Below are 57671 nucleotides of genomic sequence, written 5' to 3' on the forward strand. Positions count from 1 at the left end.
AACCGCTGAAAGCATCTAAGCGGGAAACTTGCCTCAAGATGAGATCTCACTGGGAACTTGATTCCCCTGAAGGGCCGTCGAAGACTACGACGTTGATAGGCTGGGTGTGTAAGCGTTGTAAGGCGTTGAGCTAACCAGTACTAATTGCCCGTGAGGCTTGACCATATAACACCCAAACAATCTGATGATTGTGTGTTGTAAGGTGAAGTCGACGAACCGAAAGTTCGCATGAACCGCAAACACCTTGAAATCACATACCTGAATCCGGATAGACGTAAGCCCAAGCGAACGGATATCCAACCGAATTGCTTGACGATCATAGAGCGTTGGAACCACCTGATCCCTTCCCGAACTCAGTAGTGAAACGACGCATCGCCGATGGTAGTGTGGGGTCTCCCCATGTGAGAGTAGGTCATCGTCAAGCTCCTATCCCAAAACCCCTGGTCAGCGATGACCAGGGGTTTTGCTTTTGCGCGCGGAAAAAGGCGTGCTTCCTGTTCACCTTGCCGAACCCCTCCTGGCATGTCCTCTTTCGCGTCTAGCGTAGCGAGAGTCCGGGCGGATCCGCATGACGCTGGCGCTCTTGCGTTCGCCGTACCGATCCCGATCCGCGAGTTAGAGCCTCGCTTCGAGGAGAAAGACAAAAGATGGCTTCCGGTGAAGGGAATCGCTTGATTTACTGTATGAATAAACAGTATCTTGAGCGCTCCCCCCTTCGTGGCCATCCCTGTTGGCCATCCCAAGGCAGCTCGTCTCTCGAGCTGCCTTTTTCTTTGTCTCAATGGAAATCCCGGCTGCGGACGTCCAGGCCGGTGAGTAGAGGGCTCAGGTCATGCAGGCGCCCGGCGATGACGTGGCGCACCTCGCCGGAGGACTCCAGGATGCCCTCCACCTGCAGCAGCCGGGACTCGAGGAATGGCCGCCTCTGCCGTTCGGCAAGGTCGTGCCGGACCACCACGTTGACCATGCCGAACTCGTCCTCCAGGGTGATGAAGGTGATGCCGCTGGCGGTCTGTGGGCGCTGCCGGCCGACCACCAGGCCGGCGACCCGTATCGGTCGTCCATGTCCCAGTTTCGCCAGTTCGCGGGAGTCGCGGCAGCGGCGGGCCTTGAGCTGTCCACGCAAGAGTTTCAGCGGATGCGGGCCGAGGGTGGTGCCGAGGAGAGCGTAATCGCTCAGCAGTTCCTCGCCGCGCGAAGGCAGTGGCAGGCTGACCGTGCTCTCTTCGATGACGGTCCCTTCGGCGAACAGCGGCAATTGCGGCTCGACGCTGGCGACGGCCCAGCGCGCCTTGTGCCGGTGTCCGGCGAGACCGCGCAGGGCGCTGGCATCGGCCAGCAACTCCAGGGCCCGGGCGTCGAGCCTGGCGCGTCGGCCAAGATCGTGCACGTCGAGGAACGGCTGGGCCTCCCGGACCTGCTCGATACGCCTGGCATCCTCCTCGCGAAAGCCTCGGATCATCCGCAGGCCAAGGCGTATGGCCGGTTGCGCCTGGCCGAACGGCTCCAGGCTGCAATCCCAACCGCTGTGGCGGACATCCACCGGGCGTGTCTGCAGGGCGTGGCGGCGGGCGTCCTGGAGCAACTGGTCGGGGCTGTAGAAGCCCATCGGCCAACTGTTGATCAAGGCGCAGGCGAAGGCCGCCGGCTCGTGACGCTTCAGCCAACTGCTGGCGTAGGTGAGCAGGGCGAAGCTGGCGGCGTGGGATTCAGGGAAACCGTAGCTGCCGAAGCCTTTGATCTGCTCGAAGATGCGCGCTGCGAAGTCGGCCTCGTAGCCGTTGGCGAGCATGCCCCGGGTCAGCCGCTCGCGGTGGTGTTCCAGGCCGCCATGACGCTTCCAGGCGGCCATCGAGCGACGCAGTTCGTCCGCCTCGCCCGGCGTGTAGTCGGCGGCGACGATCGCCAGTTCCATGACCTGTTCCTGGAACAACGGGACGCCCAGGGTTCGTTCGAAGACTTCCTCCAGTTCGGCGGACGGATAGGCCACCGGCTCTTCTCCGTTTCGCCGGCGCAGGTAAGGATGCACCATGTCGCCCTGGATCGGCCCTGGGCGGACGATGGCGACCTGGATCACCAGGTCGTAGAACTTCTGCGGGCGCAGGCGTGGCAGCATGGCCATCTGTGCGCGCGATTCGATCTGGAACACACCGATGGTATCGGCGCGGCTGATCATTTCGTAGGTGGCCGGGTCTTCGCTCGGGATACTGGCGATGCTCAACCGCTTGTCGCCGCGCAGCGCGTGGATCAGGTCGAAGCTGCGGCGCAGGGCGCTGAGCATGCCCAGGGCGAGGACGTCGACCTTGAGCAGGCCGACCGCGTCGAGATCGTCCTTGTCCCACTGGATCACCGTGCGTTCGGCCATGCTGGCATTCTCCACCGGGACCAGGGTGTCCAATGGCTGCTCGGAGATGACGAAGCCGCCGGGGTGCTGCGAGAGGTGGCGCGGAAAACCGATCAACTCGTCGGTCAGGGCCAGCACCCGGCGCAGGATCGGACTCTGCGGATCGAAGCCGGCCTCTTCCAGGCGTTCGGCGCTGGGGGCCTGGTCGCTCCAGCGACCGCAGCAGTTGGCCAGGACGTCGACCTGCTCGGGCGGCAGACCCAGGGCCTTGGCTACGTCGCGCACCGCGCCGGCGCCGTGGTAGGTGCTGACCACCGCGGTCAGCGCCGCGCGCTGGCGTCCGTAGCGTGTGAAAACGTACTGGATGACCTCCTCGCGGCGCTCGTGTTCGAAATCCACGTCGATGTCCGGTGGTTCGTTGCGCTCGCGGGAAAGGAAGCGCTCGAACAGCAGGTTGGTCCGGTCCGGGTCCAACTCAGTGATGCCGAGGGCGAAGCACACTGCCGAATTGGCCGCCGAGCCGCGGCCCTGGCAAAGGATTTCCCGGCCCCGGGCGAAGGCGACGATGTCCTGCACGGTGAGGAAATAGCTTTCATAGCCCAGTTCGGCGATCAGCTCGAGTTCTCTCTCGATCTGCTTGCGGACCTTGGCGCTCGCGCCGTTCGGCCAGCGCCTGGCGATGCCCTGTTCGGTGAGATGGCGGAGCCATGACGCCGGGTCGTGTCCGGCCGGTACCAATTCGCGTGGATACTGGTATTTCAGTTGTTCCAGATCGAACCGGCAGCGTTCGGCGATCTTCAGGGTTTCCGCCAGCAGGGCTTGCGGGTAGATACCCTGCAGGGCCTCCAGGGTACGCAAGTGGCGTTCCCCGTTGGGGAAGAGATAGGCGCCGGCCTCGCTGACCGGCAGATGGTTGCGGATCGCTGTCATGCAGTCCTGCAGGGCTCGCCTGCCGCGGGCGTGCATGTGGACGTCGCCGCAGGCCACGGGTGGTAGCCGGAGATGCGAGGCGAGCGCGAGCAGTTTGTCCAGGCGGGCATCGTCATCGGCGCCGCGATGCAACTCGATGCCCAGCCAAAGGCGCTGGGGGAAGCGTTCGCGGAGCCAGGCTGCCTGCTCGTCCTCATGGTCGTTCGGCAACCAGATCGCCAACAGGCCGGCGAGCGGCTGTTGCAGGTCTTCGCGCAGCAGCCGGTAGTGGCCCTTGTCGGCTTGTCGCCGGCCGCGGGTGATGAGGCGACAGAGGTTCTGGTAGCCCTCCAGGTCCTCCGCCAAGAGGACCAGCTTGGGCCCCTGTTCGAGGCGGATTTCGCTGCCGACGATCAGTTGTACCTGATGCTCCCGCGCCGCCTGCCAGGCCCGCACGATACCGGCCAGGCTGCATTCGTCGGTGATCGCCAGGGCCCGATAGCCCAGGCGCGCTGCACGGGCGAAGAGTTCCGCGGCGCTGGAGGCGCCGCGCTGGAAGCTGAAGTTGGACAGGCAATGCAGTTCGGCGTAGGCGCTCATGCGAACCAGCCATGCAGCCACAGCGGCCCTTCGCTGCCGACCTCGCGATAGACCCAGGCACGTTGTCCGCTGCGGGTTTCCACCAGGTAATAGTCGCGGCGGATGTCTTCGCCATCCCACCAGCCCGACTCGATCCGCTCCGGGCCGGCCAGCACGGTGGGCAAGGCCTCGCCGAGGGGGCGTGGCTCCGCCAGCAGCCAGCCGGGTCGGAGACCGCAGGCTGCCGGCGATTGCGCCCTGTCGCAGCTGTGCGGCCGCCAGCTTCGCTCCGGACGGTGTTCGGCGACGGCGCTCAGGCCCTGTACCGCCTCGTCGCCCAGCCGCGCGCGCAGGCGTTCCCGCAACTGTTCCCAGCCGAGATACTGCTGTGGGCGCTCGTCGAACAGTTCGCGGTGCTGCGGCGTGAAAGGAGGCAGCTCGCGGGCCTCCAGGCGCACGGCATGCACGGGGGCGGGCAGTTGCAGCTGTTCGAGACGGCTGCGGGTCAGTTCGAAGAGCATGGCCGCCTCGCGTTCGGCGCTGAGCAGGCCGACCGTGACCTGGCTGTCGGCGCGCCCGTGATGCTCCAGATGCAGGGTGAAGCGCTGCACGCCGCTGTCGCGTCCGGCGAGAAAGGCGGCGAGATCGGCGCTCAGCCGTCGCAGGGGGAAGAGCAGGGCCTGGTGCGATTCCACGTCGAAATTGAGTTCGATGCGCAGGTCGAAGGTGTCCGGCGGCCGGTAGTGCTCCAGCGCCAGTGGGCTGCGGCCGCAGAGGCGGTCGATGTGCAACAGCAGTTCGGCCGGGAAGCGACGGGCCAGGGCGGCGCGCGGCAACTCGAGGACCTGGCGCAGATGGCGCAGTCCCATGCGTCCGAGGGCGACGGCCAGCTCCCGCGAGAGTCCCAGGCGGTCCAGCGGAAGGGCGGACAACTGGCGTTGCAGCGCTGTCTCGTCCTCGATGGCCAGGCCGTCGTGGCTGTTCGCCAGGGCCCTCGCCGCCACCGGGTTCGGCGCCAGGCACAGGCGATGGCGGAAGCCCAGCGCCGTGAGTTCCTTGCGCAAGCGGGCCTCGAAGCGTGGCCAGGGGCCGAACAGGGCAAGGCTGGACTGCACTTCCAGCAGCAGCGCGCGCGGATAGTGCAGGCTGACCTGCGAGCTGAAACCGTAGGCCCAGGCGGCGAGGAAGGCCTGCCAGCGCTCCACGGCGGCGAGGTCGTATTCCGCCGTGGCGAAGTCCCGGCTCAGGGCCTGGGCGGCGATCAGCGATTGACCGGGCTTCAGGCCGAGCGCGCGTGCCGCTGGGTTGACCGCCTGCAACTGCCGGCGCTGCACTGGGCCGCCGAGCAGCGCCAGCGGTGCGTCGGGATTGCTCCGTTGACGCAGCGCGCTGTCCATGGCCAGTTGCGGCAGGAGAATGCAAGCCCAGAGCATGGCCGCCTCATTGCCAGGCGCTGGCTGGCAGGGCGGTCGCCGGCGCGAGGCCGCCCCGGCACTTGAGGATGCGCAGGCGTGGGGGGCGGGTTTCGATGCACAGGCGTAGCGCTGCCGGCGAAGGGTTGACCGCTTCGCGCAGGGGACGATAGGCGAAACCCAGGGCCTGACCGCTTTCGGCGGCGACCTGGAGGCGGCGCAGGGCGCGGTCGTCGGCCTGTTGCGGCCAACACAGCACAGCGGCGCAACTGCCCGAGCGCAGGCACTGTTCGGCAGCCCACAAGGCGTCGCGTCCGCTGGCCTGCAACAGGACTAGGTGGCGCAGGTCGACCGCGGCGGCCAGCCAGGCCTGCGGATAGGGTACGTAGGGTGCGCCGACCAGTACGACGCGACGTTGCGCCTGGGTCAGGCGAGCGAGGGTCGGCATCAGTAGTTGCAGTTCGCCGACACCGTCGCGGGCATGGAGGATTTCGCTCAGGGCATGCTCCGGCCAACCGCCGCCGGGTAGCAGTGCGTCCAGGCGCGCATGCCCGGTGGGCAGGGAAGCGCCGGCCGGCACGGCGGACTGGCCTTTCCAGATCCTACGTGCGTCGAGCAGCGCACTCAGCGCTATGCCATTGCCTCGTCCGGCGACGGCTGCGGGTGGGGTGATGTCGGCTACGGATGAAAGGGAGGCCAAGGAAATAACTCGAATACTGTATGTAAATACAGTATTTGCTGTAGTCCTTTTCTGGTCAATGGCAGTCGGTCGGCATCCTTTCATGTGACACTGAGATTCAATAACGAATATAATTGAGAATCGTTATTGATCCTGGGCACGCTATGTCGGCCCAGTGCGTTCCGTCCCTCGAAAGGAATTCCCCTATGGATGATACCCTGGCCCCTGAATCCACTCGGCAAAACCTGCGTTCGCAACGCCTCAACCTGCTGACCAACGAGCCGCACCAGCGCCTGGAGAGCCTGGTGAAGAGCAAGGAACCCTTCGCCAGCCGGGACAATTTCGCCCGCTTCGTCGCCGCCCAGTACCTCTTCCAGCATGACCTGGAGCCGCTTTATCGCAACGAAGCGCTGGCCCGCCTGTTCCCCGGCCTGGCTTCCCGCGCCCGCGACGACGCCGCTCGTGCAGACCTGGCGGACCTCGGCCATCCGGTGCCGGAGGGCGATCAGAGCGTGCGCGAGGCCGACCTGAGCCTGGCCGAGGCACTGGGCTGGCTGTTCGTTTCCGAAGGTTCGAAGCTGGGCGCTGCGTTCCTGTTCAAGAAAGCCGCCGCGCTCGAACTCGATGAGAACTTCGGCGCCCGCCATCTGGCCGAGCCGGAAGGCGGCCGCGCGCAAGGCTGGAAGAGCTTCGTGGCGATCCTCGACGGCATCGAGCTGAACGAGGAAGAAGAGCGCCTGGCCGCCAAGGGCGCCAGCGATGCCTTCAATCGTTTCGGCGACCTGCTGGAGCGTACCTTCGCCTGAGGGGCGTTCCTTGTCCTTTGATCGGCGGCCAACCTCGCCGACGACGATTGCCCCGGCCTGGTTGCCGGGGTTTTCTGTCTTGCGCCGCCGGCCAGGAACGCGGACCTGCGGAGGCCCTTAGCGAGGCGGCCGCTGCGCTTCCACTGAGTTGCCGAACGAGGTGCCCAGGCGAATGCGCGTCGCCGATTGGTTGTACAGGCCGAGCTGGTTTGGCGGACGCCGGACGATGGCGGCGGAATCCAGCTCCTGTTCGCGGCGGGCCCTGGCCGCGCTGTCAGGATCGGCCATCTGCTGGCTCAGGCATTCATAGGACAAAGCCTGGTAGCCGTTGACCTCGGTGTTGATGCAGTTCGCCGGCGGCGTCGGCTCGTCGGCCAGGGTGGCGTTCATGGCCAGGCCCAGGATCAGGGCCGGCAGAACCTGCGATGAACGGTGCATGGCGATTCTCCCGCGCTGGGATGGTGGTTTCCCGCTTATACGGCAATCGGTGAAAACATGTCACCGCAGGTACCGTCACACCACAGTCACACAGTGCCATCAGGATGTCCCTCCTGGGTGATGGCCATCTGGCCTGAACCGGGTAGTTCGGACTGGAATCCGTTGATGTCGATCCTCGGGGTGGCAAGGTCGTGCGCAGTGTCGTTGCTCGGTCTCGGCATGCTGCTGCCGGCGTCCGGCGCCGTGCCGGGCGATGGCGGCAGGCCGCCGTTGCGCCTGGCGGTGCACGCGTTCGATATTCCTCCGCAGAGCCTGGCATCGGCGCTGGTGACCTACAGCGGGGTGACGGGAATGGCGGTTCTGGTGGATGGCGAACTGGCCCGTGGACGGCGCTCGGCCCGCTTGCAGGGGCGCTTCACCGCCAGCGACGCCCTGACCCGACTGCTCGGCGGAACCGGCCTGATGGCGCGCTACACCAGCCAGGAAGCGTTCACCCTGCTGCCGGCGCAGGCCGTCAGGAACGCTGCGCCGCTGCCGGCAGAGATGCCGAAGGTCGAGCAGCCGCTGGATCGGCGCTACGCGGGAGCGGTCCAGGCGGCGCTGGAAGAACAGTTGTGCCGGTCGCCGCGCACTCGTCCGGGTACCTATCGCGCGGTGCTGCAACTCTGGATCGGTCGCTTCGGCGAGGTTCGCCACAGTCGCCTGCTCGGCTCGACCGGCGACCCGCAGCGGGACAGCGCCCTGGTGGAAAGCCTGCGCGGCGTGCGGGTGATGCAGGCGACGCCCGCTACGCTGGCCCAGCCGCTGACCATCCTGTTGCTGCCGAAGACGACGGGCAAGGCCATGGAATGCAAGCTGACGGAGGGAGTGGGAGGGTCATGAGCGATTCGCGGCAAAGCGCGATGGTGAAGCTGTTCCTCGCCTCCTACGACGACTTCAAGGCGCGCCTGAAACGGCGCCTGGGCTCCGAGGACCTGGCGTGCGACGTGCTGCACGAAACCTACCTGAGAGTCGACCGGCTGGATGATGCCCTGGAGGTCAAGAAGCCCCAGGCCTACCTGTTCCGCATTGCCCTGAACATTGCCGCCGACCGCCGCGAGGGCGACGCCCGCCTGCTCACCGGGGAGGAGGTGGCGGAGCTGTTGCAGGTGGCCGACGAAGGCCTCGACCCGGAGCGCATCGTCGGCGGTCACGCCGAGATCCGTCGCCTGCTGGAGGCGCTTTGCGAACTGCCGGCGCGGCGTCGGCAGATTCTCATCGCCTCGCGCCTGGAAGAGACGCCGCATGCGGAAATCTCCCGTCGCTTCGGCATTTCCACCCGCACCGTGGAGAAGGAACTCAAGGCCGCCCTGTGGTTCTGCGCGGAGCGCCTGGAAAGAAAAGTCATCCAGAGGTTCGGTCCCGGGGCCGGAAAACCGTCATAAGCATAAGCAGGTGGAAAACCGCCGCCATATCCATCCCATGAGCCATTCCGGTGTCCGTACAGCACAGTCATGACAGCCTCAGACTCCGCCGCCGATGAAACCGGCGACCTTCGCCACGAAGCGCACGCCTGGGTGATCAGCCTGACCTCCGGACGCGTCACCCAGGGCGACGCGCGGGCCTTCCGCCAGTGGTGTGCGCGCAGCCCGCAACACCTGCGAGCGTTCGTCGAGGCGCGCGATCTCTGGCAGGCACTCGGCAGTGCCGCCGCTCTGCCGCTGGAGCCGCCGGCCGTGGCGCAGATCGCGCCGAGGCGTTTCGGTCGTCGCTGGTTCGTCGGCGGTGCGCTGGCCGCCTCGGTGGCGTTGTTCGTCTTGCGCCCGTCGCTGCTCGACCATGGCCTGGGCGGCGCCGACTATGTCACGGCGGTCGGCGAGCAACGCCAGGTGCAGGTGAGCGGCGAGACGCGGATCGAGATGAACACCCGCACCCGCCTGAACGTGCGGCGCAATCAAGAGCAGCAGGAAACCATCGAACTGCTCGGCGGCGAGGCCGAGATCATCGCCAGCCACCCGCCGCAGAGCAGCCTGCGGGTGATGGCCGGGAGCGCCTGGCTGAGCGCTAGCCGGGCCCGCTTCAATGTGCGCAGCAGCGGTGACGTTTGCGTGGTGACCTGCCTGGAGGGCAGCGTGCGGCTCGAACACCTCGGCCAGCGCCTGGACCTCCAGGCCGGCCAGCAACTGACCTTCGACGAGCGACGCAACGGTCCGCCGGTGCCTTTCGACGTTGCCGAGGTGATGGCCTGGCGCGAGCGCATGCTGGTGTTCAACGACGTACCGTTGGCCACGGTGATCGACGAAATCAACCGCTACCGTCCCGGCATGCTCCTGCTGCTGGACAAGGCCCTTGGCCGACGCCGGGTCCAGGCCCGTTTCAGCCTCGATCAACTGGCCGACGTGGCGACCCTGATCCGCGATGCCTATGGCATCGAGGTCACCCGCCTGCCGGGCGGGGTGGTGCTGCTCGGCTGAGCCACCGCTTCATTGCAGGGCCACCACCCGTCGATAGCGCTCCACGCCGTTGCGGGTGACCCGTGCCAGGCTGATCTCCAGTCCGCTGGCGCGGACTTTGCTGCGTGCCGGCAGGCGCGTCCAGCCCTTTCCCGGCACCCAGGCACGGATCTCGAACCGACTCACGTCGTCCAGCACAGCCACCCGCTCCGCCAGCGGCGGCAACGGCAGGCGGTCGCCGCTGGGCGAGGCGGCGCGGTAGAGGACCTTGCCCTGTCGCCACCAGCGCACGCGCTGCAGCGGCGCGCCTGGCTCGGTACTGGCGCGGACGATGTCCAGGCGCAATGGGATCTCGCTCAGGCGCTTCAGTGCGAGTCCGGGCGGCAGGCTGTCGCCGGCCCGGATCGGCTCGTCGCCGCTGGGCAGGCCGGACTCCTCCCGGATGGCGCTGTGCAGGGCGATGTCGCGCTCCAGTTGGTTCAGCGCGCGCAGTAGCGCGGCGCCCTGCTCGGTGCTGTCCTCCAGGTGTGCGCTGGCCCGGGCGATGCTGTCCAGGCCGCGCCAGGCCATCAGGCTGACGATGGCCATGAGCATGATCGCGACCATCACCTCGATCAGGGTGAAGCCGGCTTGCCGGCGCCGCGTCGTCGCGCGTTCAGTGTACCCGGACATGGCCGTTCGCCTCGCGCAGCACGGTGACGCTGTGTTGGCCGTCGGAGAGCGTTATCCGCAACGGCGCGCCGATCCATTCGGCGTCCAGCAACACCGGTCGCGGCGGGCGCACGCTGACCCGCAGCGGCGCGGCCTGCCAGTCGCGCGCGCGCAATTCGGTGTCGGCGGCGAAGGCGTCGGTCTTGCCGCGATAGGCCTGCGGGCTGAAGCGATAGCCCTTGGCGCTGGGCTGCCAGAGGATCGGCGTACCGCGTACCCGCGCTTCGCCCTGGGCTATTTCCAGCAACCGCGCCAGGCGCGCGGCATCCTGGCGCAGCAGGCCCGTCGGGTCGGGGCGGGCGCTCAGGCTGATGGCCGCCGTGGCGATGCCGACGATTACCAGCACCACCATCAGTTCGATCAGGGTGAAACCGCCTTGCCGGGGTCGCCTCACCGGATGCCGCTCCGCGAAGAGAGAGGTTTCCAGAGTGCCCGACGAAGATGATCGGCTTGTGAAACATAACGGAGAGAATTCCGCGCTAGGCTGGTGCCGGGGCGCCGTTCGTGGCGCCCGTCGCCCATACGCCAGGAGAGCCCCGCCATGCCGGCCATGCCCCGTATCGATCCGCCCCGCCTGGTCCAGTTTGCCGCCGTGCTGGCGATCCTCGCCGGCCTGCTGTTCTGGGGCTATCTGTTGCTGGCGCCGATTCCCGGCGTGGTCCAGGCCGAGGTCGCCGACGTTCCGCCGCCCAGCGGCGAGGACGCCGCTCAACGCTGGTTCGCGGCGCCTTCCGGTGAGGTCGAGGTGCAACTGGCGGGATTGATCAGCGGTGGTCCCGCGGCGATCGCCATCCTCTCGGTGAACGGCGCGCCGGCCCAGGCCTATCGCGAGGGCGAGGTCCTGGCACGTGCGGCGAAGGTGCGGCGGATCGAGGCTGACGCGGTGCTCATCGAGCAGAACGGCGAGGTTCGCCGGGTGGCCATGCAGCGGCTCGCCGAACCGCCGCCGCTGGCTACCCTCAAGCGCGGTTGAGATCACCGGGAGCGGCTCAGCAGGGTGTTCAGGCGCGCCAGCGGCACCGCCTGTTCGCGCTGCGTGCGCACACGGATTTCCACCCACAGTAGCGCGGGGTCGTCGGTGGCCTCGACGCGTTGTTCGCAGTACAACCGCAGGCGGCCCTGGGAGCATTCGAAATCGCTGTTTCCCGGAGCCGCGCCGACGCCCAGGCGTAGCTCGGCGAGCCGGCTCTCCGCTGCCAGCAGGGCCAGCGACTTGTCGCGCAACAGACCATTGCCGTCGGTCATCAGGCCCACCGCGCGGATCGCTGCGGCCAGGGCGATGGCGACGATGGCCAGCGCGACCAGCACTTCGATCAGGGTGAAACCGCGGGAAGACAGGCGCGTGGACATCGCGGAAAGGTCGGCGAAAGGGGACTTTCAGGCTAGCCGGGAAATCTGACCGATCCCTGACAAAAGCTCGGGAGGGCGCTCCCGCGAACCATCCCCGGCGCCTGCCGGAAAGCCCGGCTCCAGGGCCTTGCGGGCGCCGCCGGAAGAGCGGCGCACCCGAGGATTTTCAATATCGTTGACATATCTTCCTGAAACAATCCGCGGCGAATCGAACCATGCCGAGGAGTGTCGAGATGGATGTCGTGCAGTTCAGCTCCAGCCCGAAAGGATATCGGGGACAGCGGGGCTTCACCCTGATCGAGATCATGGTGGTGGTGGTGATCCTCGGCATCCTCGCCGCGATGGTGGTGCCCAAGGTGCTCGACCGTCCCGACCAGGCCCGTGCCACCGCGGCGCGCCAGGACATCTCCGGGCTGATGCAGGCGCTCAAGCTCTACCGCCTCGATCAGGGCCGCTATCCGAGCCAGGCGCAGGGCTTGAAGGTGCTCGCGGAGCGTCCTGCCGATGCCTCGGCGAGCAACTGGCGCTCGTACCTGGAGCGCCTGCCCAACGACCCCTGGGGCAAGCCCTACCAGTACCTGAATCCCGGCGTAAACGGCGAGATCGACGTGTTCTCCCTCGGCGCCGACGGGCAGCCGGGCGGCGAGGGCATCAACGCCGACATCGGCTCCTGGCAGCTCTGAGCGCGCCATGAACGGTCATCGCCAGCGCGGCATGGCGATCATCAGCGCGCTGCTGATCGTCACCGTGGTCGCGGTCATAGCCGCCGGCCTGATCGCCCGCCAGAGCGCATTCATCCGCGCCCTGGAAAGCGAGCAGCTACGCATCCAGGCCGGCTGGATGCTGCGCGGCGGCCTGGAATGGAGCCGCCAGTTGCTGCTCGAGGACAGCCGCCGCGACCCGCTGACCCGCCTCGACCAGCGCTGGGCGCAACCGATGCGTGGCTTGCGTCTGAGCAGCGCCGAATTGCCGTTCAACGGCCAACTGGAAGACGAGCAGGGCAAGTTCAACCTGCGCAACCTGTTGGTCGACCAGCGACCCGATTTCCAGGAGCGAGCGAACTTCGAACGCCTCGCCGGTCTGCTCGGCGTGCGCCCGAAGGAGACGCGGCTGATCGTCGAGCGGGTACTCGATTCCTATGCACGGCTGCCCGCCGAAGCGCCGCCGGCCGAGACGCAACCCGCAGGCTTCGACAGCGGCCGCGAGACTTCGCCGGGCGCCGTGTTGCGTGCGCTTCCGGCGCGCATGCCGGCGCTCAGGCGTCTCGACGACCTGGCGCGGCTGGGCATTCCGCCGGCGACCCTGGAACGCCTGCGGCCCTACGTCACCATCCTGCCCGAAACCACCTGGATCAACGGCAATACCGCACGCGCCGAAGTGCTCGCCGCCTGCGTCCCGGGGCTCGGCCTGGAGCAGGCGCGGCGGGTGCTCGGCGAGCGTGACCGGGGCCGCTGGTTCCTCAATCGCGGCGACTTCGTCAACCGCCTGAACATGCCGCAATTGCAGGCGCAGTCGGTGAAGGTCGGGATTACCAGCGACTGGTTCCTGCTCACCGCCTATGCTCGGCGCGACCGGCAAGAGGTGCGCCTGCAAGCCCTGGTGCAGCGCAAGGCCGGTGAAAGCACGGCGGTCAACTGGATGAGGGTGGGCTCATGAAAGCCGCCTGGCGTTGCCTGCTGCCGCCGCTGAGCGAGTTCGCCGAGGCGGCGCCGCTGCATTGTTTGCGCCTGGATGCGCGCGGCGCGGTGCAGGAACGAATCGAGGTCTCGCTGGCGGAACTGGCGCGGCGGCGCCAGGGATTGCCGGTGGCGCTGTTCCTGCATCCGCGCGATTGCCGCTTGGTCAGTCTCGAACTGCCGGCGCTGCCTGCGGCGAAGCTCGCCGCCGCGGTGAACTGCGCGGCCGAGGCGCTGGTCCTCGGCGATCCGGCGCAGCTACGCCTGGCCCACGGCCCGCGCGGCGCCGACGGGCGCCTGACCTTGGGGTGGCTGGAGGCGTCGGCGCTGGCCTCGTTGGAGCAGGCCGTGCAGCGGCTGCGGCTCGACGTGCGGGAGGTGCAGGCCGCGCCGTTCCTCCTGCCGTTGCGCGATGACGGTTGGGTGGCCGGCGAGTGGGACGGCCATCTGCTGTTGCGCCGCTCGCTGAGCGACGCTGCGGTCCATCCCTTGCCGGAGCAGGGCCTCGCTGAGGTCCCGCAGGAGTTGCGGCTGTTCTGGCTGGGCGAGCGACCGGCGTGGCGCTCCGCAGCCCTGGAGCGGGCCGAGACGCTGGACGAAGCGCTGCGCTGGAGCGGGCCCGCCAGTCCGTGGGGATTGGCGCTGAAAGCGCCGGCGACGAGCGCCGGCAACGGCACCTGGAAGATGCCCCTGGTCTGCGCTGCCCTGGCCTTGCTGGTGTGGGTCGCCGGTCTGAACCTGTACGCCGGGCAACTGGCCGGGCAGGGCCAGTCCTTGCAACGGCAGAGCAGTCAACGCGTGCAGCAGGCCTTCCCGGAACTGCCGGTGGTGCTCGATCCGCTACGCCAGGCTCGCGAGCGACGCGACGCTTATCTGGCCGGCAAGGCCGATGGCGATGCCGCACCGGGACTGGCCGCGCTGCTGCATGGCGCCGGCGAGGCGATGCCGTTCCTCGCCGGGCGCCTGCGACGACTGGACTACCACGCCGGCGAACTGGACCTGGAGCTGCTGCCGGGACCGCCAGGCGGCGATGCCGCTGCCTGGCAGGGCGAGTTGGGCAAGCACGGGTTGCAGGCCGATGCCTCCGACAAGGGCTGGCAGGTGCGCGCCATGGAAGCGCCGCCAGCGCCGGCCGCTGGCGCGGCAGACAGTGGCACTGCCGAGGCGGCTGCCGATGAAGATGAATAAGCGCCTGGCGGGCCTACTGAATACCCCGGCGCAGCGCTGGAGTCCCCTGCTGCTGCGGCTGCAGGCCTACTGGCGGCAACTGGCGCCGCGCGAGCGCAAGATTCTCGCCGGCGGTGGCCTGGCGCTATGCCTGGCGCTGACCTGGCAAGTGTTCATCGATCCGCCGCTGGCGCGGATCGAGCATTGGCAAGCCGAGCTGCCGCGCCTGCGTGCGCAGGCCGCGGCGGTGGACGGCGTGTTGCGCGAGGTCGAGGCGTTGCGCGGTCCGACCCTGAGCGGTACGGCGGACGCCGAGGCGATCCGTCGCAGCCTGCGCGATCAGGGACTCGACGGTTTCCAACTGGACGCCCCGCAACCGGGCCAATGGCAACTGGACTTCGCCAGCGTGTCCGGCGAGGCCTTACTGCGCTGGCTGGCGCGCAGCCCGGCAGCGTTGCGCCTGAGCGTCAGCGAGGCGCAGGTGACGCGTCTCGACGCTCCTTCCGAGGAGCGCTCTGGCTCTTCGAGCGAGCCGTCCGGCGGGCTGGTGTCCGCCTCGATCCATTTGCAGTCGACTTCCGCTCCCAAGGATTCCCCATGAGGCAATCAGCTTTCCACCATGCCCGGCGTCGTTGGCCTGTACTGGGCGTGGCGCTGGGCGCGCTGCTGGTCGCGGCGTGTAGCGAGACGCCGAAGGTCCCCGGCGTGCCCCCGGCCGACGAGGAAGTCGGTCGGCCGCTGAGCAGTGTCCGCTCCGGTGCGCCGTTGCGCAGCGCCGACGTCCGCGAGCGGCCCCAGGCCGAGCAGGCCCGCCGCGCGCTGAGTGCCGGGCGCGGCGTAGCGCGCTCCGGTGCCGTGGCTCCGGTCTCAGCGGCAGCGGCCGAACTCGGCGAGCAGCCGGTCAGCCTGAATTTCGTCGATACCGAGGTGGAAGCGGTGGTGCGCGCGCTGTCGCGCGCCACCGGCCGGCAGTTCCTGGTCGACCCGCGGGTGAAGGGCAAGCTGACCCTGGTTTCCGAAGGCCAGGTGCCGGCGCGCACCGCCTACCGCATGCTCACCAGCGCCCTGCGCATGCAGGGCTTCAGCGTGGTCGACGTCGACGGGGTCAGCCAGGTGGTGCCGGAAGCCGACGCCAAGCTGCTCGGCGGGCCGGTCTACGGCGCCGACCGGCCGGCGGCCAACGGCATGGTCACGCGGACCTTCCGCCTGCGCTACGAGAACGCGGTGAACCTGATCCCGGTGCTGCGCCCGATCGTCGCGCAGAACAACCCGATCAATGCCTATCCGGGGAACAACACCGTGGTGGTCACCGACTACGCGGAAAACCTCGACCGGGTCGCCGGGATCATCGCCAGCATCGACATCCCCAGCGCCAGCGACACCGACGTGGTGCCGATCCAGAACGGTATCGCGGTGGACATCGCCAGCACCGTCTCCGAACTGCTCGACAGCCAGGGCAGCGGCGGCGCCGAGCAGGGCCAGAAGACCGTGGTGCTCGCCGACCCACGCTCCAACAGCATCGTGATCCGCTCGCCGAGCCCCGAGCGCACGCAATTGGCGCGCGACCTGATCGGCAAGCTGGACAGCGTGCAAAGCAATCCCGGCAACCTCCATGTGGTCTACTTGCGCAACGCCCAGGCGACCCGCCTGGCCCAGGCCCTGCGCGGACTGATCACCGGCGACAGCGGCGGCGAGAGCAACGAGGGCGACCAGCAGCGCGCGCGCCTGAGCGGCGGCGGCATGCTCGGTGGCGGCAACAGCGGTACTGGTAGCCAGGGTCTGGGAACCAGCGGCAATACCACGGGCAGCGGTTCCAGCGGGTTGGGCGGCAGCAACCGCAGCGGCGGCGCCTATGGTGCGATGGGCAGCGGCCAGGGCGGCGCCGGACCCGGTGCGATGGGCGAGGAGAACTCGGCGTTCTCCGCCGGCGGAGTCACCGTACAGGCCGACGCCACCACCAACACCCTGCTGATTTCCGCACCCGAGCCGTTGTACCGCAACCTCCGCGAAGTCATCGACCTGCTCGACCAGCGCCGCGCCCAGGTGGTGATCGAAAGCCTGATCGTCGAGGTCAGCGAAGACGACTCCAGCGAGTTCGGCATCCAGTGGCAGGCCGGCAACCTCGGCGGCAACGGCGTGTTCGGCGGGGTCAACTTCGGCCAGTCGGCGCTGAACACGGCCGGCAAGAACACCATCGACGTGTTGCCCAAGGGGCTCAACATCGGCCTGGTGGATGGCACCGTGGACATCCCCGGGATCGGCAAGATCCTCGACCTCAAGGTGCTCGCCCGGGCGCTGAAGAGCCGCGGCGGCACCAACGTCCTGTCGACCCCGAACCTGCTGACCCTGGACAACGAGTCGGCGAGCATCATGGTCGGCCAGACCATACCCTTCGTCAGCGGCCAGTACGTCACCGACGGCGGCGGTACCAGCAACAACCCGTTCCAGACCATCCAGCGCGAGGACGTCGGCCTGAAGCTGAACATCCGTCCGCAGATCTCCGAGGGCGGCACGGTCAAGCTCGACGTCTACCAGGAGGTCAGCAGCGTCGACGAGCGCGCCAGCACCGCCGCCGGGGTGGTCACCAACAAGCGCGCGATCGATACCAGCATCCTCCTTGACGACGGCCAGATCATGGTCCTCGGCGGCCTGTTGCAGGACAACGTGCAGGACAACACCGACGGTGTTCCCGGACTCTCCAGCCTCCCCGGCGTCGGCTCGCTGTTCCGCTACCAGAAGCGCTCGCGGACCAAGACCAACCTGATGGTCTTCCTGCGTCCCTACATCGTCCGCGATGCCGCCGCCGGCCGCAGCATCACCCTCAACCGCTACGACTTCATCCGCCGCGCCCAGCAGCGCGTGCAGCCGCGCCACGACTGGAGCGTCGGCGACATGCAGGCTCCGGTGCTGCCGCCGGCGCAGCAGGGCATCCCGCAGGCCGCCTACGACTTGCGCCCGAGCCCGCGGCCGCTGCGCGCGGTACCGCTGGGCGAGGCGGCGCCGCTATGAGCCTGCTGCCCTACGCCTGGGCCAAGGCGCAGCGCGCCTTGCTGCGGCCGGGCGAGCATGGCGCGACCCTGCTGGTCAGCCCGCGCACGCCCGGCTGGGCGATCAGCGAGGTGCGCCAGCGGCATGCGCTGGCCAGCCTGGAGAGCGTCCGCGACGACGAACTCGACACCCTGCTGGCCAGCGCCTACTCCGATACCGGCAGCGCCGCGGCGGTGGTCGGCGCGGCGGAGAGCGAGGTCGACCTCGACCGCCTGATGGACGATATCCCCGAGGTCACCGACCTGCTCGACACCCAGGATGGCGCGCCGGTGATCCGCATGATCAACGCGCTGCTGACCCAGGCCGCGCGCGACGAGGCCAGCGACATCCACATCGAGCCCTTCGAGACCCATTCGGTGGTGCGCTACCGCGTCGACGGCGCCCTGCGCGACGTGGTCGCGCCGCGCAAGGCGCTGCACGCGGCGCTGGTGTCGCGGATCAAGATCATGGCGCAGCTGGATATCGCCGAGAAACGCCTGCCCCAGGACGGCCGCATCGCCTTGCGGGTAGCCGGGCGGCCGATCGACATTCGCGTCTCCACCGTGCCCACCGGCCACGGCGAACGGGTGGTGATGCGCCTGCTCGACAAGCAGGCCGGGCGCCTGAGGCTGGAGACCCTGGGCATGGCCCCGGGCGTGCTGGCGCCGCTGGACAACCTGATCCGCCAGCCGCACGGCATCGTGCTGGTCACCGGGCCCACCGGCAGCGGCAAGACCACTACCCTCTACGCCGCCCTGGCGCGGCTCGATGCCAGCACCAGCAACATCCTCACCGTCGAGGACCCAGTGGAGTACGACCTGCCGGGGATCAGCCAGATCCAGGTCAACGCGCGCATCGACATGACTTTCGCCGTAGCCCTGCGGGCGATCCTCCGGCAGGACCCGGACATCATCATGATCGGCGAGATCCGCGACCTGGAGACCGCGCAGATCGCCGTGCAGGCCTCGCTCACCGGACACCTGGTGCTGGCCACGCTGCACACCAACGACGCGGTGTCGGCGGTGACCCGGCTGGTGGACATGGGTGTCGAGCCGTTCCTGCTCGCCTCGTCGATGCTTGGCGTACTCGCCCAGCGCCTGGTGCGGCGCCTGTGCACGCATTGCCGGGTCGAAGAGGACGGCGGCTGGCGCGCGGTTGGCTGCCCTGCCTGCAACCAGACCGGCTACAGTGGGCGCACCGGCATCCACGAGCTGTTCGTGATCGACGACGAGATCCGCCGCCTGGTCCACCAGGGCCGCGCCGAGCAGGATCTCCGCGAAGCCGCCCGCGCCGCCGGCATGCGCAGCATGCGCGAGGACGGCGAGCGCTGGATCGCCAGCGGCTCCACCACCCTGGAGGAAATCCTCCGCGTGACCCGGGACGCCTGATGCAGACCTTCCGCTACGAAGCCGCCGACGCCCAGGGCCGGATCGAGACCGGCACCCTGGAGGCGGACAGCCAGCGTGGCGCCCTCGGCCAACTGCGCGCCCGCGGCCTGACCCCGCTGGAGGTCCGCGAGCAGGCTGGCGGCGGGGCCGGGCAAGGGGCGGGCGCGCTGTTCGCCCCGCGCCTGTCCGACGGCGACCTGGCCTGGGCCACCCGCCAGCTGGCCAGCCTGCTGGCCGCCAGCCTGCCGCTGGAGGCGGCGCTGAGCGCCACCCTCGACCAGGCCGAGCGCAAGCACATCGCCCAGACCCTGAGCGCCGTGCGCAGCGACGTGCGCGGCGGCATGCGCCTGGCCGACGCCCTTGCCGCACGGCCGCGGGACTTCCCGGAAATCTACCGGGCGCTGGTGGCGGCGGGCGAGGAGTCCGGCGACCTGGCTCAGGTGATGGAGCGCCTGGCCGACTACATCGAGGAACGCAACGCCCTGCGCGGCAAGATCCTCACCGCGTTCATCTACCCGGCGGTGGTCGGCGTGGTCTCCATCGGCATCGTCATCTTCCTCCTCGGCTACGTGGTGCCGCAGGTGGTCAGCGCCTTCTCCCAGGCGCGCCAGGACCTGCCGGCGCTGACCCGGGCGATGCTCCAGGCCAGCGACTTCGTGCGCGCCTGGGGCTGGCTCTGCGCCGGCGCCATCGGTGGCGCTTACTGGGGCTGGCGCTTGTACCTGCGCGACCCGCAGGCGCGGCTCGGCTGGCACCGGCGAGTGCTGCGCCTGCCTCTGCTCGGACGCTTCGTGCTCGGGGTGAATACCGCGCGCTTCGCCTCCACCCTGGCGATCCTCGGCAGCGCCGGCGTACCGCTGTTGCGCGCGCTCGATGCGGCGCGCCAGACGCTGGCCAACGACTGCCTCGCGCAGGCGGTGGAGGAGGCCACCGCGCAGGTTCGCGAAGGTGTCTCGCTGGCCTCGGCGCTGCGCACGCGGCAGGTGTTCCCGCCGATCCTCACCCACCTGATCGCCAGCGGCGAGAAGACCGGTGCGCTGCCGCCGATGCTCGACCGCGCGGCGCAGACCTTGTCGCGCGACATCGAGCGCCGCGCCATGGGCATGACCGCGCTGCTCGAGCCGCTGATGATCGTGGTCATGGGCGGGGTGGTGCTGACCATCGTGATGGCGGTGCTGATGCCGATCATCGAGATGAACCAGCTGGTCCAGTAGTCCGTGCCTGAACAAGCCCTTCCCGTGCTGGGCGGTTAACCGCTCGCGGCTATCCGCCGTGGGGATGGGGCGTCTCAGCAGTCTTCCGAGGAGAGGTATCGGCGGATAACGCCGCTGGTGTAATCCGCCCTACGGGAGGGGCCTGTGCAAGCAGGCCTTCCTCTCGCTGTCATCAACCCGTGTGGCCCCTCGCCAGGGCTCGGGTGCATGTTTCAGCGAGGTTGCCCCGAGGGCGCGCCATGGCCGTCGCGGGCTGGCCGCCGGGAGGCGCTCGCGGAACCTCGCAGGTCCCGCGAAAAGGCCCGGTGCAGAGCCTGCGAACACCCGAGGAAAGGCTGCGAAAACAATTCGATGCTCCCGAGATTTTTTCCCCGATCTGTCACCGGAACTTGCGAGTTTTATCCCCAGCGGCCCCTTCGACCGGCTAGGGATGCAAAGCCCGGCAAGCACGGCGCCGCCTCATGCAAGACGACTTCCTCAACGTACCAACACCACGATGAAAGGAGATTCTTCATGTTCAAGCGCTCTCTGATCGCTGCCTCGCTGAGCGTGGCCGCCCTCGTATCCGCCCAAGCCATGGCCGACATCAACGGCGGTGGCGCCACCCTGCCGCAACAGCTGTACCAGGAGCCCGGCGTCCTGACCGCCGGCTTTGCCGCCTACATCGGCGTAGGCAGTGGCAACGGCAAGGCGGCCTTCCTGAACAACGACTACACCAAGTTCGTCGCCGGCACCACCAACAAGAACGTGCACTGGGCCGGCAGCGACTCCAAGCTGAGCCCGAGCGGTGAAACCAACCCCTATCTGAGCGCCCATGGCTCCGCCTGGGGTCCGCTGATCCAGGTGCCGTCGGTAGCCACTTCGGTCGCTCTGCCGTTCAACAAGTCAGGTAGCAACGCCGTCAACTTCGCAGACGTGAACACCCTTTGCGGTGTCTTCTCCGGCCGTCTGACCGATTGGAGTCAGATTCCTGGCTCGGGCCGTAGCGGCGCCATCACAGTGGTCTACCGTTCCGAGAGCAGCGGCACCACCGAACTGTTCACCCGCTTCCTCAACGCCTCCTGCTCCAGCACCCTCGAAGGTGGCACCTTCGCCATCACCACCAGCTTCGGTAGCAGCTTCTCCGGCGGCCTGCCGGCTGGCGCCGTATCGGCCCAGGGCAGCCAGGCCGTGATGAATGCGCTCAACGCCGCCCAAGGCCGCATCACCTACATGAGCCCGGACTTCGCCGCGCCGACCCTGGCCGGTCTCGACGACGCCACCAAGGTCGCCCAGGTTCGCGGCGTATCCCCGGCGCCGGCCAACGTTTCGGCGGCCATCGGCGCCGTTACTCCGCCGACTACTGCCCAGCGTTCCGATCCGAACAACTGGGTACCGGTCTTCGCTGCCACCGCCAACCCCAACGACCCGAGCGTGCGTCCGTATCCGACCAGCGGCTACCCGATCCTCGGCTTCACCAACCTGATCTTCAGCCAGTGCTACGCCAACGCCACCCAGACCCAGCAGGTGCGCGACTTCTTCACCCGTCACTACGGCGCCACCGCCAACAACGACACCGCGATCACCAACCATCGCTTCGTGCCGCTGCCGGCTTCCTGGAAGCTTGCCGTACGCCAGTCGTTCCTGACCTCCACCAACAACTTGTACATCGGCCATTCCAACGTCTGCAACGGCATCGGCCGTCCGCTCTAAGACGCTCCAGCCCACGGGCGATAGCGGAGACCGGCGGTGCGCAAGCACTGCCGGTTTCTTTTTTTCCGGCGCTTAGCCGCTTTCCATGAACTTTCCGTGACAAGACTTCGGCCCGCCCTGTCGCGGGCTGTCTTTCTATCAGGAATGCGCGTTGGCAAGCCGACGCGTCGAGTTGAACACGCCCAAGGAATCTCGCGTCATGCCGTCTCGTCCGTTCGTGCCGTCGTCCCCCGTCACCGTTTCGCTCGATGGCGGCTTGCCGCGGCTGAAACCGCTGGCGCAGATCATCGCCTTGCTCATGGTTGCAGGTGGCGCCCAGGCTTCCCAGCCGTTCAGCGCCGCCTGGTTCGCCGCCAAGGGCGCCCAGCAGAGCGCCGGGGCGGCGCGTCCGGGTGCGCAGTTGCCGGGCATGACGCCACCGCCGCTGGCCCAGCAGCAGAAGGTCAACCAGCAGTTGCAGCGTTCGCTGCAAAACCTCAACAACACCGTGGCGGCCATCGCCGCGCAGCAGGCCGCCCAGGCGGCGGGACGCCAGGCTGCGCTGGCGGCGCCGACGGACATCCCGGACGGCCTGGGCGAGGGCGGCCTGAAGGTGGACGCCTCCCTGCCTTTCGAGCAGGCCTGGCAGAACGCCAAGGCGCCAGTGCAGTCGCAGGCCGACGGGCGTACCACGGTGATGGTCGAGCAGACCGCGGATCGGGCGATCCTCAACTGGGAAACCTTCAACATCGGCCGGCAGACCACCCTGCAGTTCGATCAGCAGAGCAACTGGGCGGTGCTCAACCGGGTCAACGACCCGAGCGCCCGGCCGAGCCAGATCCAGGGCCAGATCAAGGCCGACGGCACGGTGATGGTGGCCAACCGCAACGGTGTGGTGTTCAGCGGCAGCAGCCAGGTCAACGTACGCAACCTGGTGGCCGCCGCCGCCAGCATCAGCGACAGCCAGTTCCGCGAACGCGGCCTGTATTTCGACGCCAACGGCAGCCAGCCGAGCTTCACCGACGCCGCCGGCGCGGTACGGGTGGAGCAGGGCGCCTTGCTGCAGACCGCTAATCCGGCCAGCTCCACCGCGGCGGGCGGCTACGTGCTGCTGCTCGGCAGCGAGGTGGAGAACGCCGGGCAGATCGTCACGCCCAAGGGCCAGACCACCCTGGCGGCGGGCGACAGCTTCTACATTCGCCGTGGCGTCGGCACCGATGGCAACCTGCGCTCCACCACCCGCGGCAATGAAGTGGCCACCTCCCTGGCCGCTGACAGCGCCGCCGGCCGGGTGGTCAACCAGGGTCTGATCCAGGCCGCCACCGGCGACATCACCCTGACCGGGCGCCAGGTCCGCCAGGAGGGCGTCGCTCTGTCCAGTAGCTCAACCGACGTGCGCGGCACCATCCACCTGCTCAACTCGGCCAGCGACGCCAGGGGCAGCGTGGTCCTGGGCGAGGGCAGCACCACCGCGGTGCTGGTCGATGCCAGCGGCGCCGGCGCCCTCGACAGCCAGCGCGACGCCGCCCAGCAGGCGCTGGATGGCACCACGCCGACCAACAACGTGATCGGTCGTTTCGACAACCTCAGCCGGGTCGCCGATCGCAGCGAGCAGTCGCGGGTCGAGATCGTCAGCGGCGGTAGCGTGGATTTCCAGGGCGGCTCGCTGACCCTGGCCAGCGGCGGCCAGGTGGCGGTCAGCGCGGCGGGCCGGAGCCTGCTGCGCGACGGCGCGCAGGTGGACGTCGCCGGCGCCGTCGGGGTGAAGGTGGCGATGGAAAGCAACAACATCCAGATCAATGTCCAGGGCAACGAGCAGCGCGACGCGCCGGTCAACCGCGACGGCGGCGGACTGGCCAGCAATGATGTCTGGGTCGATGCCCGCGAACTGGTCCTGGTTCCGGCCGGCACCAACGGCTACGCCACCGATCGCTGGTATACCGCCGGCGGCCTGCTGGAACTGGGTGGCTACCTTGGCACGCGCAACCATTCGGCCGGCGAGTGGATGGCCCAGGGCGGCACCCTGACCTTCACCGGCGGCGAACTGGTGAGCCAGCCCGGCTCGACGGTCAACCTCTCCGGCGGGACCCTCGATGTGCAAGGCGGCCTGATCCGGCAGACCTGGCTCAAGGGCAGCGACGGACGTCTCTACGAAATCTCCCGCGCCCCCGGCGACCTGCTCTACGAGGGCATCTACCGCGGCTATGAGGACAGCAGCCCGCGCTGGGGGCAGACGCGCTATTTCTACAATCCGCTGATCGCCCCGCAGAGCCGTTACGAGAGCGGCTACATGGTCGGCCGCGATGCTGGCCGCCTGGTGGTCGGCACCGCTTCGGCGGTGCTCGAGGGCGACCTGCTCGGCAAGGTATTCCAGGGCGAGCGCCAGGTGCGCGCGCCGCAGCCGGGGGCGGATGGCTACCAGCAGGCGCAGAACGCAGTGGCGCGCGGCGCCGAGCTGATCGTGGGCAGCTATACCCCGCGCTACGAAAGTGCCAGCGGCAACGTGCTGTACAACCTTGCGCCGACCCTGCAGCAGGTGCGCCTGGCCGATGGCGGCGAGCCGCTGGCGGCGAATCTGGACCTGGATACCGCGCTGGCCGACGAACAGCGGGGCGTCCTCCTGCTCGACAGCGAACGGCTGTCGGGTTTCGAGTTGGGGGCGCTGCGCGTGGCCGCCCGTGAGCGGATCGCGGTGGACAATGCCCTGCAGGTCGGCGATGGCGGCGAGATCGTCCTGTACGCGCCCGAGGTCGAGGTGAACGCCGACCTCACGGCGCGCGCCGGCAGTTTGCGCCTGGGCAACGTTCTGGAGCAGGTGGAGGTGGCCCGTGGCGAGCGGATCGATACCTATCTCACCCCCGCCGCCGGCCAACGTGCCGCCCTGACCCTGGGCGATGGCGTGACGCTGGATGCGCGTGGCCTCTGGAGCAACCAGGTGCAGGGCGGCGTGGATGCCGATCGAGCTTATCTCGACGGCGGGCGGATTTCCCTGCGTAGCAGCGGCGACCTGTCGCTGGGCGATGGCAGCCGGATCGACGTGTCGTCCGGGGCCGCGTTGCTCGCCGATGGCAAACAGGTGGGCGGCAAGGGCGGCGACCTGACGCTGTCGGCCAATACCGGCTCGGCGGCAGGTGACGGCCGCCTGCAACTGGGCGGCGAACTGGCCGGCCATGGCGTCGCCGGCGCCGGCACCCTGAGCGTCCAGGCACCGCGGGTGAGCATTGGCGCGGCGGCGCAGGACGGCACCCTGGCGCTGGCCGCCGGGTTCTTCGACAAGGGCTTCGCCAGTTACCAGGTGATCGGCGAGCAGGGACTGGAAGTGGCGGAAGGCGCACAGGTGAAGGTGCTGCGTCCGCTGTACCGTTTCCGCGACGACGCCATCAGCGTCGCCAGTGGCGCCGACCCGCTGCTCGCGCTGGAGCCTTGGCTGACGCCGCTATACGAGGAGCGGCCGGCCGACGGCGAACTGCGCCAGCGTCCCGGCGCCAGCCTGTTCCTGCAGGCCGGCAGCCGCCAGAGCGGTGCCGGGCAGGTGGCCGACAGCGTCCTCGACATCGGTCGTGGCAGCCTGCTGGAGGTCGATCCCGGCCAGCGCATCGAGCTGCGCAGCGTCGGCCAGTTGAACGTCGATGGTCGCCTGAACGCCTGGGGCGGCTCGATCGAACTGGGCAGCGTGGCGTTGCCCGATCCGGTGCGCGACCAGGTCGAGAGCGTCGGCCACCAGCGCGCCATCCGCGTTGGCGAGCAGGGTGTGCTCGATGTCGCCGCACGCGCTGCGACCGCGCTGGACTTCCAGGGGCGGCGCTACGGCCAGGTGGCCGATGGTGGCAGCATCGTCATCGGCGGCACGGTCGAACATGCCAGCGGCAAGGCCGATGCCGCCGAACTGTTCATCGACCTGCGCCCGGGAAGCCTGCTGGATGCCTCCGGCACCCAGGCGCTTCTGGACGTGCCCGGAGTCGGCCAGACCCGGGTCAGCAGCGCCGGCGGCAGTATCTCCCTGGCGTCGGCCAATGGCTTGTACCTGGATGGCGACCTGCGCGCCTTCGCCGGCGGGGAAGGTGCCGCCGCCGGCAGCCTGACGCTGGCGCTGGCCACGCCGAACTACCTGACCAGCCTGGCGACCGACCAGGTGCTGCGCCCGCGCGAGCTGATCGTCGGCCAGCAGCGCGAAGCCGCCGGGGAAGGGCGAGACTATGCCTATGGCCATGGCCGCCTGGCGGCGAGCCAGGTACAGGATGGCGGGTTCGGTGACCTGACCCTGTTCAGCGACGGCCTGCTGAGTTTCGCCGGCGATCTGGAGCTGTCCCTGGCGCAACGTTTGCGCCTCTACAGCGGGGCATTGGGGCTTGGCGAAGGCGCCGCCGGCGATAGCCGGGTCAGGTTGTCGGCACCGTCCCTGCTGTTGGCGGGAGCATTCGTCAACGAAGCGGCGGAGAACAACGAAACCCAGCCGCTGTCGACCGGCCTGTTCGAGGTTTCCAGGCAACCTAGCGAGGCGCTCTTCGAAGCCAGCGCGCAGGTGCTGGATATCCGCGACAGCCTGGTCTTCGGCTCGCGTGGCAGTTTCCGCGACGCCAGTGGCGGGACGCAGACGATTGACCGGCGTGGCTTCGACCGGGTCGAGCTGTCCAGCACGGGCGACATGCGTTTGCTGGCGGGGAACGCGACGCCCGTAGAGCGCATCAACACCCAGGTGCTCAGTGGCGGCGATCTGCTCATCCGCGCTGCGCAGCTCTATCCGGGCACCGGGGCGGGCGCGCGGATTCTCGCCGGCTACGGCTACCAGGCCGATGGCGCCGCTGCGGCGTTCGACCCGGCGCGCAGCTTGCGTATCGAGCGCAGCGACGCGACGACGCCAGAGCAGCCCCTGGCGGTCTTCGGTCGCTTGTCGCTGGGGGCGGCGAGCGTCGTTCAGGGCGGCGTCGTGCGCGCTCCGTTGGGCTATCTGGAAATCGGCCAGAACGCCGACAAGGTCGAGTTGTTGTCTGGCAGCCTGACCTCGGTCAGCGGCGCCGGCCTGACCTTGCCCTACGGCGGCACGGTAGACGGCCAGGTCTGGCGCTATGCCGGGGAGGAAATCGCCCTGACCGGCGTCGGCGGTAGCTTCAACGAGAGGGGGATAATGGATACCGGGGTCGACCTGGGTGGCCGCTCCGTACGGGTGGCGTCCGGAGCGACGCTGGATCTTTCCGGCGGCGGCGAACTGCTCGGCGCCGGTTTCGTTTCCGGCCGCGGTGGCTCCACCGATGCGCGCTACAACCCGCTGGTGCGTTTCGACGAGGAGGGCCGCTTCGACCTGCCGGGATTGGCCGACAATCCGATCTACGCCATTGTGCCCGGGGTTCAGCGCATCGCGCCGGTGGCCGCCGAAGGCGGCGCCGTCGACCCGCTGGTCGGCCAGCAGATCAGCATCGGTAGCGGCGTGCCCGGCCTGTCGGCGGGAACCTACACCCTGTTGCCGTCGACCTACGCCCTGCTGCCCGGCGCGTACCGGGTCGAACTCAACGGCCAGGCCGGGCTGGGACGGGCAGCGCCCACCCAGCTCATGCGCAGCGGCTCCTGGTCGCTGGCCGGGCAGTTGTCCCTCGCCGGCACCGGGGTGCGCGACGAACTGTTCCGCCAGGTGCTGCTGACCCCGGCGGATGTGCTGCGGCGCCATTCGCAGTACAACGAAACGAGTTACAGCGACTTCGCCATGGCCGATGCTGCTCGCCGTGGCATCCCGCGGCCGATGCTGCCGGTGGATGCGCGCAGCCTGCGCCTTGACCTGCTCGCCGGTGGCGGTGCCGATGCGCTGGCGTTCGACGGCACTGGGCTGTTCCAGGCCGCCAGAGGCGGCTATGGCGGTAGTCTGGTGGTATTGGGCAACAACCAGCGGATCGAGATCGTCGGCGCCGGCGCGCAGGCCAGCGAGGGGTTCCAGGGCGTGACGCTGCGGGCCGACGATCTCAACGCCTTCGGTGCGGCGCGCATGGTGATCGGCTCGACGCCAGCAGTACTCTACGGGCAAGGCGGCAATTACGTCACCTTTGACATCACCGATGGCGCGCAAAGCATCGTCCTGCGCAATGGCGCCGAACTGGCCGCACCCGAGGTGTTCCTCCTGGCGAATCGGCCGGGGGAGGCGATCAGCCTTGAACAAGGTGCCGCCATTGTCACCCTAGGGCGGGGGGCTGCTGCCTACGATGCACGGGATGGCTTCCTGTATGCGTCGGGAGGGCGTTCCATGCTCGCCCTGTCGAACGGCGTGCTGAACGTCTTGCCACCGGAAGCCGGAACGCCGGACAGTGGTCCCGGCGACATCCTGCTTGGCGTTCCCGCTGCCGATGGTGTGGCCGGCGAAACCCGGCTGTATTCCGAGGGCAGTCTGGTCGCGGCCACCGACAAGCGCTTCGTGCTCGACGGCAGCGTGCGTTACGGCACCCGCAACCTGACCCTGGCGGCGGGCGGCTTCAATGTCGGCGAGCAGGCGCTGCTGGCCGAACTGGCCGAGCGCGGTGTGCTGCCGACCGGGTTGGCGCTCGACCAGCAAGTGCTCGACCGCCTGCTGCAGGGTGATGCGTCGGAGGGCGCGCCGCCCCTGGAGACGCTGGTGCTGAACGCCCGCGACGCGTTCAACTTCTACGGCGACGTCAGCCTCGATTCCTACGATCCGAGCAGCGGTCGCTCCCGCTTGTCGCGCCTGGTGCTGGGCACCCCGGCGATCTATGGCTACGGCGACAGCGACAGCGTCGCCTCGATCCGCACCTCCAACCTGATCTGGAATGGCGCGCAGACGCCGGCTGCCGGGGTCATCGCCGGCGGCGCCGGCAGTGGCCAGGGCACGCTGGACATCCGCAGCGAACGCCTGGAGTTCGGCTACGGTCCCTTCAGCCAGCCCAGCGCCATCGACAGTTACCAGCGCCTGGCGCTGGGCTTCGCCACGGTCAACCTGGCGGCCAGCGAGCGGATCACCGCCAACCACAAGGGTAGCCTCGCGGTCTATCAGAGCCAGGGCGAGTATCGGGCTGGTAGCGGCTACGCATACAGCGGCGGCGATCTCAACCTGATCACACCCTTGCTCACCGGCGAGGCCGGCTCGCGCAACAGCCTGCTGGCGGGCGGTGCGTTGCGGGTCAGCGCGGGGGGCGACGGCGCGGCATCCACCCCGGTCGAACTGGCCAATGGTGCACTGGGCGCCGAACTGGCCCTGGAGGGCGCCAGCCTGCTGCTGGACACCCGCGTCGGCCTGCCCAGCGGCAAGTTGAGCCTGACCGCGCAGGAGGACCTGGAACTGGGCGCCGGCGCCCAGCTCGACCTGGCCGGGCGCGCGCTGCGTTTCGACGACGTGACCCGCTACAGCTGGGGCGGCGAAGTCAACCTGCTGAGCCACGGCGGCAACATCCGCCAGGCCGGCGCTTCGCGCATCGACCTGTCGGCGAGCAACAACCAGGCCGGTAGCCTGACGGCGGTGGCGCTGGACAGCGCGGCCGGCGTGGTCGACCTGCAAGGGCAGATCCTGGCGGCGAGCAGCGGCGAATACGACGCTGGCGGCACCCTGGTGCCATACGCCGCGGGCAGCGTCGAGATCCGTGCCCAGCGGCTGGGCGAGGACGGTACGCCAGACAGCCTGTTCGCCGCTCTCAACCAGCGCCTGAATGCCGGTCAGGTGTTCGGTGCGCGCAGTTTCCAGATCAAGCAGGGCGACCTGAACATCGGCAACGACGTCAGGGCCTCGACGATCGAGGTGTCGCTGGATGGTGGCCATCTGAGCGTGAACGGCGTGCTCGACGCCAGCGGCGAGCAGGTCGGCAGTATCCGCCTGGCCGCCAAGCAGGGCCTGAGCATCGGTGGCGAGGCGCTGCTCGATGCCCATGGGCGGCGGCTACGGGTGGACAGCTACGGCAAGATCATCGATTCGCCGAACCGCGCGCTGATCGAGCTGAACGCCGGAGACGGGCTGCTCAGCCTCGGCGCCGGTGCCCGTATCGACCTGCGCCACGGCACCGAGGTGGCAGCGGGAAGCGCGCCCGGGCAGAACGACGGCGTCGCCCGCGGCACCCTCGACCTGTACGCGCCGCGTCTGGGCGGGGCGACGGCGGGCGATATCGCCATCGACGCCGGTGCGCCGCTGCAGATCCTTGGTGCCCGCGCCATCACCCTCAGTGCCGTGCAGCGCTACGACGACGCGCCGGTCGCCGCTCTGCCGGCGAGCAACGGCCGGCCGTACCAGGAGATCACCCAGGCCTACCTGGATGGCAAGCACCAGCAGAGCGAACTGTTCATGCAGGCGGCGTTGGCCAATAGCGCCCTGCTCGACGGCAAGCTGGCTGGATTGAACAATGCCACCTACGCGGAAGCTTTCCACCTGCGCCCCGGGCTGGAGATCGTCAGCGCCACGGCCGATGGCGACCTGGTGGTGCAGGGCGACCTGGACCTGTCGGGCCATCGCTACGCCAGTCTCAACCCGCGGACGGCGAAAACCTCGGTATACGGCTCCGGCGAGGCCGGTTCGCTGGCGATCCGCGCCGGCGGCGACCTGAACATTTACGGCAGCGTCACCGACGGTTTCGCCCCGCCGCCGGAAACCGACGACGATCAGGGCTGGTTGCTGCTAGCCGGCCAGGATCACCTGGGCGGCGATCGGGTGGTGCCGACGGCTGGCGTGCGGCTGGACGACGACAGCTTCTTCCCGGCCGGCAAGACGCTCAACTTCGAACTGCCGATCAAGGCCATGACCCTGGCCGCCGGTACCCGGCTGCCGGTCGAGGCGGTGCTCAGCCAGCCACTGCAACTGCCGGCGGGAACGGTGCTCGAGGGAGCGTTGCTGGATGCCGCCGGCAACCTGCTCCGGCCGGCCGGCAGCCTGCTTGGCGAGGCTCTGGACCTGCCCGCCGGCACCCGCCTCGGCGCCGGCAGCCGTCTGCCGCTGGCGACGCCCGTGACGGGGATGACCTGGCCGGGCGGCGTGCCGCTGCCCGGCCGCGCCACGCTGGCCAACGACGAAGTCGACGGCGTGCGTCTGGCCGGTGGACTGGCCTTGCGCGCCGGGGCCTTCCTGCCGGCTGGCAGCGATATCCGCCTGCCCGATGGCGCCGCGTCGGTGGACGTACGCCCGGCCGGTGCGGTTTCGCACAATTGGGCCATCGCGCCGATGCTGGCGGCCGGTTCGCAGTCCTGGAGCGTGCGCCTGGTGGCTGGCGCCGATCTGCAGGCGGCCGATCCGCGGCTGACCGATCCGCGTTCCAGCGGGCAGATGCGCCTCGCCGATACGCACTACGGCATGCGGCGCATACCGGCGGCGGGTGGTGGGCTGGTATGGACCCAGGAAGGGGTGGATAACTGGGGCGATCCTAGCCTCAAGCCCGGTGATCCACTGGACCCGGAGGCTTTGGGCTACCCGACCATCTGCGACGATTTCCCGACCTGGTGCGCCGCGAGTTCGGGCGGCATGGTGTGGACCGAGGAAGGGGTGGCAGGATGGGGCGACCCCGGCATCAAGCCGGGCGACCCACTGGACCCGGAGGCTTTGGGCTACCCGACCATCTGTGACGATTTCCCGACCTGGTGCGCTGCGTCCAGCGACGACTATGCGCTGGAAGCCGAACCCTACGCTTCGCGCTTCAGCGTGCTGCGCACCGGCACTGGCGATCTCGACCTGTTCGCCGCCGGCAACCTGCGTATGGATTCGCCATTCGGAGTCTACACCGCCGGTACCGCGAGCGCGGTCGATTCCAGCTACAACCTGGCGCGTGCCAGGGACGGCGGCAGCGTTCTGCGCGATCCGGCGCTGGGCGGTTACGAGCAATGGGTGGACGGCGGCGAACAGAGCCTCTACAGCGCTTGGTACCCGACCCTGGGCGGCAACCTGACGCTGGCGGTCGGTGGCGATCTGCGCGGCGATGTGCTGGGTCGGTTGTCCGGCGCCGTACCCAACGCCGGCTACGACTCGGCGGCCGTCGGCAACTGGCTCTGGCGCCAGGGCAGCGGTTCGACCGCCGGTACGGCCGACCGCACCGCCTGGTGGATCAATTTCGGCACCTATGCGCGCCAGCCGGGCGGCGATGGAGCGGCTGCCGCCACGCAGCAGGTGGGCTTCACCGGCATCGGCACCCTGGGCGGTGGCGATCTGAGCCTGAAGGTCGCGGGCGATGCGGGCGTCATCGAGGCGCGCACGTCCAGCGTTCCGCAGGAAACGTCGCAGCGCAGCCAGGGGCTGGTGCTGGCGGTGGGCGGTAGCGGCCGGGTAGGCGCCGATGGCCAACTGACCCTGAGCGGCGGCGGAGACATGGACGTACGTATCGGCGGTGCGCTCAACCCGTTGACGCCCTTCGATCAGGGCAGTTCACTGTACGGCGCGATGGTCAACCTGCGCGGCAATGCTCAGGTCCGGGCGACGAGCCTGGGTGGTATCGATCTGATCTATGGTCGTCTGGATAGCGATCAGGTTCCGGGCGAACGGCGCGCCTACGATCCCTTCGTCTCGACCCTCGGCCTGGCCAACGGCGGGCCGACGCTGGTGCCGGGCGACGCCACCTTCAGCCTGAACAGCCTGGGTGATCTGGTGCTGCAGGGGGTGGTCGATCCTGGGCGGACGCCATTGATGAACGGCACCCCCTATACCAGCGCCAGCGGTGTCGAGGGTTACGGCCTGAGCGGTTTCTCGTTGTGGACCGAACGCACGGCGCTCGACCTGACGTCAGCGGGAGGCAACCTGACCCCGGTTTCCCGAGGCAGGACGGAACAGGACACCGATTCCGCGCTGGTCTATCCGGCGAAGCTGTCGGCCGTGGCGCTGACCGGCAGCCTCTATTATGGCAACGCGACACTCCGCTCAAACGCTCGCAGCGACAGGACCGCGCTGGTCCTGGCACCGTCGAGTCAGGGCCGTCTCGACCTGCTGGCCGGCGACTCCATCTACGCCGGCGGCTACAGCATCAGCCGTTCCGGCGCCAGCGCAGGCAGCCTGGCCACGCCGCTGAATCCGAGCTACCAGGGCTATACCGGGATCACGCTGCAGGTCGACAACCTGTCCAGCGACGGCAGCCGCGCCAACCAGGAGCGCTTCCCGTTGTTCGCCTTCGGCGCCAACAGCGTTTCCGGCGAATGGGGTGCGGCGCTGGAACCGTCGCGCTTCTACGCCCTTGCGGGCGATCTGGTCGGTGTCGACAGTGGCCGGCTGCTACGCTACACCGGGACCAGCGATGTGCGTTTCGGCCAGTTGCGTTACGAGGGGCATGGGGCGGTGCGCATGATCGCCGGCCGTGACATCGTCAGCAGCGGCACTGGGTTGGGCTCCGAGCGGACCGCGAACGACAACATGGGGGACTACGCCAGCAGCGGCAATCTGTTCGTCAATACCTCGGCTACCGACGTGTCGCTGGTGCAAGCGGGGCGCGACATCCTCTACGGCAACTTCAACGTCGCGGGACCGGGCAGCCTGGAGATCAGCGCTGGACGCAACCTGCTGATGAACGACGAGGTGGCGGTCACCAGCCTGGGGGCGGTCGCCGCGGGCGACACGCGCTCCGGCGCCAGCATAGTCCTGCAGGCGGGCGCCAGCCAGGCGGACTACTCCGGCTTCCTCCGGCGTTACCTGGAGCTCGACAACCTGGCGCAGGCAGGAACGCCCCTGGCGGAACAGCCCGGCAAGGTGGTACGGACCTACGAAAACGAATTGATCGAATGGTTGAGCGGGCGTTATGGCTTCAGCGGCGACGCCCTGCAGGCGCGGGAGTTTCTCGCCGGTCTGCCGGCGGAGCAGCAGCGGATCTTCGCCCGCGATGTGTACTTCGCCGAGCTCAAGGCCGGCGGCCGCGAGTACAACGAAGTCGGCGGGGTGCGCCAGGGCAGCTACCTGCGCGGGCGCAACGCGATCGCCGCGCTGTTCCCCGAGCGCGATCCGGCGGGCAATCCGATCAGCTACGAAGGCGATATCGTTATGTACGGCGGTGCCGGCGTGCACACCAACTTCGGTGGCGACATCCAGTTGCTCACCCCGGGTGGGCAGCAGGTATTCGGTATCGAAGGTGAGGCGCCGCCGTCCACCGCCGGTGTGGTGACCCAGGGCGTTGGCAATATCCGTTCCTACGCCCTGGGCAGCATCCTGCTCGGCCAGAGCCGGGTGATGACCACCTTCGGCGGAGATATCCAGATCTGGTCGGCCGAGGGTGACATCAATGCCGGTCGCGGCAGCAAGACCACCGTGGTCTACACCCCGCCGCGGCGCATCTACGACGCCTGGGGCAACGTCAGCCTGTCGCCGCAGGTGCCCAGCACCGGCGCCGGTATCGCCACCCTCAACCCGATTCCCGAAGTGGCGCCGGGCGACATCGACCTGATCGCCCCGCTCGGCACCATCGATGCCGGCGAGGCGGGCATCCGGGTCTCCGGCAACGTCAACGTGGCGGCGCTGCAGGTGGTCAACGCGGCGAACATCCAGACCCAGGGCCAGTCCAGCGGCATTCCGCTGGTGGCTTCGGTGAATACCGGTGCGTTGACCTCCGCCAGCGCCGCGGCGAGTTCCGCGACCCAGGCGGCGGAGGACGTCAGTCGCCAGCAGCAGGCCGCCGCGCGGCAGCGCATGCCGTCGGTGATCACGGTGCAGGTGCTCGGGTTCGGCAACGAGCGCCTGGAGCCTTCGCGCGACGGCGCCAGTCGTTCGCCGGGCTACAACCCGGACAGCGCCGTGCAGGTGCTCGGCGCCGGAGCCCTCGGCGAACAGGCGCGCAGCCAATTGACCGATGAAGAGCGCGGCAACCTGATCCTGTAAGGCACCGCCGCGGAGGCACGATACCCGCCAGGCCCTCCCCACGGAGGGCCTTTTTTTCGGCGAACTTCCGAGGCGCTGGTCGATTCTCGGGTGAATGCCCGTTCGTCCCCGCCGGCGGCGCGCGAACGGCCGGTCGCATGAAGTTTTCATGACAAAAGTTCGGTGGTGCGGCGGGGTTGCCGTCAAACAGGTGTGAATGAGGAAAACGGAATTCAGTGGTGAAAGGCAGGGACGGGAACGAAAGGAATCGGCCATTTCCCGGTTGCGCTGACCGGTTGCTGGAAATGAGCGTGTCGTTCGAGAAAGACGCGTTCCGCTCTGAAACAAGAGAACAGTATCCGCTAACGGCCGTGGTCACTCCGGTGAATACGGCGAAGGACGGTGAGTATTGATGGAAAGTTACTCGAAAGTCGGTATGCAGGAACTTGATCAGCGCCTATCGAAGATCGTCGAAGCCGCACGCAAGAAACCGGTATCGGTTTATCGATATGGGGCGCCATGGGTCTGGATAGTGTCCCAGGAAGATTGGCAGGGTGCGCTCAAGGAAGTGTCCAGCTATATACCGCCGGGACATTCCCTGGCGTTGCTGAAACCGCAAATAGAAAGTCTTCTTGGCGAAGAGGCTAAAGTCCTCTCGGCGCTCGCCCGCGAACATGGCATGCAGTTGGCCCCGGAGCCGCTGATCCATGCGCTGCTGCTGCAACTGCTGTACGCGATTCCCAGCGAGCAGCAGTTGTACGAGCAATTGAACTACAACCTGCTGTATCGCTGGTTCGTCGGCCTGGAAATGAAGCAGAAGATCTGGAGTTTTCCGGTTTTCGTCGGCGATATAACCGTCCTGCTGAACAGCGCGGAGGCGGTAAGGATAATAGGCAGGATTATCGGGGAAGTGATTTCCGGGGATCTCATGCAGATGCCGGAGTTCTCCCTGAACTTCGCCTTGTTGCATACATGGCAAGCGCGCCATGGCGGAGCGCGACGGCTGAATATCTAGCGCGAAAGTGAAAATAGAGAAGAACGAAATTTCATAAGGGCGGGGCGCTGTTTTTAACAGGTTGTTCATGCGTCATCGCTAGTTTGTTGTCTTTCATAGAACTGTTCGATGAACGGACTTATTGCACTAGAACAATAAGTCCCGATGGAACTTCGGGGGACCGTGTGAAGCGTTCGCTGTTCAATTGTGCGCACCCGTTTCGCCAGCGCTGGTCGATCGGTTGCCTGGCTGTCGCATTGTCGTGCGCTTCGCTGGCCGACGAGGCCCCTCCCGCCGCGGCGGGAGCCGAGCCCCAGCGTCTGGTGGACATCAACGAGTACGTGGTACGCGGCAACACCGTGCTGGACAACCGCGCCATCGAGGCGGCGGTGTATCCCTTCCTCGGACCGCAGCGCAGCCTGGGCGACATCGAGGGCGCGCGCGATGCGCTGCAGGCCGCCTACCAGGAGAAGGGCTACCAGTCGGTCTACGTCGAGCTGCCGGAGCAGCAGGTGAGCGGCGGGGTGGTCTACCTGCAGGTCACCGAGACCACTGTCGGTCGCGTCCGGGTGGTCGGCGCCAAGCACTATTCGCCGGTGGAGTTGCGCGAGGAAGTGCCGGCCCTGGAGGAGGGCAAGGTGCCCGACTTCGCCCAGGTCCAGCGCGAGCTGGCGCAGGTCAACCGCACCCCCGGCCGCCAGGTGCTGCCGATGGTGCGCGAGGGCCAGCGGCCCGGCACCATGGACGTCGACCTGCAGGTGGAAGACAAGAATCCCTGGCACGCCAGCATCGGCCTGAACAACGACTACAGCGCCGACACCCGTCACTTGCGCTCGGTGGTTTCGCTGGGCTACGACAACCTCTGGCAACTCGGCCACGCCATCTCGCTGACCTATTTCACCGCGCCGCAGGACCAGGACAACGCCAAGGTCTGGTCCGGCTCCTACACCGCGCCGCTGAGCCAGCGCTGGAGCGTGCAGCTGTCCGGCTACCAGTCCGACAGCGACGTGGCCACGGTGGGCAGCATGAATGTGGTCGGCCAGGGCCATTCCTATGGCGTCGCGGCGATCTACAGCCTACCGGTCACCGGCCTCTGGTCGCACTCGTTCTCCTTCGGCGTCGACTTCAAGGACTTCGAGGAACAGACCCGGATCGGCGGCAACAACGACAGGGTGCCGATCAAGTACGCCCCGCTGACCCTCAGCTACAACGGCTTCCGCTACACCGAACGTTCCCAGTTGGCCCTCGGCCTGAGCCTGGTGGCCGGTACCGGCAGTCTCCTCGGCTACGGCGACGACGACGAGGAATTCGACCGCAAGCGTTATCGCGCCAAGTCCGGCTTCGGTGTGCTCAAGGGCGATCTCAACCACACCCTGACCTTCGGCGGCGACTGGCAGGTGGCGACCAAGGCGGCCTTCCAGCTCGCCTCCGGGCCGCTGATCTCCAACGAACAGTTCGCTGCCGGCGGTGCCACCAGCGTGCGTGGCTACCTGGCGGCGGAGAACACCGCCGACGACGGCTACCTGCTCTCCCAGGAATGGCGTACGCCGTCCCTCGGACGCTTCCTCGGCAAGCGCGCCGGCGGCTACGTCAACGACTGGCGCTTCTACGTGTTCGCCGAGGGCGCGCAACTGCGCCTGCAGGATGCGCTGCCCGAGCAGGACGACGACTTCAGCCTGGCCAGCGTCGGCATCGGCACCCGCGCGCAACTCGCCGACTGGCTGTCCGGCAGCCTCGACTGGGCCTTCCCGCTGCTGGAAGGGACGAACACCGACAAACACGACTCGCGCCTGCATTTCAGCGTGCAGGCGAGCTTCTGACGCTGACCCCGGAGTAACCCCACATGTATCGCTTATTGCTGACATCGCTGATCTGCCTGGGCCTGCTGGCCCCGGCCAGCGCCAGTGCCTGGTGGCAGGACGACTGGCAGTACCGCAAGCAGGTCTCGGTCGATACCACCCCGCAAGGTGCGGCGATCAACGACAGTCTCGGTCGCCTGCCGCTGCTGGTGCGCCTGCATACCGGCAACTTCACCTTCGACGGGGTCAACGAGAACGGCTCGGACATCCGCTTCGTCGCCGCCGACGACAAGACCGTATTGCGCCACCAGGTCGAGAGCTTCGACCCGCTGATGGGCATGGCCCTGATCTGGGTCGACGTGCCGCGGGTGGAGGGTGGCCAGCGCCAGGACATCTGGATGTACTACGGCAACGCCAAGGCGCCGGAGAGCGGCAACGGCCAGTCGGTGTTCGACCCGGACTACACCCTGGTCTATCACTTCGACGGTGCGCCGGGCACTCCGCCGCGGGATTCCACTGCCTACGCCAACAATGCGCAGACCGCCGCCGGCAGTCCGGTGGAGGGCGTCATCGGTCGCTCCGCGCAACTGCTGGGCCAGCCGCTGCTGCTGCCGGCCAGCCCATCGCTGGCGGTGAGCGCCGGTGGCACCTTCAGCTTCAGCGGCTGGGTGCGTCCCGACCAACTGGCCGGCGAACAGGTCCTGCTGTCGCGCCGCGAAGGCGGCAACGCCCTGTTGGTCGGCCTGGCCCAGGGCGCGCCCTTCGTCGAGCTGAACGGTCAGCGCGCTGCCGCCAGCCAGGCCCTGGCGCAGGGGCAATGGCAGCACCTGGCGCTGGTCGCCGACGGTACCCGGCTGGCGCTGTATCTCGGCGGTCGCGAAGTCGCCAGCCTGGCGGCGGCGCTGCCGGCGTTCAGCGGCGTGATCGCCATCGGCGCGGAAGGTCAGGTCGCGCCTGCGGCCGCCACCGAGGCGGCAAGCGGGGAAGGTGAGGCGAGCGCCGCGGCGCCGACCCTGCAACCCTTCCAGGGCGCCATCGACGAGTTGCGCCTGTCGAAGATCGCCCGCCCGGCGGCGCTGCTCCTCGCCGATGCCACCGCCCAGGGCGCCGAGTCGCGCCTGGTGGCCTACGGGGTCGACGAGAAGCAGTCCGGCTTCGGCTTCGGCAAGCTCGGCTTCCTGCTCAACGCAGTGCCGCTGGATGCCTGGGTGATCATCGCGATCCTGGCGCTGATGATGGTCCAGTCGTGGGTCATCATGTACCGCAAGAACCAGAACGTCGGCCGCGTCAGTCGCGCCAACGGGCTGTTCCGCGAGCGCTTCGCCGAGGTCGGCACGCGCCTGGAACTGCTCGCCGACGACCGCGAGCTGGCTGCCCGCCTGCAACACTCCTCGCTGTGGCGCCTGTACCAGGTGGCGGTGAAGGAGATCCGCACCCGCCGCGAGCAGGGCGCCGACACCTCTTCCGTCTCCGCGGCCACCATCGAGGCGATCCGCGCCTCCATGGACGGCGTGCGCACCAAGGAGAACCAGCAGCTCGGCTCGCGCCTGTCGAGCCTGTCCAACGCCATCGCCGGCGGCCCCTACATCGGCCTGCTCGGCACCGTGCTGGGGATCATGGTGGTGTTCCTCGGCACCGCCATGGCCGGCGACGTCAACATCAATGCCATCGCCCCGGGCATGGCCGCCGCCCTGCTGGCCACGGCCATGGGCCTGTTCGTCGCGATCCCCGCGTTGTTCGGCTACAACCGCCTGGTCACGCGGAACAAGGAAGTCAGCGCGGACATGCGGGTGTTCGTCGACGAGTTCGTCACCCGCCTCGCCGAGGTACATGGCGAAAGCCAGCTCAGCGAAGTGGCCCATCGTCGCAACGGCCAGCCGTTGCCGGCCTGAGGAGAACGCCATGGCTTCCGTGAACAGCAGCCACGACGATGACGACGACGGCGCCGTCGACAGCATCAACATCACCCCGCTGGTGGACGTGCTGATGGTGGTGCTGGTGATGTTCATCCTCACCGCCACCGCCCAGGTCGCTGGGATCCAGATCAACCTGCCGAAGGCCAGTGCCACCGTGGCGCTGTCGCAGCCCAAGACCAAGGCGATCTCGGTGAACGACGCCGGCCAGGTGTTCCTCGACGCCTACCCGGTGACCCTGCCCGAGCTGGAGGACCGCCTGCGTACGGAGAAGGCCCTCAACCCCGACTTCCCGGTAGTGGTCCGCGGCGACGCCACGGTGCAGTACCAGAAGGTCATCGAGGTCCTCGACCTGCTGCGCCGCCTGGAGCTGTCCCAGGTCGGCCTGGTCACCGGCAAACCGACCTGAGGCCCGGGATGAACATGTCCGCCGATCCCAAGCACACCCCCGAGCCGAAAAATGCCGCGCCGCTGTCCATCGACGGCCACCCGGCGAACCCGACCCTGCGCTACCTCAAGTGGGGCCTCGGCGCGCTGCTGCTCGCCGGCCTCGCCTGGCTGGTCTGGGAGTGGGCCAACGACATGAGCGGCGTGCGCCGCGAGGCGCCCAAGGTGCCGGCGATCATCCCGCTGCCGCCGCCTCCGCCGCCGCCGGAAAAACCGCCGGAACCGGAGCAGCCGGTGGAAGAGGAAAAGATCGTCGAGCCGGAACCGCAACCCGAACTGGAGGAGGTCAAGCCGCAGGAGGAAGCGCCGCCGTCGCCGGCCGACGACCTGGCCGACCCGATGCAGATGGATGGCGACGCCCAGTCCGGCTCCGACGCTTTCAACATCGGCGCCGGCAAGGGCGGCGGGATGGCCGGTTCCGGCGGCGGTCGCGCCGGCAACGCCAGCTATAGCCAGTACCTGGCCTACGCCTTCCAGCGCCTGCTGCGGGACAACCCGGAGCTGCGCAACCTGGCGTTCCGCCTGCAGGCGGAGATCTGGCTGAGTTCCTCGGGGGATATCACCCGGGCCGAACTGACCCGCTCCAGCGGCGACCCCGAGACCGACCAGAAGGTGCTGGCCGCGCTGCGCGCCGCCGGCCGCCTGGAAGAACGCCCGCCGGCTTCGCTGACCCTGCCGGTGCGCATCGCCCTGCAGGGCAAGCGGCCGGGATGAGAAGACGCCAACCCAGAACGATTTCCGGCAGGCGACTGCCTTGAAGGACCTTAGGAGCCGTACACAGATGAACGCGAAAGTGAACCGACTGGCGCTGGGGATGGGCGTCATGCTCGCCGCGCTGGCCGGCCAGGCGCAGGCCCAGCCGCCGGCGCCCTCGGAGAACGCCACGATCAACCTGATCCGCCTGTTGGTACAGCAGGGCGTGTTGAAGAAGGAACAGGCCGATGCGCTGGTCAGGCAGGCCGAGGCCGAGGCGTTGCAGGCCCAGCAGGCGCGCCAGGCCGTGGCGCCCGCGGCGGCCGTCGCCGCGGTCCCCGGGGAGGTCCGCGTACCCTATATCCCGCAGGTGGTGCGCGACCAGATCCGCGACGAAGTGAAGGCCGAGGTAATGACCCAGGCCAAGGCGGAGAACTGGGCGCAGCCCAACGCCTTCCCGGACTGGGCCTCGCGCATCAGTTTCGACGGCGACGTGCGCCTGCGCTACGAGTCGCGCTCCTTCGGCAACGGCAACAGCAACCAGATCACCGACTTCGCCGAACTCAACGACGACGGTCCCTATGACGTCAACCCGAATACCAGCTCGGGCCTGCCGCCGCTGCTCAATACCCGCGAGGACCGCGACAGCCTGCTGCGCCTGCGCGCGCGCTTCGGCCTCAAGGCGGCGCTGTCGGAAAGCTGGAGCGCCGGCATCCGCATCGGCACCGGTTCGGACAACAACCCGGTGTCGACCACCCAGACCCTCGGCGGCGGCTTCGGCAAGAAGGACCTCTGGCTCGACCAGGGCTACCTGACCTGGAAGCCCAGCGAGCGCCTGAGCCTGACCGGCGGGCGGATCGCCAATCCGTTCCTGTCCACCGACCTGTTGTATTCCAACGACCTCAACTTCGACGGCGTGGCGGCGATCTTCAACCAGCCGCTGAGCCGCGATGTCTCGCTGTTCGGCACGGTCGGCGCGTTCCCCGTGGAGTACAGCTCGGACACCGCCTCGTCGAACGGTTTCGACAAGGAAGACAGCGACAACAAGTGGATGTACGGCGCGCAATTGGGCGCCACCTGGAAGATCAACCCGCAGCACAGCCTTACCGGCGCGCTGGCCTACTACCGCTTCGACGATATCGAAGGGCGGCGTTCCAGCCCCTGCCGGCCCTGGGCCGGGGATCCGGAGTGCGACACCGACGGCAGCCGTCCGACCTTCATGCAGAAGGGCAACACGGTGTTCCTCCTGCGCGACATCGTGCCCAACCCGGCCGACCCGGCGAACACGCCGAACCCGCAGTACGTCGGCCTGGCCTCGGAGTTCAACCTGCTCGACCTGAACTTCGGCTGGGATGCCGAGCTGCCCAACGACTTCAAGCTGCGGGTGGCCGGCAACTACGTGCACAACCTGGGCTACGACGAGGGCGACATGCGCAAGCGCGCCGGCGGTGTGGCGCAGATCGCCAACAACCTCGGCTCCGATGGCGACATCAAGAGCGGGGCGAACGCCTGGATGCTCCAGTTCACCCTGGGCAACGCCCTGGACATGCGCGACGCCGGCGACTGGCAGGTCTTCGCCGCCTACAAGTACATCCAGCCGGATGCCCTGCCGGATGGTTTCAACGATTCCACCTTCCACCTTGGCGGGACCAACGCCAAGGGCTACATCCTCGGCGCCAGCTATGGCTTCGACAAGCGCGTCTACGGTACCGCGCGCTGGCTCAGCTCCGACGAGGTCTACGGCGCACCGTTCTCCATCGACGTCCTGCAACTCGAGGTCAACACGCGCTTCTGAGCGCTCCTCGAGGCAGACCATGAAGAGGCAGACCATGAACACGCGACCTTTCTCATTACCGATCTGGGCCCAGGCGCTGCTCGCCGGGGCCGCCTTCGCCGCCTACGCCAGCCAGGCGGCCTACGCCGACAGCCTGGAGGAACGCCTGCGTGCCCAGTTGCGCAGCACCACCCAGCAACTCCAGGCGCTGCAGACCGAACAGGCCCAGGCCACCGCGGCGAAAGCCGCGCTGGAAAGCCAGCGCGATGCGGCGCTGGCCCAGGTCAAGCAACTGAGCGCCGAGCTGGCCCGGGCCAAGGGCCAGGCCGAGCAGCTCTCGGCCCAGCAACAGGGCTTGCACGACCGGGCGCGGCAGATGGTCGAGGCGAGCAACGAGCAACTGGGCAAGTACAAGCAGGCCTACGACGAGTTGCTGGTCATGGCGCGAGCCAAGGAGGCCGAGCGGCAGAAGCTCGACCTGGCGTTCCGCGAGCACGACCAGCAGTTGCAGCAGTGCACCGCGAAGAACCGGGAAATGTATGGCGTGGCCAAGGAGATCCTCGGCGCCTACGAGAACGTCAGCGTCGCCGAGGTGATGAAGATCCGCCAACCGTTCGCCAGCGGTGCGCGGGTGAAATTCGAAGAGATGGCGCAGAAGCTCGGCGACGACCTCTACAAGACCCAAGTCGAGAACCGCCAGGCGGCGCTCGCCCAGTGAAATCCGATAGCAAACCAGGAACCCGGACATGAACGACATCACCCTGATCGAACACCTTTCCGTCGACAGCCTGACCGAGGCCTTGCAGGAGGCCGGATACCGGGTCAACCGCAGCGAGCAGAACGGCGTCGTGCAACTGCTCAGCGCCAGCCAGGGAATCGGCTACGCGGTGCGCTTCGGCAATCCGGCGGCGACGCCGGCGAGCTACCTCGACTTCACCTTCAGCTGCGCCCTGCGCGTGCAGGGCGAGTTGCCCGCCGGGCTGACCGAGCGCTGGAATCTCAGCCGGCGCTTCGGCCGCCTGTCGCAGCAGGGCGAGTTCCTGGTGATGGAAATGGACGTGATCGTCGCCGGCGGCGTCAGCCCGGCCAACCTGCGTAGCCATATCGAACTGTGGGATCGCCTGCTGCAGGAGTTCATCGCCTACCTGCGCGACTACAGCCGCCTGGCCGCGGAGCAACAGGGCATGGCGCAGGATGCCGGTCAACCCGTCGATGGCGAGGCCTGAGCCGATGCGGCCGGCATTTCGTTGCGGTGTCCTGGCGTTCGCGCTTGCCGTTCTCGCCGGCTGTGGCCAGCGCGAGGACGGCGGCGCGGGCCAGGCCCAGGCCGCGCTTGCCAAGCCATCTGCCAGCGCCGCCGCGGAGCCCGCGGTGGCCCGCCTCGGCGCCTTGCAGGTGGCGCCGGACGAACTGAAGGCGCTGCTGGCCGAGGTGCCGGCGGAAACCCGCGTGCAGTTGAGCGAGAACCGCGACGCGCTGGAGCGCTGGATGCGTGCGCGACTGGCCGAGAAGGCGCTCTACGAGCAGGCCAGCGCCCAGGACTGGCAACAGCGTCCGCAGGTGAAGACGCTGATCGATGCGGCGGCGCGGCAGATCGTCCTGCGTACCTACCTGGAGTCGGTGAGCACGGTGCCCGAGGACTACCCCAGCGATGCCGAACTGCAGGCCGCCTACCAGGCGAACAAGGCGCAACTGGCTGTACCGGCGCTGTACCGGGTCAGCCAGATCTTCATCGCCGCCTCTGCGGCCGGCGGGCTTGCCGAAGCGCGCAAGCGCGCCCAGGAACTCTACCGGCAGGCCGCGGACGGCGACTTCGCCGAACTGGCGCGCAAGCATTCCGACGACCCGCAGACCGCCCGCAACGGCGGCGACATCGGTGGGTTGCTGGCGCAGGCGCAACTGCTGCCGGCGATCCGTCCGGCGCTGGAACGGCTGAAGGTCGGCGCGGTGTCCGAGCCGATCCAGGGCGCCAACGGTTTCCACCTGGTCAAGCTGACCGAGCGTCGCGACGCTCGCCTCGCCACCCTCGACGAGGTCCGTGGTCGCCTGCGCGAAAGCCTGCGCGCGCAACGCCAGGAGCAAATCGCCAAGGCCTACCTGGATGGCCTGGTGAACAACGCTACCCTGAGCATCGACGGCGCGTTGCTCGGCAAGACCCTGGCGGAACTGCACTGATGGACGGCATCCCGGAGGCCAGGCGTGGGCCGCGCGCGAGCCGCTGGCGGCACCTGCGCAGTTGGCTGTTCGGCGAGCCCGAGCGGTTCCGCGACGAACGCCAGCGGCTCTGGGGCGCCTATGCCGCATGGCTCGGCGAGCAGGTCCAGCAGCGCCTGGGCGAAGACGCCGAAACCGCGCCGCGGCTGCTGGCCTTCCTGGAGTCGCGGCGCGCGGCGGGGCAGTTGCCGAATACCGACATCGACCTGCGGGTCTGGCTCGACGAACGCGGCTGGATCGTCCGTCTCGCCTGCCTGCGCAGCGACGCCGAGCCGATCGAGAATGAACTGCGGCGCGCACTGATGGACCGTTCGTTGCGCCTGCCGCCGCCGGAACACATGCCGCAGCCGATCGAACTGCGGATTCGCCTCATGCCTGGACGCTAGCGAGGAAGCATGGCCCTATCGGAGTCCGCCGGGCAGCGCCCGGCACTGCTCAGGCCCGCGCAGGGACGCGACGACCGTGCCTATTGGCACGAGCTGTTCGGTTCTCTGGAGGTGGTGCATTTCTTCCTGGTCACCGCCCGTTGCGGCTGTTTCATGCAGGCTGCGCGCAGCCTGGACGTCAAGCCGACACTGCTGCGCAAGACCCTGGCCCGGCTCGAGGAGCGCCTCGGCTTGCATCTGTTCGTGCATGAGGGCAACGCCCTCTCGCTGACCCGCGAGGGCCGCATCGTCCAGGCCGCCGGGCAGCGCCTGGTCGAGGACAGCCAGAGCCACGCCGATCTTCACCGGCAACAGCCGCTGGTGCGCCTGGCGGTGGCCGAAAGCGTCCTGCACGATGTGCTCAGTCGCGAGCTGTGGGGCTACCTGCGCAAGAACGCCAACCTGCGCGTAGCCCTCGCCGAGTTGCGCGAGGGCTGGCCGGAAAGCGCAGGGCCGGCGGAGATCGCCATCTGGATCGCCGATCCGGGGCAGCCGCATCCGGCGATGGAAGGCCACTTCGCCGCACCGGCGCGCATCGCTGAGCTGGAGTACCAGCCGCACATCGGCAAGCGCTATTCGCGCGAGCGCACGCGGCCGGCCAGCGAGGACGAGCTGGACGACTACCTGCTGGCGCAGCTCCACGGCCAGGCCGCCAGCGCCGCCTTGGCACCCTGGAACCGGCGAGTGGCGGCTCGCCAGTCGGGAGTGATCGAGGTACAGAGCCACGACCTGCTGCTACAGGCGATCCTCTGGGGCGCCTGTATCGGCCTGCTGCCGCATTACGCCGGACGCCTGGAGCGCAACCTGGCGGCGTTGCCGCAGGTCTTCGACGAGCCGATGCGGCGGGAAGTCTGGATGAGCGTGCAGCCGGAAGCGGAGAACCGCGTGGAGGTGCGTGCCTTGCTCGATCTGATCGAGCACGCCTTCGACGACCGGCGTGACTGGTTCGGACGCTGACCTTGCGGGCTTGACGGCGGCCGCCATAGCCGACACCGTTTCGCCACGGAGCGGCATTGGCAGGGCGAGGATGCCGAGTGCGTTCAGGCTTTCGTTGACCGACGCGTGCAGGACATCGCGCAGGCGGTCGGCGTGCGGCCGGTTCCAGCGTGGCTGGTAGGGCAGTCGTCGTTCGGCGAGAAAGGACAGGCCGAGCGCCCCCAGGAACAGGGCGACCAGCCAGATGTGGGAAGCCTGGCGATAGCCGACCTGCCAGGTCGCCAGGCCGATGAAGCCGGACCAGAAGAGGGGCGCGTAGGCGTAGCGCAGGAAGAACTGCATGGTGGGACCTCCGGATGAATGAGGACCCCAGCGTCGCCCGCGACAGGCCGGCGGCGCTTGAACGAACCGCGCAAGTTCTCAGTCGCGCACCACCAGTGGCGCACCTCCCATGTCCCCGCGACCCGGCCAGGTCTCGCGGGCCAGCCAGGCCCCACCCAGGCAGACCAGGTTGGCCAGCAGCAGGTAGCCCAGCGGCGACAGCGGATTGCCGGTGACGCCGATCAGCCAGGTCACCACGATCTGCGCGGTGCCGCCGAACGCGGCGACGCCGGTCGCATAGACCAGGGAAAAACCGGTGGAGCGCAGCGCCCGGGGGAAGCTTTCTACCAGCAGCACGATCAGCGCCGCGCCGCTCATGCCATGCAGGGCCGAGAGCAGGGCGAGGACGGCGAGGAAGACTGCCGGCTCGGGGTGACGGGTCATTGCCTGCAGTGCCGGGAACAGCACCGCGAGCAGCGCCAGGCGCGGCAGGATCAGCACGGCGCGGCGCCCGTAGCGGTCGCAGAGCACGCCGCCGAGCAACGCCGAGAGCGCCAGGGCGGCGCCGGCGACCAGCGTCGAGAGCATCGCGATGCCCGCCGGCAGGTGTAGCTCGGTAAGGGCGAAGGTGGTCATGTAGTTGAGGAAGTACTGGGTGATGGTGCTTCCGGAGAGGATCAGCAGGCCGAGCAGCAGGGCCCGCCGATGATTGCCGAACAACTCGCCGAGCAGGTTCCGGGTGCTGGCCTGGCGGCCGCGTCCGGAAAAGGTCTCGGCCAGGTTGAGGCGGATGTACAGGCCGATCGGCAGGACCAGCAGGCCGGCCGCGAAGGGAATCCGCCAGCCCCATTCCTGCAGTTGGCGCTCGTCGAGCCAGAGGGTGAGCAGGTAGCCCATCAGCCCGGCGGCGACCGCCGCGATGCCTTGCGCCACGACCTGCCAGCAGGCGTAGGTGCCGCGCTTGTGCGGCGGTGCCGCCTCGAGGATGTAGGTGGTCGCCGGTCCGGCCTCGCCGCCCCAGGCCAGGCCTTGCAGCAGGCGGGTCAGCACCAGCAGCAGCGGCGCGGCCGGGCCGATGCTGTCGTAGCCGGGGAGCACCGCGATGCCGCCGGTGCCCAGCGCCATCAGGAACAGGGTAAGGAGCATCGCCGGCTTGCGCCCGGCGCGGTCGGCGTAGGCGCCGATAAGGACCGCGCCGAGGGGGCGGATGACGAAGCCGACGCCGAACGCGGTGACCGACAGGAGCAGGCTGACGAAGGCGCTGTCGGAGGGGAAGAAAGTCCGTCCGATCATCACCGCGAAGGTGGCATAGACCCCGAAGTCGAAGAATTCCACGGCGTTGCCGAGGACCACGGCAAAGACGCTGCGGCGGCTGGCCGGATCGGCGGCCGCCGGGGGACGGGTGGGGGAGCGCATGGCGAAGGCCCTCTCGGAGTGACGACTGAAACACTCAGGCCTGGAGCCGAGCGACGAGCGGCTGCCGGCTTCAGTCAGCCGGCGGCCGTGGCCAGCCGTGGATCGGACCGCGCCAGCCTTCGTAGGTCTTGCCGATGCGCAACAGCCAGGTATCGGCGAAGCGCGGCGCGACCAGTTGCAGGCCGATCGGCATGCCGGCGGCCGTGAAGCCGCAGTTTATCGAGAGCGCGGGCTGTTCGCCCATATTCCACGGCACGGTGAAGACGATGTGCTCGAACGGCCGCTGCGGATCGTTCAGCGGCGAGGCCCAGTCGGCGGGGAAGGCCTCGACCTGGTTGGTCGGCGTCAGCAGCAGGTCGATCTCGCCGAACAGCCGGGCGGCGCGCCGGCGCATCTCGAAGGTCTGGTTGAAACCGCGCACCGCATCGACCCCGCTGACCCGTGCGCCGCCCTCGGCCCAGGCGTGGACATAGGGCAGCACCCTGGCCCGCCGCGTCTCGTCGAGGAGCAGCAGTTCGCTCCACAGGCGGGCGCGCCAGAAGTCGTTCAGGCCGTCGAGCAGGCTCCGGTCCATCAGCGGTTCGACGATCCTGAGCTGGGCGCCGTGCTCCTCGAACAGCCGCGCCGCGGCCTCGATCGCGGCGCGGATTTCCGCGTCGGGCTGCAGGCCGCAGCCGGGGTCGAGTTGCAGGCCGACCCTCAGGCCGCGCACCGACAGCGGCTCGGCGCTCCAGTCCAGCACTTCCGGCGGCAGGCTGGTGGCGTCGCGGGCGTCGGGCTGCGCGAGGTAGCGCATCAGCAGCAGGCAGTCGTCCATGCAGCGGGTCATCGGACCGGCGCAGCGACCGGTGTAGTAAGGGTCGATGGGGATTCGCCCGAGGCTTGGCTTGAAGCCCACCAGGCCGCACCAGCCCGCCGGCAGACGCACCGAGCCGCCGATGTCGGTGCCCAGGTGCAGCGGTCCGTAGCCGGCGGCGGCCGCCGCTGCCGCGCCCGAACTGGAGCCGCCGGTATTGTTGGCCAGGTTCCAGGGATTGCGGGTGACTCCGTGGAAGCTGGAGAGGCCGGATGAAAGCATGCCGAAGTCTGGAACCGTAGTCTTGGCCAGGACGATCGCGCCGGCTTCGCGCAGCCGAGCGGCCGGCGGCGCGTCGCAGGGCGCGGGTTGCAGGGCGGTGGCGGCGCTGCCCAATGGGATAGGTTCGCCAGCGGTGGCGATCAGCTCCTTGATGGTTACCGGCAGCCCGTCCAGCGGGCCTTTGGGCTGTCCCTTGCGCCAGCGCTCGGTGGCCGCCGCGGCCTGTTCGCGAATCCGTTGCGGGTCGAAGCGATACAGCGCGTTGAGATGCGGTTCCCAGCGCTGGATGTGGGCCAGCAGATGCTCGTAGTACTCGCTGGGCGAGAGTTCCCGGCGGGCGAACAGTGCCAGCAGGCGGGTTCCCGGGAGGTCGTGCAGCGCGGTCATTCAAGCTCCCTCGAAGAACGGCCGCGGGCGTCAAGCGGCCAGCCTACCCGTTGTCGGGCGGCAATTCGAAACCAAGGTGTATCCGGGAGGTATAGCCCATGCACGACGAATCTTCGCGGTGACGGACTCAGCTCTCGTGATGGAGAAGGAAGCGCTTCAACCGGCGGAAGGTGGTACGGTTCCACTGCCGCAGCGGCAGCGAGCGGAGCAGTTGCCAGGCATGCCGCTTGTCCGCGACCACGGCGTATTTCAGGGCCTTGTTGACCAGCTCCGTGCGGCCGCGCTCGTAGGCGGGATGCGACTGGTAGGGCGCGATGGTGCGCAGGTCGGCATCGAGCAGCACCTTGTAGCGCCGCGACAGGTTGTCGGGGTGGCGCCGGTAGCGGGTGACCAGCACCGGCAGCTTGTGGATCTGGTAGCCCTGGCTGGCGATGCGCAGGGTCATCTGGAAGTCCTGCACCTTGATCTCGGGATCGTAGAAGCCGGCGGCGCGCAGGGCCTCCATGCGGTACAGGGACACCGGGGCGCCGCAGACATAGGCGTTGCCGAGCAGGTAGTCGAAGTCCAGCTGGCGGATGCGGTTGCCGTTCTGCCGCTTGGTTTCCTGGCCTTCGCTGTCGATGTAGATCACCAGGGCGCCGACGCAGCCGACCTCCGGGTGCTGGTCGAGGTACGCGGCGCGCACGCTCAACGAGTGCGGCAGCATGATGTCGTCCAGGTCCGGCGTGGCTACGTAGTCGCCGCGAGCGTGTTGCAGACCGAAGTTCAGCGCTGCGCTGACGCCCTGGTTCTGCTGGCGGTAGAGCTGGAAACCGTGGACTTTCTGCAACTGCTCCAGCATGGCGTAGCTGTTGTCGGTGGAGCCGTCGTCGACGATGATCACTTCGAAATTCGGGTAGTCCTGCTCGTAGATGCTGCGCAGGGCTTCTTCCAGGTACTTTTCCGCGTTGAAGCAGGGCGCTACGACGGATACCAGCGGGGTGTCCGTCGTGCCTGAGTGCTTGCTGGAAGTGGCTTCTTCAATCATGTGTCGTTCTTGTCACTCGTCTTGCCCGGTAGCCGTTCCAGGGGGCCGTCGGTCATGAAGTCCTGCGATCGTTCCGGCGATCGGTGCTCGGCACGGGCTGGCGGAAACACAGCGTTTCGCTCCGCCGGTACGGTCGCTGGAGTGGCTCTGGCACGCATGTCTGGATGGCCAGGCATCGCGACAGTATACCGTTGGAAGCATAGAGGGTAGGCCATCGGGCCCGAGAAAAACCCTCGACCTCCTTCGTCCAACCGTCAGGCCGTGGCCTGGCACTGTTTCCAGTGCCGGTACAAGGCGGGGATATCCCCAGTACACAGCAGTGGCATGGCTGCCTCGATATCGGCCAGTGGCCAGTCCCACCAGGCCATTTCCAGCAGGTTCTGGATATCGCCATCGGAAAAGCGCTTACGAATGGTCCGGGCCGGGTTACCGCCGACGATGGCATAGGGCTCGACATCGCCGGTCACCAGCGCGCGGCTGCCGATGATGGCTCCGTGGCCGACCCGTACGCCGGGCATGAACATCGCCTCGGTACCGATCCAGACGTCATGGCCGATCAGCGTGTCGCCGGCTGGCTGGTAGCCGTTCACGGCGTCGGCGAAGGCCGGCTCTTCGTGCATGAAGTGGAAGGGGAAGGTCGATGCCCATTCGGCGCGGTGTCCCTGGTTGCCGGCCATGATGAAGGCGGCGCCACTGCCGATCGAGCAGAAACTGCCGATGACCAGCTTGTCCACGTCGTCGCGGTCCGGCATCAGGTAGCGGGCGCAGTCGTCGAAGGAATGCCCGTGATAGTAGCCGGAGTAGTAGCTGTAGCGCCCTACCCGAATGTTCGGGTTGCTGACCTGTTCCGAGAGCAGCTTGCCCCTGAAGGGGCTCTCGAAATAGTTGCCCATGACCGTCGTCCCTGTCTGTCGAAACCGCCAAGGGTAGCGCCTGGCGGGATAGCGGGCCAGCCTGGCGTGACGGCTGGCAGCCGCGTCGGCGTTCAGCAGGCCGGACTGCTGAACGGCCAGGCCTGGAAAGGCTCCGAATAGTGCCTGCCGTGACGGAAGGCGAAGGGGAGTGCGTTGGCTTGTTGGTGCAGTTCCTCATTGTCGACGTTGAGGCAAAGCATCTGGATGTCCTGTGCTACCAGCAGCCGGTTCAGGTACTCGATGCTCTTGCGCTGGCGCAGGTTACGCGTCAGCGGGCCGGGGGCAAGCAGGCGCGCGTCCAGGCCCAGGTAATCGCAGAGGCCGGCGTCGACCTCGGCGAAGCACTGGCGAGCGTCGGTATCGATGCGTTGCGGGTGCAGCGCGATGCGCACGCCGCTGTCGCGTAGCCGGGCGAGAGACGCCAGGTACTCCGCCGAGGCGGGTTCCTGCTCGTCGATGGCCAGCAGCAGGCAGAGTTCGACCTGGTGCTGCTGCAATTGCCTTGCCGAGGCCATGATCCGCTCGCAGACCCCGGCGTTGCTCAGGCTGCTGGCATGCAGGGGAATGAAGTTCTTGCCGAGCAGTTCGAGGTCGGTGTTGTGCCGGTGCACGCACAGGAGGCGCGCCAGCAGGTGCTTGACCGCCGCCTCGGCAAGCAGCGGCGGTGCGCCGGAAAGGAAGGCCGACAGGTCGACGCGCTGGCGCCGTTCGCGCAGGGAGAGCTTGCTGCCGACCAACGCGCCGTTCCTCGCATAGATGCCATGGGCGAAGAGCTCGAATCCGTCGTTCGCATCACGGTTGCCGAGGCAGAGCCATTTCAATGGCGGGGGCGTTCTGTCTGTCGCAGTCATAAGTGATGGCTCTATGGGCAAATCTCGCCAAGGCGCTCGGGCATGGGAGCCCGCACGCAGGGTTGAGGGGTATCTAGCGGAGACGACCCTACCTCCCACGAATCAAGGTCTTTCGTCGGAAAACCCAGGGGGCAGGTAGGGGATCGGCTCGGCAATCGGCCGCCGAGGGTACTTCCGGTGTCGCCGCCAGGCCTGGTTGGTGGCGGCTTTTTCTCTGGTCTGTGCAGTGGTTCCGCTGTTACCGATTTTTCCGAGTGCGTTTGTGTTGCGGCATCGTTCGTTGGCGTCAGTCGGCGCCGATGCTGTCGATGAAGCCCTGGATCAGCGGCGAGGCTTGCTGTTTGCGCCAGACGAAATGGATATCGCTGGAGTCCAGGCCGGCTACCGGTTCGGCATGGAAACCCCGTCGCGTGGAGGGCATGCGTGCAACGAAGCTCTCCGGTACGCAGGCGAAGCCGAGACCGGCCTCGATGCAGGCGAAGAGGCTCGGGTAGGACTCGATTTCCAGGGTTACACGCGGCTGGATACCGCTCTCCGCCAGCCAGCGGTCAACCTGGCGGCGGTAGTGGCAAGTGTGGCCGAACACATAGAGTTCGAGGCTGGCGAGGTCCTCGGGAGTGGGCGCTGGCAGGTCGGCGGGAGTGACCCGCAACAGGCGCTCGCGGAAGGCCAGGCGGCTGGCCAGCAACGGGTGTTCGATGGGGCCGTCGGTGACGATCAGGTCCAGCTCTCCCTCCATCAGCAGGCGCTCGAGCAGCAGCGAATGCTCCGGGCGGATGTGCAGTTCAACGCCCGGCGACTCGCGGCGGTAGCGGGCCAGGCGCTGGGGCAGGTGATTGGCCAGGGCCACGTCCAGCGCGCCGACCCGTAGCGCGCCGTGCGCCTGGTCGCCGGCGAACAGCGCGGCGGTCTCGTCGGCCAGCGCCAGCAGGCGCCGGGCGTGGCGGTACAGCAGGCGGCCCTCGGGGGTGACCAGCAGGCGGTTCCTTTCGCGATTGAACAGGGCTACGCCGAGTTGTCCTTCGAGTTCGCGCAAGCGGGTAGTGATGTTCGACGGCACGCAATGCAGTTGTTCGGCCGCGGCTGCGATGGTGCCGCGTTCGACCACCGCGCAGAAGAATCCGAGTTGGGAGAGTTTCACATCATTCTCTTTAAGTGAGTGATTTACTGATTATTGATTACTTTTAATGAGTGAAAGGCCACCCTAGCATGGACCTTGCGATCGCTTCCAACCCCATTTCACGAGGAAAGATTCCATGACCTACCACGTACTGGTTCAGTTCGACGTTCCCTCCGACAAGCGCGAAGCGTTCGCCGCGGCAGGCCTGTTCGATGCCAATGGCTCGTTGCAGAACGAACCGGGCACCCTGCGCTTCGAGGTGATCCGCGACGAGAACAACCGCAACCGCTTCTACCTCGACGAGGTGTACGAAGACGAGGCGGCGTTCCTCCAGCATTGCCGCAACGAAACCATCGCGCGCTTCTATGAACTGATCGACAGCTACGCCTTCGGTCCGCTTTTCCTGTTCAAGGGCTACCGCGTCGAAGGTTGATCCCCGCTCCGGCGGCTCGCCGCCGGACTCCACGGAGAATTTCCATGCGAATCCTGCACAGCATGCTCCGCGTGGCCGATCTCGAGGCCGCGCTGGAGTTCTACACCCGGGCCCTGGACATGCGCCTGCTGCGGCGCCGGGACTATCCCGAAGGCCGCTTCACCCTGGCCTTCGTCGGCTACCAGGACGAGCGCGCGGCCGCTGCCCTGGAGTTGACCCACAACTGGGACCGGGAGAGCTACAGCCAGGGCGACGGCTACGGCCACCTGGCCATCGAGGTCGAGGATGCCGCCGTCACCTGCGCCCGGGCCAGGGCGCTGGGCTATCGGGTCACCCGCGAGGCCGGGCCGATGCAGCACGGACGCAGCGTGATTGCCTTCCTCGAAGACCCGGACGGTTACAAGGTGGAACTGATCCAGAAGGGCACCCAGTTCGATTGAGCCCGCGACCAGGGGGCGACATAGCGGCTGCTGTCGTTCCGGCTCAGCCGCTGGCGTCGAATGCGGCGTGGAAGGCCACTATTCCTCGCGCCATGCGCCCGCTGAAGGACTGTGCCTGGAAGTATTCGGCGGGAACGCCGGGCAACGCCAGGCCGCTTTCCACCCGAAAGCCGAAGTGCGAGTAGTAGGTCGGTTCGCCCAGTACCACGCAGCCGCCCGCGGGCAGTATGCGCAGCTCGGCGAGCAGGCGCCGGACCAACTGCGAACCGAGGCCCTGGCGCTGCCGCTCGGGCGCCACCGATAGCGGCGCGAGGCCGTACCAGTCGTCCGCTTCGCCATCGATGGTCACTGGTGAGGCCGCGATATGGCCGATCACCTGGCCGTTCGCTTCGGCCACCAGCGAAAACGTCAGCGCGCCGGCACGGCGCAGGGCGTCGATGATGTACTGCTCGGTATGGCTGCTGTGCGTTTCGTTGCGGAACGCGGCTTCGGTCAGGCGAGCGATGGCGTCGATGTCGCAGGGCGTTTCCGCACGGATGGAAATATTCATGCAAGCACTCCTCGGAACCCCCGCCTTGTCCCGGCGGGGGCAATGGAAAAGGAAGGGGGTCAGCGATTGTCCGCTTGCGGGCGCACGGCTTTCAGCCCGGCCATGGATATCCGGTAGGGCCTGCCCTGGCGGGAGTGGACCAGGCCCTTGTTCTTCAGCCTGGAGAACACCGCCAGGGTGCAGTCGAGCAGCAGGTGGCCGTCGCGGTTGTAGCACTCGACGTGGGTGATCTTGCCCGAAGCGTCGCGAAGGAAGGCGATATGGCCGCCCTGGGCCAAGGCGTGAAGCGTCCGTTGTTCCGGCTTGGAAACGTTCATGTCGGTAGAACCTGTAATCATCGGTATGACAACGCGGCCGCACTGCGCGAAAAGGCGCGTGCGAGCCATGGCGAAGGCAGATAACCGGCGACACCTCGTGCAGGATGACGAAGTGGCGGTTATCGGATGACTACTATCTCCAACATGCAAGCCTCGGATCGGGGAGGGCGCAGCCACGAAAGCGTGCTGCGATGCGGCAGTCTAACGAAGCTGGCGAAGCGACGGCAAGGAACTGCCTGCGTCGCCATGCCGCTGTGCGACGCTTGCGCCTTTGTGAGGGAGTTCGCCTCGCCCCGCGGCGGTCCGCGCTTTCATTATCGGGGGAGGCGGGAGGTATCCATGTTTCGCACGGCGCTGATGCTGTTCATGTCTTCGTTGGCAATTCCTGCCCTCGCCTCGATGAGATGCGGCACGCATCTGGTGGACGAGGGCGACAGCGTCGAGCAAGTCCTGGAAAGGTGCGGGCAACCGCTGAGCAGGATCGTCAACGAGCCTGCCCTGCGCAACAACGGCGTGCCCAAGTTGAATGCCGCACGCACCGAATTCTGGGTGTATGGCCCCAGTGGAGGCGTCTACCGACACTTGCGCTTCATCGATGGCAAGCTGGTCGAGATTCGGCTCGAGCGGAAGTGATACGAGGCTGTTGAGGAGTTATTCCTACAGATAATTACTAATTTGCTGCGGAACACCGTGAAAGAGCGCTGAGCGAGAAGACGAGCCGGGTGCGGGCCCAGGTGGATGCGTCTTCCGTCGTGTAGGAATTGCCCGATATCGGGCGGCGGGGCGGAAGGTTGCGGGCCACCCTGATCGCATACCTGAAAAGTTGGCGGCGTAATCTCCGCGATTTTCAGGCGAGGACGCGTCGTGTTGAAGTTATTGGTCGTGGTTGCTTCCCTGTTCATCGGCGGAGGCATGGCCATGGGAGAGCCCGGCGGGGCGGATGGGTTTTCCGCTGTCGCAGCGGTCGATCCGGGAGCGAACCCCGAAGCGCAACTGGACGAGGAGCCTCAGGAGGTCAGCGAAGCGCCGGCCTATCGCGTGGATGACCTCACCTTCCTGTACCTCACCCATGAGGTCTATCTGGAACCCTACGTTTCCTGTCGTCCGAAAGTCCTGGGCGAACGTTCGTACGTCGCCTGCTGGAACGAAACCTATTCCGGCCGCTCCCCGCTGAACTTCTGGGAATACGACGGGGGTGACTTCCTCGCCCTCAACGACCCGGCACGTGTGTTGGCCGAGGGGAAGTTCGCGAGCGAGCAGCACATCGGCGAAGCGCCCCTGCCGCTGCCCCTGGATATCGATCTGGACCAGTTGGAGCGGGCCTACTCGCTGATGATGTAAGGGAGAGGAACCTTCCGGCTGCGCCTCCACCGAAATCCATGGGGCGCTTCCGATCTTTCCCGGGCTTTACGCGGGGAAAGCCTGAAAGCAGAAAGCCCCTGGCACTGGTTGGTGTCAGGGGCTTTTGCATTGGAATCTGGAGCGGGCGAAGGGAATCGAACCCTCGTCATGAGCTTGGGAAGCTCAGGTAATGCCATTATACGACGCCCGCTCGGACGGCTTTTGCGGCCAGGGCGCCTTTTTACCAGATGCGCGGCGGCAGGTGAAGCCCGGGGTGGGGTTTTTGTTGATTTCGCTGGGTTTTTCCGCCAGGGGAGCGGGGCTCCCCGTGGCGGTGGCGGTTAGCTGGCGAGGGCGGCGAGGGGGACGCTGGCGCCGTTGGGCTGGGGGCGGTAGATCGGGTTGAGCGGCTGCGTGCGCTGCGGGCGGAGGAAGGCCAGCAGGGCGTCCTGGGTCTGCTGCCAGGCGGCCTTGTGTTCGACGTCGATGAAGTGGCCGGCATTGCGGATGGTGTGGAATTCCGCGCCGCGGATCAGTTGGCCGAACTGGCGGGCTTCGTGGGGCGTGGTGTAGATGTCCAGCTCGCCGTTCATGAACAGCACCGGGATCTCGATGCCGGCGAAGCTCTCGGTATAGCTATCGGCGTTCAGGCGCAGCACCTCGCGGATATGGAAGTGCATCTGGTGGTATTCGTGCTCGTCCAGGCTGCTGACGTGGCGGAAGTTGTAGCGCTTGAACAGCTGCGGCAGGTAGCGGCCGATGGTTTCGTTGACCAGGTTGCCGACCTGGGTGCGATCGCAGGCGGCGAGGTAGTCGAGGCCGCGATGCAGGTAGTCGAGCATGGCCGGGTTGAGCTGAGGCGAGAATGAGTTGACCACCGCCCTGCGGATCCGTCCGGGACGCTGCGCCAGGGCCAGCAGGGTGGCGACGCCGCCCCACGAGAACGACATCACCACGTCGGCGCGGAAGCGTTCGATCAGTTCCAGCAGGATCCTGGCCTCGCATTCCTTGCTGATCGGCGTGAGGTTTTCGTTATGGGGTTTGGACTGGCCGGCATACGGCTGGTCGTAGAGCACCACGTTGTAATGCGGCTGCAGGTACTTCACGGTCTGGGCGAAGGACGCTGTGGTCGACAGCGAGCCGTTGACCAGGATGATGGTCTGCTGCGCCGAGGGGTTGCCGTAGAACTCGGTGTGAATCCTGTATTGCCCGTGGATCTCGATGATGGCTGTTTCCGGCCTCATGTCGCTTCCTCCTGGAATCGTTCGATGGGAACGCGGCGACCTGCTTGTCGCGGCGAATACAAAATGCTCATGGGCAGATGAAAGCGCCTCCCAATGACAGTTGAATGTCATTCGGATGGATTTAATAAACTTTTAATTTTCAACGACTTACAGGCAAATAGAGTTCGTCCGAAACCCTTTCGGGTCTTGGCGATGCGGCTATTGGCCGGGCAGGAAAGGCCGGCGCCGAAGCGCGGGCAGTCACGCGGGCTTTCTTGGAAGTCGTTTGTGACCGATCGGTCACAACGTGAGCGTCAGTTAAGCAGCCGGCGTGCCGGGCTGCAAGCCCTGTTTCGCTTGTGGATGGGGGAAGAAGGGAAGGAATCCGACGAAATGCCGCCGGGCAAGCGCTGATGCCGCGATTTCGGGGGGCCGGGAAGGAGAGGGGCGGCGCGGCCGCCGCCCCGGCGGTTCACTTGAGCAGGCTGGCGATGACTTCCGGCGTGCGTGCCGCACGTGCCA

Annotated in this window: 46 protein-coding genes, 1 tRNA gene, 2 rRNA genes and 1 pseudogene (1 of these 50 running past the window's edge); 31 read left to right on the top strand and 19 right to left on the bottom strand. The window is 67.8% G+C overall.

Annotated elements, in window-relative coordinates; translation table 11 throughout:
• Both AC4OR5_RS27040 and rrf read left to right on the top strand, forming a co-directional pair.
• Positions 1–165, top strand: a 23S ribosomal RNA gene (locus AC4OR5_RS27040); the annotation flags it as partial.
• Positions 166–308: 143 nt separating this feature from the next.
• Positions 309–424 (top strand): 5S ribosomal RNA (gene rrf, locus AC4OR5_RS27045).
• Between the two features lie 354 nt (positions 425–778).
• Here rrf and dnaE2 read toward each other — a convergent pair.
• The 3 genes from dnaE2 to imuA are packed head-to-tail and all read right to left on the bottom strand — an operon-like array spanning position 779 to position 5878.
• Positions 779–3874, bottom strand: coding sequence for an error-prone DNA polymerase (gene dnaE2 / locus AC4OR5_RS27050; RefSeq protein WP_079992420.1), 3096 nt, complete (start codon positions 3872–3874; stop codon positions 779–781).
• Positions 3850–5265 (bottom strand): Y-family DNA polymerase, encoded by a 1416-nt coding sequence (locus AC4OR5_RS27055; RefSeq protein ID WP_058160281.1) that lies wholly within the window; start codon positions 5263–5265, stop codon positions 3850–3852. The genes dnaE2 and AC4OR5_RS27055 overlap by 25 nt, the downstream gene beginning before the upstream one ends.
• Positions 5266–5272: 7 nt before the next feature.
• Complete coding sequence (gene imuA / locus AC4OR5_RS27060; protein ID WP_031627677.1) at positions 5273–5878, bottom strand: translesion DNA synthesis-associated protein ImuA; 606 nt, start codon at positions 5876–5878, stop codon at positions 5273–5275.
• A gap of 251 nt (positions 5879–6129) precedes the next feature.
• Here imuA and pigA point away from each other — a divergent pair, with 251 nt between their 5' ends.
• Positions 6130–6729: a biliverdin-producing heme oxygenase PigA gene (gene pigA, locus AC4OR5_RS27065; RefSeq protein WP_023092217.1), complete on the top strand. Its 600-nt coding sequence runs from the start codon at positions 6130–6132 to the stop codon at positions 6727–6729.
• A 117-nt stretch (positions 6730–6846) separates the two neighbouring features.
• On the opposite strand, the gene AC4OR5_RS27070 is transcribed toward pigA, so the two are convergent.
• On the bottom strand, positions 6847–7167 hold the full coding sequence (locus tag AC4OR5_RS27070; protein WP_003116538.1) for a hypothetical protein: 321 nt from the start codon (positions 7165–7167) through the stop codon (positions 6847–6849).
• 165 nt (positions 7168–7332) lie between these two features.
• Between AC4OR5_RS27070 and vreA the strand changes: the two genes are divergently transcribed.
• The 3 genes from vreA (at position 7333) to vreR (ending at position 9620) form a co-directional block, all read left to right on the top strand.
• A complete protein-coding gene (gene vreA, locus AC4OR5_RS27075) occupies positions 7333–8049 on the top strand; it encodes a TonB-dependent outer membrane receptor VreA (protein ID WP_003120815.1) in 717 nt (238 codons plus the stop codon).
• Entirely contained in the window at positions 8046–8591 is a 546-nt protein-coding gene (gene vreI / locus AC4OR5_RS27080) for an RNA polymerase sigma factor VreI (RefSeq protein WP_003085329.1), read from the top strand. The genes vreA and vreI overlap by 4 nt, the downstream gene beginning before the upstream one ends.
• Before the next feature lie 69 nt (positions 8592–8660).
• Positions 8661–9620 carry an anti-sigma factor VreR gene (gene vreR, locus AC4OR5_RS27085; protein WP_003106396.1) on the top strand — a complete coding sequence of 320 codons (960 nt, stop codon included), beginning with the start codon at positions 8661–8663 and terminating at the stop codon, positions 9618–9620.
• Between the two features lie 9 nt (positions 9621–9629).
• Here vreR and AC4OR5_RS27090 read toward each other — a convergent pair whose 3' ends face one another.
• The gene (locus AC4OR5_RS27090; RefSeq protein ID WP_022579871.1) at positions 9630–10271 is read right to left on the bottom strand and encodes a PulJ/GspJ family protein; all 642 of its coding nucleotides are present in this window, start codon (positions 10269–10271) and stop codon (positions 9630–9632) included.
• On the bottom strand, positions 10255–10704 hold the full coding sequence (gene gspH / locus AC4OR5_RS27095; RefSeq protein ID WP_003111910.1) for a type II secretion system minor pseudopilin GspH: 450 nt from the start codon (positions 10702–10704) through the stop codon (positions 10255–10257). Before gspH ends, AC4OR5_RS27090 begins: the two co-directional genes overlap by 17 nt.
• 147 nt (positions 10705–10851) lie before the next feature.
• On the opposite strand from gspH, the gene AC4OR5_RS27100 reads away from it, so the two are divergent.
• Positions 10852–11283 (top strand): type II secretion system protein N, encoded by a 432-nt coding sequence (locus AC4OR5_RS27100; protein ID WP_004366502.1) that lies wholly within the window; start codon positions 10852–10854, stop codon positions 11281–11283.
• A gap of 2 nt (positions 11284–11285) precedes the next feature.
• On the opposite strand, the gene gspI is transcribed toward AC4OR5_RS27100, so the two are convergent.
• Positions 11286–11660 (bottom strand): type II secretion system minor pseudopilin GspI, encoded by a 375-nt coding sequence (gspI, locus tag AC4OR5_RS27105; RefSeq protein WP_003085347.1) that lies wholly within the window; start codon positions 11658–11660, stop codon positions 11286–11288.
• 233 nt (positions 11661–11893) lie between these two features.
• Between gspI and gspG the strand changes: the two genes are divergently transcribed.
• From gspG to AC4OR5_RS27205, 20 genes are all read left to right on the top strand, one after another.
• On the top strand, positions 11894–12343 hold the full coding sequence (gene gspG / locus AC4OR5_RS27110) for a type II secretion system major pseudopilin GspG (RefSeq protein WP_491952854.1): 450 nt from the start codon (positions 11894–11896) through the stop codon (positions 12341–12343).
• Between the two features lie 7 nt (positions 12344–12350).
• Positions 12351–13316, top strand: coding sequence for a type II secretion system minor pseudopilin GspK (gspK, locus tag AC4OR5_RS27115; RefSeq protein ID WP_058156472.1), 966 nt, complete (start codon positions 12351–12353; stop codon positions 13314–13316).
• On the top strand, positions 13313–14524 hold the full coding sequence (gene gspL, locus AC4OR5_RS27120) for a type II secretion system protein GspL (protein ID WP_034029453.1): 1212 nt from the start codon (positions 13313–13315) through the stop codon (positions 14522–14524). The genes gspK and gspL overlap by 4 nt, the downstream gene beginning before the upstream one ends.
• Positions 14511–15104, top strand: a complete 594-nt coding sequence (locus tag AC4OR5_RS27125) for a type II secretion system protein M (RefSeq protein WP_009315211.1) — start codon at positions 14511–14513, stop codon at positions 15102–15104. The genes gspL and AC4OR5_RS27125 overlap by 14 nt, the downstream gene beginning before the upstream one ends.
• Positions 15101–17512 (top strand): type II secretion system secretin GspD, encoded by a 2412-nt coding sequence (gene gspD / locus AC4OR5_RS27130; RefSeq protein ID WP_058160280.1) that lies wholly within the window; start codon positions 15101–15103, stop codon positions 17510–17512. Before AC4OR5_RS27125 ends, gspD begins: the two co-directional genes overlap by 4 nt.
• The gene (gene gspE / locus AC4OR5_RS27135; RefSeq protein ID WP_003120811.1) at positions 17509–18918 is read left to right on the top strand and encodes a type II secretion system ATPase GspE; all 1410 of its coding nucleotides are present in this window, start codon (positions 17509–17511) and stop codon (positions 18916–18918) included. The genes gspD and gspE overlap by 4 nt, the downstream gene beginning before the upstream one ends.
• Positions 18918–20132 carry a type II secretion system inner membrane protein GspF gene (gspF, locus tag AC4OR5_RS27140; RefSeq protein WP_022579875.1) on the top strand — a complete coding sequence of 405 codons (1215 nt, stop codon included), beginning with the start codon at positions 18918–18920 and terminating at the stop codon, positions 20130–20132. The genes gspE and gspF overlap by 1 nt, the downstream gene beginning before the upstream one ends.
• 513 nt (positions 20133–20645) lie before the next feature.
• On the top strand, positions 20646–21824 hold the full coding sequence (locus AC4OR5_RS27145; RefSeq protein ID WP_116271261.1) for a substrate-binding domain-containing protein: 1179 nt from the start codon (positions 20646–20648) through the stop codon (positions 21822–21824).
• A gap of 199 nt (positions 21825–22023) precedes the next feature.
• Positions 22024–34557: a filamentous hemagglutinin family protein gene (locus AC4OR5_RS27150; RefSeq protein WP_058160278.1), complete on the top strand. Its 12534-nt coding sequence runs from the start codon at positions 22024–22026 to the stop codon at positions 34555–34557.
• A 391-nt stretch (positions 34558–34948) separates the two neighbouring features.
• On the top strand, positions 34949–35551 hold the full coding sequence (locus AC4OR5_RS27155) for a transposase (RefSeq protein WP_003085362.1): 603 nt from the start codon (positions 34949–34951) through the stop codon (positions 35549–35551).
• 164 nt (positions 35552–35715) lie between these two features.
• On the top strand, positions 35716–37350 hold the full coding sequence (locus tag AC4OR5_RS27160) for a ShlB/FhaC/HecB family hemolysin secretion/activation protein (RefSeq protein WP_023096069.1): 1635 nt from the start codon (positions 35716–35718) through the stop codon (positions 37348–37350).
• A 23-nt stretch (positions 37351–37373) separates the two neighbouring features.
• A complete protein-coding gene (locus tag AC4OR5_RS27165; RefSeq protein WP_058160277.1) occupies positions 37374–39221 on the top strand; it encodes a DUF2341 domain-containing protein in 1848 nt (615 codons plus the stop codon).
• Between the two features lie 10 nt (positions 39222–39231).
• Positions 39232–39651: an ExbD/TolR family protein gene (locus tag AC4OR5_RS27170; RefSeq protein WP_003085366.1), complete on the top strand. Its 420-nt coding sequence runs from the start codon at positions 39232–39234 to the stop codon at positions 39649–39651.
• An 8-nt stretch (positions 39652–39659) separates the two neighbouring features.
• Positions 39660–40403, top strand: a complete 744-nt coding sequence (locus tag AC4OR5_RS27175; protein ID WP_023112397.1) for an energy transducer TonB family protein — start codon at positions 39660–39662, stop codon at positions 40401–40403.
• A 67-nt stretch (positions 40404–40470) separates the two neighbouring features.
• On the top strand, positions 40471–42177 hold the full coding sequence (locus tag AC4OR5_RS27180; RefSeq protein WP_058160276.1) for a putative porin: 1707 nt from the start codon (positions 40471–40473) through the stop codon (positions 42175–42177).
• 34 nt (positions 42178–42211) lie between these two features.
• Complete coding sequence (locus AC4OR5_RS27185; protein ID WP_003085372.1) at positions 42212–42874, top strand: hypothetical protein; 663 nt, start codon at positions 42212–42214, stop codon at positions 42872–42874.
• Between the two features lie 28 nt (positions 42875–42902).
• Positions 42903–43382, top strand: a complete 480-nt coding sequence (locus tag AC4OR5_RS27190) for a YbjN domain-containing protein (RefSeq protein ID WP_003098446.1) — start codon at positions 42903–42905, stop codon at positions 43380–43382.
• Positions 43383–43386: 4 nt separating this feature from the next.
• Entirely contained in the window at positions 43387–44331 is a 945-nt protein-coding gene (locus AC4OR5_RS27195) for a peptidylprolyl isomerase (RefSeq protein WP_014603256.1), read from the top strand.
• Positions 44331–44756 (top strand): hypothetical protein, encoded by a 426-nt coding sequence (locus AC4OR5_RS27200; RefSeq protein ID WP_003110838.1) that lies wholly within the window; start codon positions 44331–44333, stop codon positions 44754–44756. The genes AC4OR5_RS27195 and AC4OR5_RS27200 overlap by 1 nt, the downstream gene beginning before the upstream one ends.
• Positions 44757–44765: 9 nt before the next feature.
• Positions 44766–45752, top strand: a complete 987-nt coding sequence (locus tag AC4OR5_RS27205) for a LysR family transcriptional regulator (RefSeq protein ID WP_021264203.1) — start codon at positions 44766–44768, stop codon at positions 45750–45752.
• 54 nt (positions 45753–45806) lie between these two features.
• On the opposite strand, the pseudogene AC4OR5_RS27210 reads toward AC4OR5_RS27205, so the two are convergent.
• From AC4OR5_RS27210 to AC4OR5_RS27240, 7 genes and pseudogenes are all read right to left on the bottom strand, one after another.
• Positions 45807–46073, bottom strand: a pseudogene (locus AC4OR5_RS27210) (sterol desaturase family protein); the annotation flags it as partial.
• 78 nt (positions 46074–46151) lie between these two features.
• Complete coding sequence (locus AC4OR5_RS27215; RefSeq protein WP_058160275.1) at positions 46152–47468, bottom strand: MFS transporter; 1317 nt, start codon at positions 47466–47468, stop codon at positions 46152–46154.
• A 70-nt stretch (positions 47469–47538) separates the two neighbouring features.
• Positions 47539–48933: an amidase gene (locus AC4OR5_RS27220; RefSeq protein ID WP_003134433.1), complete on the bottom strand. Its 1395-nt coding sequence runs from the start codon at positions 48931–48933 to the stop codon at positions 47539–47541.
• 127 nt (positions 48934–49060) lie between these two features.
• Complete coding sequence (gene migA / locus AC4OR5_RS27225) at positions 49061–49960, bottom strand: alpha-1,6-rhamnosyltransferase (protein WP_003110804.1); 900 nt, start codon at positions 49958–49960, stop codon at positions 49061–49063.
• A gap of 254 nt (positions 49961–50214) precedes the next feature.
• Positions 50215–50853: a type B chloramphenicol O-acetyltransferase gene (catB, locus tag AC4OR5_RS27230; protein ID WP_058160274.1), complete on the bottom strand. Its 639-nt coding sequence runs from the start codon at positions 50851–50853 to the stop codon at positions 50215–50217.
• Between the two features lie 92 nt (positions 50854–50945).
• Positions 50946–51725 carry a toxA transcriptional regulator ToxR gene (toxR, locus tag AC4OR5_RS27235; protein ID WP_058152364.1) on the bottom strand — a complete coding sequence of 260 codons (780 nt, stop codon included), beginning with the start codon at positions 51723–51725 and terminating at the stop codon, positions 50946–50948.
• Between the two features lie 286 nt (positions 51726–52011).
• Positions 52012–52866, bottom strand: a complete 855-nt coding sequence (locus tag AC4OR5_RS27240) for a LysR family transcriptional regulator (RefSeq protein ID WP_058160273.1) — start codon at positions 52864–52866, stop codon at positions 52012–52014.
• A 115-nt stretch (positions 52867–52981) separates the two neighbouring features.
• On the opposite strand from AC4OR5_RS27240, the gene AC4OR5_RS27245 reads away from it, so the two are divergent.
• The gene (locus AC4OR5_RS27245) at positions 52982–53278 is read left to right on the top strand and encodes a heme-binding protein (protein WP_003085421.1); all 297 of its coding nucleotides are present in this window, start codon (positions 52982–52984) and stop codon (positions 53276–53278) included.
• Positions 53279–53322: 44 nt separating this feature from the next.
• Positions 53323–53718 carry a lactoylglutathione lyase gene (gene gloA / locus AC4OR5_RS27250; protein WP_058160272.1) on the top strand — a complete coding sequence of 132 codons (396 nt, stop codon included), beginning with the start codon at positions 53323–53325 and terminating at the stop codon, positions 53716–53718.
• 43 nt (positions 53719–53761) lie between these two features.
• Here the strand turns inward: gloA and AC4OR5_RS27255 are convergent, their stop codons facing one another.
• Entirely contained in the window at positions 53762–54268 is a 507-nt protein-coding gene (locus AC4OR5_RS27255) for a GNAT family N-acetyltransferase (protein WP_058160271.1), read from the bottom strand.
• Between the two features lie 59 nt (positions 54269–54327).
• A complete protein-coding gene (locus AC4OR5_RS27260) occupies positions 54328–54585 on the bottom strand; it encodes a YjhX family toxin (protein WP_058160270.1) in 258 nt (85 codons plus the stop codon).
• A gap of 339 nt (positions 54586–54924) precedes the next feature.
• Between AC4OR5_RS27260 and AC4OR5_RS27265 the strand changes: the two genes are divergently transcribed.
• Both AC4OR5_RS27265 and AC4OR5_RS27270 read left to right on the top strand, forming a co-directional pair.
• Entirely contained in the window at positions 54925–55218 is a 294-nt protein-coding gene (locus AC4OR5_RS27265) for a DUF2845 domain-containing protein (RefSeq protein WP_020750424.1), read from the top strand.
• Positions 55219–55449: 231 nt separating this feature from the next.
• Positions 55450–55926, top strand: a complete 477-nt coding sequence (locus AC4OR5_RS27270) for a hypothetical protein (RefSeq protein ID WP_024100039.1) — start codon at positions 55450–55452, stop codon at positions 55924–55926.
• Positions 55927–56063: 137 nt separating this feature from the next.
• On the opposite strand, the gene AC4OR5_RS27275 is transcribed toward AC4OR5_RS27270, so the two are convergent.
• The 3 genes from AC4OR5_RS27275 to AC4OR5_RS27285 form a co-directional block, all read right to left on the bottom strand.
• Positions 56064–56137: transfer RNA gene (locus AC4OR5_RS27275), tRNA-Gly, on the bottom strand.
• Positions 56138–56267: 130 nt separating this feature from the next.
• Entirely contained in the window at positions 56268–57170 is a 903-nt protein-coding gene (phaG, locus tag AC4OR5_RS27280; protein ID WP_034024280.1) for a (R)-3-hydroxydecanoyl-ACP:CoA transacylase, read from the bottom strand.
• Positions 57171–57621: 451 nt separating this feature from the next.
• On the bottom strand, positions 57622–57671 hold the 3' portion of the coding sequence (locus AC4OR5_RS27285) for a murein L,D-transpeptidase catalytic domain family protein (protein WP_003140965.1). 688 nt of this gene lie beyond the right edge of the window; the window shows 50 of its 738 coding nt (coding positions 689–738); its start codon lies beyond the right edge, outside the window; the stop codon is at positions 57622–57624.

It is taken from the genome of Pseudomonas sp. YA1, assembly GCF_058680555.1.

Excerpts from the sequence above, each read along its gene's own strand:
- gspK (WP_058156472.1), top strand. The coding sequence starts at position 12,351 with ATGAACGGTCATCGCCAGCGCGGCATGGCGATCATCAGCGCGCTGCTG.
- AC4OR5_RS27220 (WP_003134433.1), bottom strand. The coding sequence starts at position 48,933 with ATGACCGCGCTGCACGACCTCCCGGGAACCCGCCTGCTGGCACTGTTC.
- vreI (WP_003085329.1), top strand. The coding sequence starts at position 8,046 with ATGAGCGATTCGCGGCAAAGCGCGATGGTGAAGCTGTTCCTCGCCTCC.
- AC4OR5_RS27190 (WP_003098446.1), top strand. The coding sequence starts at position 42,903 with ATGAACGACATCACCCTGATCGAACACCTTTCCGTCGACAGCCTGACC.
- migA (WP_003110804.1), bottom strand. The coding sequence starts at position 49,960 with ATGATTGAAGAAGCCACTTCCAGCAAGCACTCAGGCACGACGGACACC.
- gspF (WP_022579875.1), top strand. The coding sequence starts at position 18,918 with ATGCAGACCTTCCGCTACGAAGCCGCCGACGCCCAGGGCCGGATCGAG.
- gloA (WP_058160272.1), top strand. The coding sequence starts at position 53,323 with ATGCGAATCCTGCACAGCATGCTCCGCGTGGCCGATCTCGAGGCCGCG.
- AC4OR5_RS27155 (WP_003085362.1), top strand. The coding sequence starts at position 34,949 with ATGGAAAGTTACTCGAAAGTCGGTATGCAGGAACTTGATCAGCGCCTA.
- phaG (WP_034024280.1), bottom strand. The coding sequence starts at position 57,170 with ATGAGGCCGGAAACAGCCATCATCGAGATCCACGGGCAATACAGGATT.
- AC4OR5_RS27090 (WP_022579871.1), bottom strand. The coding sequence starts at position 10,271 with ATGTCCGGGTACACTGAACGCGCGACGACGCGGCGCCGGCAAGCCGGC.
- catB (WP_058160274.1), bottom strand. The coding sequence starts at position 50,853 with ATGGGCAACTATTTCGAGAGCCCCTTCAGGGGCAAGCTGCTCTCGGAA.
- AC4OR5_RS27125 (WP_009315211.1), top strand. The coding sequence starts at position 14,511 with ATGAAGATGAATAAGCGCCTGGCGGGCCTACTGAATACCCCGGCGCAG.
- gspI (WP_003085347.1), bottom strand. The coding sequence starts at position 11,660 with ATGTCCACGCGCCTGTCTTCCCGCGGTTTCACCCTGATCGAAGTGCTG.
- AC4OR5_RS27260 (WP_058160270.1), bottom strand. The coding sequence starts at position 54,585 with ATGAACGTTTCCAAGCCGGAACAACGGACGCTTCACGCCTTGGCCCAG.
- AC4OR5_RS27180 (WP_058160276.1), top strand. The coding sequence starts at position 40,471 with ATGAACGCGAAAGTGAACCGACTGGCGCTGGGGATGGGCGTCATGCTC.
- pigA (WP_023092217.1), top strand. The coding sequence starts at position 6,130 with ATGGATGATACCCTGGCCCCTGAATCCACTCGGCAAAACCTGCGTTCG.
- AC4OR5_RS27150 (WP_058160278.1), top strand. The coding sequence starts at position 22,024 with ATGCCGTCTCGTCCGTTCGTGCCGTCGTCCCCCGTCACCGTTTCGCTC.
- AC4OR5_RS27245 (WP_003085421.1), top strand. The coding sequence starts at position 52,982 with ATGACCTACCACGTACTGGTTCAGTTCGACGTTCCCTCCGACAAGCGC.
- gspD (WP_058160280.1), top strand. The coding sequence starts at position 15,101 with ATGAGGCAATCAGCTTTCCACCATGCCCGGCGTCGTTGGCCTGTACTG.
- gspL (WP_034029453.1), top strand. The coding sequence starts at position 13,313 with ATGAAAGCCGCCTGGCGTTGCCTGCTGCCGCCGCTGAGCGAGTTCGCC.
- gspG (WP_491952854.1), top strand. The coding sequence starts at position 11,894 with ATGGATGTCGTGCAGTTCAGCTCCAGCCCGAAAGGATATCGGGGACAG.
- AC4OR5_RS27215 (WP_058160275.1), bottom strand. The coding sequence starts at position 47,468 with ATGCGCTCCCCCACCCGTCCCCCGGCGGCCGCCGATCCGGCCAGCCGC.
- vreR (WP_003106396.1), top strand. The coding sequence starts at position 8,661 with ATGACAGCCTCAGACTCCGCCGCCGATGAAACCGGCGACCTTCGCCAC.
- AC4OR5_RS27175 (WP_023112397.1), top strand. The coding sequence starts at position 39,660 with ATGAACATGTCCGCCGATCCCAAGCACACCCCCGAGCCGAAAAATGCC.
- vreA (WP_003120815.1), top strand. The coding sequence starts at position 7,333 with ATGTCGATCCTCGGGGTGGCAAGGTCGTGCGCAGTGTCGTTGCTCGGT.
- AC4OR5_RS27145 (WP_116271261.1), top strand. The coding sequence starts at position 20,646 with ATGTTCAAGCGCTCTCTGATCGCTGCCTCGCTGAGCGTGGCCGCCCTC.
- gspE (WP_003120811.1), top strand. The coding sequence starts at position 17,509 with ATGAGCCTGCTGCCCTACGCCTGGGCCAAGGCGCAGCGCGCCTTGCTG.
- AC4OR5_RS27070 (WP_003116538.1), bottom strand. The coding sequence starts at position 7,167 with ATGCACCGTTCATCGCAGGTTCTGCCGGCCCTGATCCTGGGCCTGGCC.
- AC4OR5_RS27195 (WP_014603256.1), top strand. The coding sequence starts at position 43,387 with ATGCGGCCGGCATTTCGTTGCGGTGTCCTGGCGTTCGCGCTTGCCGTT.
- AC4OR5_RS27165 (WP_058160277.1), top strand. The coding sequence starts at position 37,374 with ATGTATCGCTTATTGCTGACATCGCTGATCTGCCTGGGCCTGCTGGCC.
- AC4OR5_RS27200 (WP_003110838.1), top strand. The coding sequence starts at position 44,331 with ATGGACGGCATCCCGGAGGCCAGGCGTGGGCCGCGCGCGAGCCGCTGG.
- AC4OR5_RS27185 (WP_003085372.1), top strand. The coding sequence starts at position 42,212 with ATGAACACGCGACCTTTCTCATTACCGATCTGGGCCCAGGCGCTGCTC.
- AC4OR5_RS27055 (WP_058160281.1), bottom strand. The coding sequence starts at position 5,265 with ATGCTCTGGGCTTGCATTCTCCTGCCGCAACTGGCCATGGACAGCGCG.
- AC4OR5_RS27170 (WP_003085366.1), top strand. The coding sequence starts at position 39,232 with ATGGCTTCCGTGAACAGCAGCCACGACGATGACGACGACGGCGCCGTC.
- toxR (WP_058152364.1), bottom strand. The coding sequence starts at position 51,725 with ATGACTGCGACAGACAGAACGCCCCCGCCATTGAAATGGCTCTGCCTC.
- AC4OR5_RS27255 (WP_058160271.1), bottom strand. The coding sequence starts at position 54,268 with ATGAATATTTCCATCCGTGCGGAAACGCCCTGCGACATCGACGCCATC.
- AC4OR5_RS27205 (WP_021264203.1), top strand. The coding sequence starts at position 44,766 with ATGGCCCTATCGGAGTCCGCCGGGCAGCGCCCGGCACTGCTCAGGCCC.
- AC4OR5_RS27100 (WP_004366502.1), top strand. The coding sequence starts at position 10,852 with ATGCCGGCCATGCCCCGTATCGATCCGCCCCGCCTGGTCCAGTTTGCC.
- AC4OR5_RS27265 (WP_020750424.1), top strand. The coding sequence starts at position 54,925 with ATGTTTCGCACGGCGCTGATGCTGTTCATGTCTTCGTTGGCAATTCCT.